The 57,671-nt window shown below is 41.5% G+C and carries 43 protein-coding genes, 1 tRNA gene and 2 rRNA genes (2 of these 46 running past the window's edge); 28 read left to right on the top strand and 18 right to left on the bottom strand.

From position 1 onward, the window contains the following. The 3 genes from HMPREF0659_RS06785 to HMPREF0659_RS06775 form a co-directional block, all read left to right on the top strand. Positions 1–4, top strand: a 23S ribosomal RNA gene (locus HMPREF0659_RS06785); it begins 2,898 nt to the left of the window's first position. 298 nt (positions 5–302) lie between these two features. Continuing rightward, positions 303–415: ribosomal RNA gene (gene rrf / locus HMPREF0659_RS06780) — 5S ribosomal RNA — on the top strand. A gap of 536 nt (positions 416–951) precedes the next feature. Continuing rightward, complete coding sequence (locus HMPREF0659_RS06775) at positions 952–1,617, top strand: DUF4112 domain-containing protein (protein ID WP_013264110.1); 666 nt, start codon at positions 952–954, stop codon at positions 1,615–1,617. Positions 1,618–1,733: 116 nt separating this feature from the next. Here the strand turns inward: HMPREF0659_RS06775 and HMPREF0659_RS06770 are convergent, their stop codons facing one another. After that, positions 1,734–2,219 carry a hypothetical protein gene (locus HMPREF0659_RS06770; RefSeq protein WP_013264319.1) on the bottom strand — a complete coding sequence of 162 codons (486 nt, stop codon included), beginning with the start codon at positions 2,217–2,219 and terminating at the stop codon, positions 1,734–1,736. 146 nt (positions 2,220–2,365) lie between these two features. Between HMPREF0659_RS06770 and HMPREF0659_RS06765 the strand changes: the two genes are divergently transcribed. Together HMPREF0659_RS06765 and glgP are read left to right on the top strand one after the other, a co-directional pair. After that, positions 2,366–4,012, top strand: coding sequence for a glycogen/starch synthase (locus HMPREF0659_RS06765; RefSeq protein ID WP_013264122.1), 1,647 nt, complete (start codon positions 2,366–2,368; stop codon positions 4,010–4,012). Between the two features lie 50 nt (positions 4,013–4,062). After that, positions 4,063–6,618 carry an alpha-glucan family phosphorylase gene (gene glgP / locus HMPREF0659_RS06760; RefSeq protein ID WP_013264986.1) on the top strand — a complete coding sequence of 852 codons (2,556 nt, stop codon included), beginning with the start codon at positions 4,063–4,065 and terminating at the stop codon, positions 6,616–6,618. Between the two features lie 171 nt (positions 6,619–6,789). Here glgP and HMPREF0659_RS06755 read toward each other — a convergent pair whose 3' ends face one another. The 8 genes from HMPREF0659_RS06755 to aroQ form a co-directional block, all read right to left on the bottom strand. Next, positions 6,790–7,386 (bottom strand): HU family DNA-binding protein, encoded by a 597-nt coding sequence (locus tag HMPREF0659_RS06755; protein ID WP_044045933.1) that lies wholly within the window; start codon positions 7,384–7,386, stop codon positions 6,790–6,792. A 385-nt stretch (positions 7,387–7,771) separates the two neighbouring features. Beyond that, the gene (locus HMPREF0659_RS06750; RefSeq protein WP_044045932.1) at positions 7,772–8,317 is read right to left on the bottom strand and encodes a hypothetical protein; all 546 of its coding nucleotides are present in this window, start codon (positions 8,315–8,317) and stop codon (positions 7,772–7,774) included. 160 nt (positions 8,318–8,477) lie between these two features. Next, positions 8,478–9,473, bottom strand: a complete 996-nt coding sequence (gene rhuM / locus HMPREF0659_RS06745) for a virulence protein RhuM/Fic/DOC family protein (protein WP_013263840.1) — start codon at positions 9,471–9,473, stop codon at positions 8,478–8,480. 43 nt (positions 9,474–9,516) lie between these two features. Beyond that, positions 9,517–10,749 (bottom strand): FtsX-like permease family protein, encoded by a 1,233-nt coding sequence (locus HMPREF0659_RS06740; protein ID WP_013263878.1) that lies wholly within the window; start codon positions 10,747–10,749, stop codon positions 9,517–9,519. Between the two features lie 231 nt (positions 10,750–10,980). After that, entirely contained in the window at positions 10,981–11,316 is a 336-nt protein-coding gene (gene rbfA, locus HMPREF0659_RS06735) for a 30S ribosome-binding factor RbfA (RefSeq protein ID WP_004361056.1), read from the bottom strand. A 165-nt stretch (positions 11,317–11,481) separates the two neighbouring features. After that, positions 11,482–11,802: a hypothetical protein gene (locus HMPREF0659_RS12640; RefSeq protein WP_155812156.1), complete on the bottom strand. Its 321-nt coding sequence runs from the start codon at positions 11,800–11,802 to the stop codon at positions 11,482–11,484. 192 nt (positions 11,803–11,994) lie between these two features. Beyond that, the gene (locus tag HMPREF0659_RS06730; RefSeq protein WP_013264160.1) at positions 11,995–12,660 is read right to left on the bottom strand and encodes an O-methyltransferase; all 666 of its coding nucleotides are present in this window, start codon (positions 12,658–12,660) and stop codon (positions 11,995–11,997) included. 32 nt (positions 12,661–12,692) lie between these two features. Continuing rightward, the gene (gene aroQ / locus HMPREF0659_RS06725) at positions 12,693–13,112 is read right to left on the bottom strand and encodes a type II 3-dehydroquinate dehydratase (protein WP_013264955.1); all 420 of its coding nucleotides are present in this window, start codon (positions 13,110–13,112) and stop codon (positions 12,693–12,695) included. Positions 13,113–13,187: 75 nt separating this feature from the next. Here aroQ and xerA point away from each other — a divergent pair, with 75 nt between their 5' ends. Next, positions 13,188–14,132, top strand: coding sequence for a site-specific tyrosine recombinase/integron integrase (gene xerA, locus HMPREF0659_RS06720; protein WP_013263966.1), 945 nt, complete (start codon positions 13,188–13,190; stop codon positions 14,130–14,132). A 113-nt stretch (positions 14,133–14,245) separates the two neighbouring features. Beyond that, positions 14,246–17,062, top strand: coding sequence for a M16 family metallopeptidase (locus tag HMPREF0659_RS06715; RefSeq protein WP_044045931.1), 2,817 nt, complete (start codon positions 14,246–14,248; stop codon positions 17,060–17,062). Between the two features lie 343 nt (positions 17,063–17,405). On the opposite strand, the gene HMPREF0659_RS06710 is transcribed toward HMPREF0659_RS06715, so the two are convergent. Then, positions 17,406–18,701: a Fic family protein gene (locus tag HMPREF0659_RS06710; protein WP_013264743.1), complete on the bottom strand. Its 1,296-nt coding sequence runs from the start codon at positions 18,699–18,701 to the stop codon at positions 17,406–17,408. Between the two features lie 1,162 nt (positions 18,702–19,863). Here HMPREF0659_RS06710 and metK point away from each other — a divergent pair. The 7 genes from metK to HMPREF0659_RS06675 all read left to right on the top strand — a co-directional run bounded on the left by metK (position 19,864) and on the right by HMPREF0659_RS06675 (position 26,444). After that, complete coding sequence (gene metK, locus HMPREF0659_RS06705) at positions 19,864–21,156, top strand: methionine adenosyltransferase (protein WP_013264164.1); 1,293 nt, start codon at positions 19,864–19,866, stop codon at positions 21,154–21,156. Between the two features lie 6 nt (positions 21,157–21,162). Next, a complete protein-coding gene (locus tag HMPREF0659_RS06700; protein ID WP_013263916.1) occupies positions 21,163–22,095 on the top strand; it encodes a DUF4271 domain-containing protein in 933 nt (310 codons plus the stop codon). Between the two features lie 6 nt (positions 22,096–22,101). Further along, a complete protein-coding gene (locus HMPREF0659_RS06695) occupies positions 22,102–22,854 on the top strand; it encodes a uroporphyrinogen-III synthase (protein ID WP_013264327.1) in 753 nt (250 codons plus the stop codon). A gap of 84 nt (positions 22,855–22,938) precedes the next feature. Beyond that, entirely contained in the window at positions 22,939–23,364 is a 426-nt protein-coding gene (locus tag HMPREF0659_RS06690) for a ribonuclease P protein component (RefSeq protein ID WP_013264221.1), read from the top strand. Positions 23,365–23,390: 26 nt separating this feature from the next. Next, the gene (yidD, locus tag HMPREF0659_RS06685; RefSeq protein WP_394330196.1) at positions 23,391–23,663 is read left to right on the top strand and encodes a membrane protein insertion efficiency factor YidD; all 273 of its coding nucleotides are present in this window, start codon (positions 23,391–23,393) and stop codon (positions 23,661–23,663) included. Between the two features lie 105 nt (positions 23,664–23,768). Next, positions 23,769–25,067 (top strand): tyrosine--tRNA ligase, encoded by a 1,299-nt coding sequence (gene tyrS / locus HMPREF0659_RS06680; RefSeq protein ID WP_013265033.1) that lies wholly within the window; start codon positions 23,769–23,771, stop codon positions 25,065–25,067. A gap of 126 nt (positions 25,068–25,193) precedes the next feature. Continuing rightward, complete coding sequence (locus tag HMPREF0659_RS06675; protein ID WP_013264495.1) at positions 25,194–26,444, top strand: clostripain-related cysteine peptidase; 1,251 nt, start codon at positions 25,194–25,196, stop codon at positions 26,442–26,444. 53 nt (positions 26,445–26,497) lie between these two features. On the opposite strand, the gene HMPREF0659_RS06670 is transcribed toward HMPREF0659_RS06675, so the two are convergent. From HMPREF0659_RS06670 to HMPREF0659_RS06655, 4 genes are all read right to left on the bottom strand, one after another. Beyond that, on the bottom strand, positions 26,498–27,448 hold the full coding sequence (locus tag HMPREF0659_RS06670) for an FMN-dependent dehydrogenase (protein ID WP_013264599.1): 951 nt from the start codon (positions 27,446–27,448) through the stop codon (positions 26,498–26,500). A 147-nt stretch (positions 27,449–27,595) separates the two neighbouring features. Further along, positions 27,596–28,531 carry an AEC family transporter gene (locus HMPREF0659_RS06665; RefSeq protein ID WP_013264477.1) on the bottom strand — a complete coding sequence of 312 codons (936 nt, stop codon included), beginning with the start codon at positions 28,529–28,531 and terminating at the stop codon, positions 27,596–27,598. 465 nt (positions 28,532–28,996) lie between these two features. After that, positions 28,997–30,226: a glycoside hydrolase family 27 protein gene (locus tag HMPREF0659_RS06660; RefSeq protein WP_013264597.1), complete on the bottom strand. Its 1,230-nt coding sequence runs from the start codon at positions 30,224–30,226 to the stop codon at positions 28,997–28,999. Between the two features lie 73 nt (positions 30,227–30,299). Continuing rightward, positions 30,300–30,370 (bottom strand) — tRNA-Gln (locus tag HMPREF0659_RS06655). A gap of 212 nt (positions 30,371–30,582) precedes the next feature. Here HMPREF0659_RS06655 and HMPREF0659_RS06650 point away from each other — a divergent pair. Both HMPREF0659_RS06650 and HMPREF0659_RS06645 read left to right on the top strand, forming a co-directional pair. Further along, complete coding sequence (locus HMPREF0659_RS06650; protein ID WP_013263998.1) at positions 30,583–31,347, top strand: winged helix-turn-helix domain-containing protein; 765 nt, start codon at positions 30,583–30,585, stop codon at positions 31,345–31,347. A gap of 200 nt (positions 31,348–31,547) precedes the next feature. Then, on the top strand, positions 31,548–33,611 hold the full coding sequence (locus HMPREF0659_RS06645; RefSeq protein ID WP_013264286.1) for a TonB-dependent receptor: 2,064 nt from the start codon (positions 31,548–31,550) through the stop codon (positions 33,609–33,611). A gap of 1,051 nt (positions 33,612–34,662) precedes the next feature. Here HMPREF0659_RS06645 and HMPREF0659_RS06640 read toward each other — a convergent pair. Continuing rightward, complete coding sequence (locus HMPREF0659_RS06640) at positions 34,663–34,938, bottom strand: HU family DNA-binding protein (protein ID WP_013264885.1); 276 nt, start codon at positions 34,936–34,938, stop codon at positions 34,663–34,665. 218 nt (positions 34,939–35,156) lie between these two features. Between HMPREF0659_RS06640 and HMPREF0659_RS06635 the strand changes: the two genes are divergently transcribed. From HMPREF0659_RS06635 to HMPREF0659_RS06600, 8 genes are all read left to right on the top strand, one after another. Next, a complete protein-coding gene (locus tag HMPREF0659_RS06635) occupies positions 35,157–36,113 on the top strand; it encodes a rhomboid family intramembrane serine protease (protein ID WP_013264353.1) in 957 nt (318 codons plus the stop codon). A gap of 203 nt (positions 36,114–36,316) precedes the next feature. Further along, positions 36,317–37,417 carry an endonuclease/exonuclease/phosphatase family protein gene (locus tag HMPREF0659_RS06630; RefSeq protein ID WP_044045930.1) on the top strand — a complete coding sequence of 367 codons (1,101 nt, stop codon included), beginning with the start codon at positions 36,317–36,319 and terminating at the stop codon, positions 37,415–37,417. Positions 37,418–37,522: 105 nt separating this feature from the next. Then, positions 37,523–40,543, top strand: coding sequence for a protein translocase subunit SecDF (gene secDF / locus HMPREF0659_RS06625; RefSeq protein ID WP_013264750.1), 3,021 nt, complete (start codon positions 37,523–37,525; stop codon positions 40,541–40,543). A 340-nt stretch (positions 40,544–40,883) separates the two neighbouring features. After that, entirely contained in the window at positions 40,884–41,702 is an 819-nt protein-coding gene (locus tag HMPREF0659_RS06620; RefSeq protein ID WP_013264330.1) for a pyridoxamine kinase, read from the top strand. Between the two features lie 9 nt (positions 41,703–41,711). Next, positions 41,712–43,373 (top strand): putative transporter, encoded by a 1,662-nt coding sequence (locus HMPREF0659_RS06615; protein ID WP_013263802.1) that lies wholly within the window; start codon positions 41,712–41,714, stop codon positions 43,371–43,373. Positions 43,374–43,391: 18 nt separating this feature from the next. After that, positions 43,392–44,102: an ABC transporter ATP-binding protein gene (locus HMPREF0659_RS06610; RefSeq protein WP_013264425.1), complete on the top strand. Its 711-nt coding sequence runs from the start codon at positions 43,392–43,394 to the stop codon at positions 44,100–44,102. A gap of 81 nt (positions 44,103–44,183) precedes the next feature. Then, a complete protein-coding gene (locus tag HMPREF0659_RS06605) occupies positions 44,184–44,729 on the top strand; it encodes a hypothetical protein (RefSeq protein WP_013264140.1) in 546 nt (181 codons plus the stop codon). A gap of 768 nt (positions 44,730–45,497) precedes the next feature. Continuing rightward, positions 45,498–47,492 carry a helix-hairpin-helix domain-containing protein gene (locus HMPREF0659_RS06600; protein ID WP_013264613.1) on the top strand — a complete coding sequence of 665 codons (1,995 nt, stop codon included), beginning with the start codon at positions 45,498–45,500 and terminating at the stop codon, positions 47,490–47,492. A 50-nt stretch (positions 47,493–47,542) separates the two neighbouring features. Here the strand turns inward: HMPREF0659_RS06600 and HMPREF0659_RS06595 are convergent, their stop codons facing one another. Beyond that, a complete protein-coding gene (locus tag HMPREF0659_RS06595; RefSeq protein ID WP_013264724.1) occupies positions 47,543–48,292 on the bottom strand; it encodes a hypothetical protein in 750 nt (249 codons plus the stop codon). A 341-nt stretch (positions 48,293–48,633) separates the two neighbouring features. On the opposite strand from HMPREF0659_RS06595, the gene HMPREF0659_RS06585 reads away from it, so the two are divergent. Both HMPREF0659_RS06585 and HMPREF0659_RS06580 read left to right on the top strand, forming a co-directional pair. Then, on the top strand, positions 48,634–49,428 hold the full coding sequence (locus tag HMPREF0659_RS06585) for a hypothetical protein (protein ID WP_013264159.1): 795 nt from the start codon (positions 48,634–48,636) through the stop codon (positions 49,426–49,428). A 26-nt stretch (positions 49,429–49,454) separates the two neighbouring features. Then, positions 49,455–50,228, top strand: a complete 774-nt coding sequence (locus HMPREF0659_RS06580) for a hypothetical protein (RefSeq protein ID WP_013264258.1) — start codon at positions 49,455–49,457, stop codon at positions 50,226–50,228. 149 nt (positions 50,229–50,377) lie between these two features. On the opposite strand, the gene metG is transcribed toward HMPREF0659_RS06580, so the two are convergent. Next, entirely contained in the window at positions 50,378–52,441 is a 2,064-nt protein-coding gene (metG, locus tag HMPREF0659_RS06575; RefSeq protein ID WP_013264091.1) for a methionine--tRNA ligase, read from the bottom strand. Between the two features lie 142 nt (positions 52,442–52,583). On the opposite strand from metG, the gene HMPREF0659_RS06570 reads away from it, so the two are divergent. After that, positions 52,584–54,578: a KUP/HAK/KT family potassium transporter gene (locus tag HMPREF0659_RS06570; RefSeq protein WP_013263900.1), complete on the top strand. Its 1,995-nt coding sequence runs from the start codon at positions 52,584–52,586 to the stop codon at positions 54,576–54,578. 644 nt (positions 54,579–55,222) lie between these two features. Here the strand turns inward: HMPREF0659_RS06570 and HMPREF0659_RS06565 are convergent. Further along, positions 55,223–56,938 carry an RluA family pseudouridine synthase gene (locus HMPREF0659_RS06565; RefSeq protein WP_013264362.1) on the bottom strand — a complete coding sequence of 572 codons (1,716 nt, stop codon included), beginning with the start codon at positions 56,936–56,938 and terminating at the stop codon, positions 55,223–55,225. 201 nt (positions 56,939–57,139) lie between these two features. Here HMPREF0659_RS06565 and HMPREF0659_RS06560 point away from each other — a divergent pair, with 201 nt between their 5' ends. After that, positions 57,140–57,671: the 5' portion of a patatin-like phospholipase family protein gene (locus HMPREF0659_RS06560; RefSeq protein WP_044045928.1), read on the top strand. 458 nt of this gene lie beyond the right edge of the window; 532 of the gene's 990 nt are visible here — the first part of the coding sequence; the start codon lies at positions 57,140–57,142; its stop codon lies off the right edge, out of view.

The raw sequence follows: 57,671 nt of genomic DNA, 5'->3' as shown, positions 1-57,671 counted from the left end.
TTCGGGTCTCCCGCCTCCAAAGTTTGGAGTGCGGGGACCAGTGACTCAGACTTTGAGCTGTGTATTCTTCTAAGGGAAGAAGAAAAGTTCTATATGTTTTGCTTGTGGAAATACGTCACCTTATACGGCTGACAAGTCAGTAGACGAGTTGACAAGATAACGAGTTAACGAGTAAACAAGTTATTAGTTCTATGGACAATGTTTAACAACGGATCTACTGATAAGAAGACAGAAAGAAGACAAGGATAAAGACAAATAACTAGTCAACTTGTCAACTGTGAACTAGTCAACCGAGAGAAATATCAGGTGGTTATTGCGGCGGGGTCCCACCTCTTCCCATTCCGAACAGAGAAGTTAAGCCCGTTTGCGCCGATGGTACTGCAATGCAATGCGGGAGAGTAGGTGGCCGCCTCCTTTTACGAGAGCCTTGAAGAGAAATCTTCAAGGCTCTTTTTTTGTTGGGTGATGGGTGTTGGATGTTAGGTGTTGATGAAGTGTTGGAAGGACAGAAGCTGCAATATTATATTGGGCTAATTGGGCTAATAAGGCTTATAGGGCTGATAAGGCTAATAGGTCTTATTATCCTAATAGGTAAATAGGGCTAATTGGTTACATAAGACATATATGACTTAAAAGTGGTATTTAGTCGCTTGAATTTAGTGGGGTAATTATTTTATTTAATTTGTTATTTGCTGTCACTACTGTCATCCATATTTGCTTCTTAATTTGTTTGGTAATAGATAGTTTTACGAAGTGTTAAAAATGAAAGCAAGTAAAAGTAAAACTAAAATTAGTTGTGAACTGGGTCTTTTATTACATTGCAAAATTATTTTTATTTTTGAGTACTAAAGAGGTGTTTTTATTGATTAAAGCTCTTATGATAATATTTTATGTGTTTAAGCGTTATAGTGTTTAGGTTATTATAATTTGTTTTTTATTTTTTGATTTAGGATGGAAGGAAAGAATATATTAGAGAATGAGTTGAATTATGATGCTCATAAGACTTTAGGTGAACAAGACGGAGAGATTGTTTTGAATGATTCTTACTCTCTTATTGATGATAGAGATTCTCTTGATAAGGGTAGTGATGCTACTCGTAAAGAAGAAGTTCGCCGACAAAGAAGGGAGAAAGAAATCCGAAATTTAAAAGCATCAAAGGCTTATAAGTTTATTAGTACGGTAACAACTTTAGCAGATAAATATTTCTTAGATGCACTCTTAGGTTTAGTACCATCAGTAGGAGATCTTGTTTCATCTATTTTTGGTTTGCCGTTTATATACGTTACTTTGTTTAAAGTCAAGTCTATTCCACTCACATTGGCTGTTATCTATAACTATTTAGTAGATATATTGTTGGGAAGTATTCCTTTTTTTATTGGTGATGCTATAGATTTCTTTAGTAAAGCACACGTAAAGAACTTAGATTTAATTACACGCTATGTAGAAGGAGATAAGAAAACAATACGTCAGGTGAGGTCGAAAGCATTGCTAACAACTTTTCTTATTATCATTCTTAGTGTAATTATTTATTTTGTCTTTAGGTTATTGATAGGCGTTACGGAATGGACGTGGACTTTACTAATAGACATGTTTAAGTGGTTGATAGGACTATTCTAACTAATTAAAATAGTTTATAAGGATAACATTTGGAAATCAAATATAAAAGAAGACCCTACTAATGAGCACCAATTTATCATTAGTAGGGTCTACTTATATAGTCCTGAGAACTGTGATTATTTACAATAGAAGATTAAATCCTTAGGAATCTTCACCCATTTATTATTAACCACAATCTTCATCGTGCTACCATCAAGTCTTGTTAGCGTGTAGGTACCATTTGAATTATGCTTTAGTTCGGCTTTGAGATCTTCACTACCATAGTCATTGATGATGGTTAAGATAGCCTTTCTCCCTTTTATGGTAGCATCAGAGATAATCCACTTACGAGTATCACGTACTGCACCAAAGTAGCCTGGAACCTCTCCGAATATCTCTTGTCGTGGTACGGTAATATTGTTATGATAGAAATCAATATCCATCCACACTTGAAATTCATCATTCACAAGATGCGCTTTAAAGATAGAGTCATTATTCTGTGCTATCTTTCCTGTTTTTGAAGGAGATGTTTCTGTCTTTGTAGTGGATAAGTTGCTTTGAGCGGCTATGTTGGTTGAAAAAGCCAACATAGCCATTATTGTCAGTACAATCTTTTGTTTCATATCTATGAATGTTGGTTAATTGCAAAGTTAATGATTTTAATTAATTAATACTATACATTCCTCAAAAATGTACAGATTAAATTGTTGATTTACTTATTTTTGTATTACCTTTGTGGCGATATATATCAAATGTTTTAAAGGAGAAGATGTTATTTCCAGATTATATTTTTGAGACCAGCTGGGAAGTTTGTAACAAGGTCGGAGGAATTTATACTGTACTTTCAACTCGTGCAAAGACATTACAAGATAAGGTAAAGGATCGTATCATTTTCCTTGGTCCTGACTGCTGGCAAGAGACACCATCCCCTTATTTTAAAGAGGATAAGAAGTTATTTGCTGATTGGCAGCAGAAAGCAGTTTCTGAGGGGCTATCAGTAAAGGTTGGACGTTGGGATATCCCTGGGGAGCCAATTGCTATGCTTATTGATTTTCAGTCATACTTTGCTCATAAAGATGAGATTTATGGTAAGCTTTGGGAGTATTATAGAGTTGATAGTCTCCATGCCTACGGTGATTATGACGAATCTGCTATGTTTGCTTATGCTACGGCACTTGTCGTAGAGAGTTTCTATAGATTCTATCTTAGTGAGAAAGATAAGGTTGTCTTCCATGCAAACGAATGGCAAACAGGATTTGCTGCACTTGTATTACAGCATCGTTTGCCACAGATAGCATCTATCTTTACTACTCATGCGACGGGTATTGGTCGCAGTATAGCGGGCAATAACAAGCCATTGTATGAATATCTCTGGGCATATAATGGTGACCAGATGGCTTCGGAGTTGAATATGGAGAGCAAGCATTCTATTGAGAAGCAGACAGCACATTATGTTGATTGTTTCACGACAGTGAGCGATATTACTGCAACAGAGTGCAAAGAGTTGCTTGATAAACCAGTAGATTTAGTTCTTCCAAATGGTTTTGAAAACGACTTTGTACCAAAGGGTGCAACCTTCACAAAGAAGCGCAAGGCAGCGCGTAAGCGTTTGTTTGATGTTGCTAATGCACTGACAGGTGACGATATACAAGATGATGCGTTAATCGTATCAACCAGTGGGCGATATGAGTTCCGTAATAAAGGTATTGATGTGTTCATAGAATCAATGAACCGCTTGCGTTTTGATGAGAACCTAAAGAAGCAGGTAGTAGCCTTCATTGAGGTTCCAGGCTGGGTAGCAGGTCCTCGTCAGGACCTTGTTGAGCGTCTCAACAGTGGCAAGCAGTTTGATACACCATTGGAGAAGCCTGTGCTTACGCATTGGCTCCACAATATGGACCATGACAATGTACTGAATATGCTCAGCTCTCTCGGTATAAACAATGCAAAGGGAGATAAGGTGAAGGTCATCCTCTTGCCTTGCTATCTGACAGGTGATGATGGCATTATGAATATGAGCTATTATGATCTCGTATTGGGCAATGACCTCTGTGTTTATCCATCTTACTATGAGCCATGGGGGTATACACCTCTGGAGGCTGTTGCCTTTAAGGTTCCTTGTATTACAACCGACCTTGCTGGTTTCGGCTTGTGGGCAAATACAGAGAAGGGCAAATACAGCGAGATAGAAGACGGTGTTAAGGTATTACATCGTACTGATTATAATTATTCTGAGGTAGCTGATGGTATTAAGGATACCATAGCCCGTTATTCTTGCTTTACGAAGACAGAGGTGAACAAGTGTCGTTCAAATGCCGAGAAGCTCTCTCGTAAAGCTCTTTGGAGTGAGTTTATCATCTATTATGAGCAGGCTTACGACATAGCATTAGAGAAAGCAGCTGCACGAAACAACTGATAACTGCTTTAATAACGATATAAAAAATAACAGTCAAACTATATTAAGTTATGAAAATTAAATCAGATTATTCCAACGAACCTCAGTGGAAAGAGGTAACTGTAAAGTCAACTCTGCCAAAGGAACTGGCATGTCTTGATGAGCTTGCTCACAATATGTGGTGGGCATGGAATTACGAAGCACGCAATATGTTCAAAGCTCTTGATGAGGAACTCTATGAAGAGGTTGGACATAATCCTGTTCAGCTCCTTGAGCGTCTTAGCTACGACCGTAAGGAAGCCATCGTAAAGGACAAGAAGTTGATGAAGCAGGTAAGTGATGTTTACAAGAAGTTCCGTGCTTATATGGACGTTAAGCCTAACGCTAAGCGTGCTTCTGTTGCTTACTTCTGTATGGAGTTTGGTCTGAATCAGGCATTGAAGATTTATTCTGGTGGTCTTGGTATTCTTGCTGGTGACTACCTCAAGGAAGCTTCTGACTCAAATGTAAATTTCTGTGCTGTAGGTTTCCTCTATCGTTTTGGTTACTTCACACAGAGCCTTTCAATGGACGGTCAGCAGATTGCGAAGTATGATTCACAGAACTTTAACTCTCTTCCTATCGAGCGTGAGCTTGATGAGAACGGCAATCAGGTAGTTGTTGACGTACCTTACCGCAACTATATGGTACACGCACTTGTATGGCGTGTAAACGTTGGACGTATTAAGCTTTACTTGCTCGATACAGACAACGATATGAACTCAGAGTACGATCGCCCTATCACTCACTCACTTTATGGTGGTGACTGGGAGAACCGTTTGAAGCAGGAGATTCTGCTCGGTATCGGTGGTATGCTCACATTGAAGAAATTGGGTATCAAGAAGGATATCTATCACTGTAATGAAGGTCATGCAGCACTCTGCAACCTCCAGCGTCTTTGCGACTACATCGATGGTGGCTTGACATTCAATCAGGCTATGGAGCTTGTACGTGCTTCTTCACTTTATACCGTTCACACACCAGTACCAGCAGGTCACGACTACTTCGACGAGGAACTCTTCGGCAAGTATATGGGTGATTATCCTGCTAAACTTGGTATCTCGTGGGATGAGTTCATCGGTATGGGGCGTACCAATCCTGATGATCACAGCGAGCGTTTCTGTATGAGTACCTTCGCTTGTAACACCTGTCAGGAAATCAATGGTGTGTCAAAACTTCACGGTTGGGTAAGCCAGAAAATGTTTGCTCCATTGTGGAAGGGATACTTCCCAGAGGAGAATGCTGTAGGTTATGTTACTAATGGTGTACACCTCCCAACATGGACAGCAACAGAGTGGCGCAAAGTTTACGATAAGTACTTCGATGAAAGCTTCATGAGCGACCAGAGTAACGAGTCTATCTGGCATGCAATCTATAATGTTCCTGATGCAGAAATCTGGGAGACACGTATGGCATTGAAGCAGAAACTTATCAAGTATATCCGTGATAAGTTCACCAAGCAGTGGCTCCGCAACCAGGGTGACCCAGCTAAGGTCGTTTCTATCCTTGAGCGTATTAATCCTAACGCATTGATGATTGGTTTCTGTCGTCGCTTTGCAACTTATAAGCGTGCACACTTGCTTTTCACTGACCTTGAGCGTTTGGAGAAGATTGTAAACAACCCAGAGCGTCCAGTTCTGTTCTTCTTCTCAGGTAAGGCACACCCTGCTGATGGCGCTGGTCAGGGACTTATCAAGCGTATCTTTGAGATTTCACGTATGCCACAGTTCCTCGGTAAGATTATCTTCCTTGAGGATTACGATATGCAGTTGGCTCGTCGTCTCGTTTCTGGAGTTGATATCTGGATGAACACACCAACTCGTCCACTCGAGGCAAGTGGTACATCTGGTGAGAAGGCAGAAATGAACGGTGTTGTAAACCTCTCAGTACTTGATGGCTGGTGGGTTGAAGGCTACCGCGAGGGAGCTGGATGGGCATTGCCAGAGAAGCGTACCTATCAGAATCAGGGCTATCAGGACCAGCTTGATGCAGCTACTATCTATGGTCTTTTCGAGAATGAGATAGCTCCTCTCTACTTCAATAAGAATCAAGATGGCTACTCAGAGGATTGGGTTAAGGTTGTAAAGAACTCTATTGCAACTATCGCTCCTCACTATACAATGAAGCGTCAGCTTGACGACTACTATGACAAGTTCTATGAGAGTCAGGCTAAGCGTTCTCATAAGCTCGAGGCTAATGACAATAAACTTGCTAAGGAGATTGCTCTTTGGAAGGAGTCTGTAGCAGAGCGTTGGGACAGCATTTATGTTGTTTCTAAGGACGAGGATGCACTGCAGGACATTTCTACAGGTCATAAGATTAAGGTTACTTACGTTATCGACGAGCAGGGCTTGAACAATGCTGTAGGTCTTGAGCTTGTATTCTTGAAGAATGCACCAGTTGATGACGTTAACATCCACAAGGTAATCCCATTCAAGATGGTGAAGACTGAGGGTAATCACTATACTTTCGAGGCTACTTTCGATGCAACAGAAGCAGGTGCTTATAAGTGCGCTGTCCGTATGTATCCTAAGAACGATCTCCTGCCACACCGTCAGGACTTCGCTTATGTGAAGTGGATTGGATAAGAACAGTCTAAGGACTAATTAATAATTAAAAGCCATTCCTATGCTCTGAAAAGGGTTGGGAATGGCTTTTTCGTATTTATATGCCATTGAATTATCGCTGGGCTTAATCTAATTTACAATGGTAATGTGCCTTTCCCTCGATATGTTTACCATTTGTTTACCGCCTTCTGCTTACGCTTTTTTATATATTTTGCGATAACGTGAACCTATGTTGATGATTTTCTTTTCACGTTCTAACTGTGCTGTAAGTTGATAGGCGTAGGTGGTAGAAAGGTTCAGACGGCGACGGAGGTCGTTAACGGTGATTATCGGATTCTCTTCAAACAATTCTTTTAGTGCAGCGTTAACGGCTGATTTTATAGGAAGTGTGGATGTACCGTCTTTGTAGGTTTTGTTTTCAAAATCCATCTTTCCTAACGCTTCGTGAAAATCCTTATCGGGGCGGAATCTAATTTTGCGCACAGCAACATTACGGAGTTGGTGACGATGCGTCTTAGGGTCTTCGTACATGTCCCCTTTAAGGGCAAGCGAGAAGAATCCAATGCCCGGTAGATGGACTGTATTCCCACTTTTTAGCTCCTCTGCTAATTCTGTTTTTAATGCTGAGATAGTACCAAGAATGTCGGCTGTTGTGAGCGTTGTTGCTTGTTGGATATGCTGACAGATTCTCTCTATTCCCGTGACATCTTTCTTGATAGGTACGATTCTTAGTGCTTTACGTTGTGCGAGTTTACCGCTTGTTCTTAATAGTTTGTAATTTACAGTCATAGCTTTACGTTTGTAATAAGGGTTAATAATCATCTTTTCCATGAGCCGTTAGTGTGTGAAACGAGTCTCTATAATCACATACTTTTAGCATAGGCAGAATTCTTTTCACGAAAGAAAGAAATTATTTACGTGAAAATAAATATTTCTTTTCATGAAGGAAAATATTTCTTTTCATGAAAATAATTCGTGATTCATGCTGCAAAGATACTGTTTCAATGGTCGCTTGCCAAGTATAAGCTATGTAGTAATGTCTGTATTTGTGCTATTTTGCGTGGGTTTTGATTTGAGATGGGTAGGTAAAAGGGTAAAAGAAAAACTCTCAGACCTATGTGGTGTGAGAGCTTTATATGCTTATTCGCTTATCTTAGATGATATTCTATGGTAGTTATAAATCTTCCCCATGGGAAGCATTTCTGTCGTTTTCGTAGTATATAGCTATATAATATTCATCATACTCTTTGGCTATTGTGAACCACACTATTCTATTCTGTGCTCCTTCGTATGGCAGCTGATAAAAAACAGCAGCATATTGTTTATTATTCACAGAGATCTCATATGATATGTTTTCGCTTTCAGATAACATGTGGGATGTTTCAGATATTGTGTATTTTGAATTGTTTTCGAATTGTTGAAAGAGCTTATTATATCTTATTTTAATTTGTCCTTCATCTCGCCCTGTTTTATTCCATACAACAATTCTCCATACTTTGTTTTTGTTAGTTTGTATATGAATATACACTTTCTCACCATTAAATACTCCTTCAAGAAAATCAGTTGTTGTATTGTATGTGAATCCTTTTGCTTTGAGCTTTTGAATCATGGCAGTTTTGGAGCCATCAACAGGAATACCTAAGAACTTAGTAACATTTTGTTGTGCATATATTGATATAGACAACAAGAGTAACATTAGTACTGATAAAATCTTTTTCATACGTTATTATGTTTTGGTTTGTAATTACGCTTTTGGGGTAAATAGATATACTTCTTATTGTTATCTTTGTTCTTTATGTTTACGACAAAGTTAAGAATTATTTTTTGATACATTCCTCTCCGTATGCAAAAAGTCTCATAAGTTGTTATTGGAATGTGGGTTAATTGGCTTGGTTGATAAGGTTCACCACTACCTTTACCATTATATCCTTTTCCTCTGTTTTGCTCTCGGCAATCATGAGGGTGAGGGCAACGAGGGTGTTGTCAGCAATTCGCTTGGTACCATCAGGGCGATAGAGGATGGCATTGTTGTTCATAAACCATAGGAAGAGGGTGGCTGCAATGCGCTTATTTCCATCACTGAACGAGTGATTCTTAGTGACAAGATAGAGTAGCATAGCCGCTTTCTCCTCCACACTCGGATAAAGTTCCGTGCCATCAAAGGTCTGGTAGATTTGTCCGATAGAACTTTTGAAGGACTCATCCTTTTCATTACCAAAGAGTACAGAACCACCAAACTTCTGTCGAAGCATATCTATCTCGTGCATAGCATTCTCGTATGTGGCATGGAAAGGTTCTTCTTTGGTAGTCTTGGCGATATGTAATCGCTGGTAATCATAGTTGTCGAGTGTGTCGAGTGCGTAGGTGTAGTCTACCACAACATCAAAGAGTGCATTGCTTTCGTCCGTTGTCTTTGCAGGTTGTTGCTGGATAGCTCTGCCTAATACTTGTATGAGTTGGCGCAGTTCCGCAATCTGATGTTTGCGAATGTTCTCGTTGATAGCATAGCCTTTGACAAGATATTGCTTAAGAACAGAGTTTGCCCATTGGCGGAAACGGATACCACGTTTTGTATTTACACGATATCCCACGGATATTATCATATCAAGATTGTAATAAGCAACTATACGAGAAACTTGCCGTTTGCCTTCTTGTTGAACTGTTCGGAATTTCCGAACAGTTGAGTTCGCATCGAGTTCATCATCTTCTATGATGTGCTTAATATGTTCGCTTATTGTAGCTTTGCTGGATTGAAATAGTTCTACCATCTGAGCCTGCGTAAGCCATACCGTTTCTCCTTCCAACTTCACATCAAGTTGGGTCTTACCATCTTCACTTTGATAGATGATAATTTTGTCGTTTAGGTTTTCAGTCATATTGTTTAGGTTTATAGTTGTTAGTCGATAGGCGAGGGATAGCTTAATCCCTCGTCAGTTTACGACTCATATAACGTACGGGATACCACACGGAAAGCCATCCAACAAGGATAACTGTGAGGAAGATTGTGATGATATCTTCTGGATGAACGCTAATAGGATAGGCGTTAACAACGAAGTTTCCAGCCTGATCACCGAGCTGTACAAGACCGTATGTCTGCTGTAACCAGCAAAGTAATAAGCCAAGTGCAATACCGATGACAGCACCAGCAGCAGAAATCATTCTACCTTCAAAGAGGAAGATACGGCGTATCTGACTATCTGTTGCACCAAGGTTACGCAGGGTGATGACGTCATTCTTCTTGTCGATGATGAGCATAGAGAGCGAACCAATGATGTTAAAGCACGCCACCATAAGGATAAACGTGAGGAAGATATAGGCAAAGAGCTTCTCTATACGCATGATGTTAAACGTGTCAGCTTGCTGCTCATAGCGATCTAATACCTTATATTTATCACCGAGAAGGGTTTGTATTTCGTCCTTTGCCTTGTCAATGTCGACACCCGGTTTCATGCGTAACTCAAGAGAAGTCATTTCTCCTTGTCGGTTGAAGATACGGCGTGCGAAATCAAGGGAGGTGATAATATATCCCTTGTCATACTTCATCTGCTTTACTTGGAAGAGTACTCCCGGAGATATCAATGAGTCTTTTACAAAGGCATTTGTTGGATCAGAAGCATCATACTGTCCTTCACGCTGGGGTGCATAGATGTGTAAGTAGTCTGGCCATGCAACTCCAGTACCGAGGTCTTGTGCCAATCTAATACCGAGAACACCATATTGCAGATTGGCTGTATGAAGTCTAAAGTCACCCTCTCCGTAGAGGATATTACTGATATGTGTCAGCGAATCGAAGTTATCCTCCACACCCTTCACATTGACCATAGCTTGTTTGTCGTGATAGATAGCTAATGCTTGGTCCTCTACACATTCTGTAGCCACCTCTACTGAAGGTAGTTTTTTAACCTTTAAAAGTAAAGGGTCGTTAGCCGACATAGCCTTACCCTTTGCTGCTTCAATCTTAATTTGTGGATCGAAGTTGGTGAAGAAGGATGCTACAAGGTCTGAGAATCCATTAAATCCGCTCAATACAACGACCAATGCCATTGTTGCCACAGACACTCCGAGTACGGAGATGAGGCTGATAACGTTAATAGCATGTGTACTCTTCTTTGAGAAGAGGTAACGGCGGGCAATGTAAAAAGGGAAGTTCATGTTGGGTGTTAGGTGTTGAATGTTGGGTGTTGACGGGTAGGGTGTTAGGTGTTGAATGATGGGTGTTGAATGATGGGTGTTGAATGATGGGTGTTGAATGATGGGTGTTGAATGATGGGTGTTGAATGATGGGTGTTGATGTTTGGTGGAGTATTAATACACTTTGTAGTAATCATTAACACCCAACATTCATCACCCAACACCCAACATTCAACACCCATCCCCCACTTCCTACTTCTTTAGTAACTCATCAATGCGCTCCAAGTAGTCGAGGGAGTCGTCAATGAAGAAGCGTAGTTCAGGGATGATACGCAGCTGATTATGCACACGCTGACCTAAGTCATAGCGGATAGTCTTCTCATTAGCATTGATGTTTTTCAGTATTTCGTCTCCCTTTTCAGATGGGAAAATACTGAGGTAGGCGGTACAGATACTGAGGTCTGGACTCACCTTTACACGTGTTACACTAACCAAAACACCATGCATCATACGTGTCTGTGTCTGGAAAATACTTGCTAACTCCTTCTGAAGGAGACGTGATATGCGGTTTTGTCTTGTCTCTTGCATTGTCTTATCTATTTATTGTTTTATCCTGCAAAGGTACTGAAAGTTTGAAAAACCCACAAACTTTTATGCTGGGTGTTGGATAATGGGTGATAGTTGTTGGGTGTTGGTTGGTGATGAAATGTTATGGTGGGTGATAGTTGTTGTATGTTGGTTGGTGATGAAATGTTATGCTGGGTGATAGTTGTTGGGTGTTGGTTGGTGATGAAATGTTATGTTGGGTGATAGTTGTTGGGTGTTGGTTGGTGATGAAATGTTATGCTGGGTGATAGTTGATGGGTGTTGGTTGGTGATGAAATGTGATGGTGGATGATAGGTGATGGGTGTTAGGTGGTGATGAAATGTTATGCTGGGTGATAGTTGTTGGGTGTTGGTTGGTGATGAAATGTTATGCTGGGTGATAGTTGTTGGGTGTTGAGTGGTGATGAAATGCGGATGTTTGAGGATGGAAGTTAGGCTTTGTATGTTTGGTGTTGAGGGTCCGCACATGTTGTGCGAACGCCCCGCACGTGTGGTGCGGATGGTACGCACCAGTGGTGTTGAGGGCCAAATGCTTTGCTATATGTTATGAGAGTGAAAGCAACTAATGGATTATAAAATCGTTATAGTTATCCCTTTGCGGTAATTACTCCCCTCCCTATGGGGGAGGGGCAGGGGGGAGGGGCCAGCTATGTGTAGCTTTTATTTCTTTCTAATCAGCGTTAACCCATCGCGTAGTGGGAGAATAACCTTTTCGATTCGGTCGTCTTTGGCAATAAAGTCATTGAAACGGCGGATACCAATCGTTTGTTGGTCGTGGTCGTAGGCAGGGTCAATGACGTGCCAATCCCACAGTGTGTTGTCAGCGAGGATATAGCCACCAGGTCGGATGATGGGCAACAACTTCTCATATACTTCTGTATAATTGCGCTTGTCACCATCGACGAAAGCCATATCAAATAGAATCCTCAACTTTGGAGCCTCTTCTGCAGCATCACCGATACGGAAGTCAATCTTGTCGGCAACTGGCGACCCTTCAATCCAAGGACGGGTGAAATCCTCCATCTCGTCATTGATTTCAAAGGTATAGAGCTTGCCCCCTTCCTCTAATCCTTCAGCCATACAGATAGCCGAATAGCCACTGAAAGTACCCACTTCGAGGATATTCTTAGGACGTATCATTTGTACAAGCATCTTCAGAAGACGCCCCTGCAGATGACCACTTGCCATACGTCCGTGAATGGTATGGATATTTGTGGCACGATAAAGGCGGTAAAGATAATCGCCTTCTGGGTCAATATGTGAGGCAAGATAGGCATCGCAGCCCGCCTCATCGGTGAGGGAAGTATAGGTGTTGGTTGTTGGCATGGGTGATGATAGTGATGATGAGTGTTGAAAGGTTATAGGAGTGACAAAGCCTCTATAGCCAATCTGTAGCTGTTAAGACCAAAGCCTTGGATCGTACCCATGCAGGCAGGGGCAATCATTGAGTGTCGACGGAAGTCCTCACGGTCGTTAACATTACTGATATGTACCTCAATCACTGGCGTTTGTAGAGAGCGGATGCAATCTAAAAGCGCAATACTTGTATGTGTGTAAGCCCCAGCATTGAGGATAATGCCATCATATGAGAAGCCTGTCTCCTGTAGCTTGTTGATGAGTTCGCCCTCAACATTACTTTGGTAATAGTCAATGGTACAGTTAGGATAGCTTTCACGCAGTTGTGAAAGGAAGGTATCCATAGACATACTACCGTATATTTCAGGTTCACGCACCCCTAACAGGTTCAAGTTGGGACCATTAATAATGATTACTTTCATATCTCTTTCTTCTCAAATATCGTTTTTTGATGTATCTTTGCATATAAATTGCAGTATGCAAAAATAAGAAATTAAATGGAAACAGACAAGAATTCAAAGGATATTGTCAGCCGTTACCGTCGTTATCTGAAGTTAGAGAAAGGCTATTCGGTGAATACGTTGGATGCTTATATGCGTGATGTAGATAAGCTCTTTCGCTATCTTGCTGTGGAACAGGTTGATGTGTTGGATGTGAAGTTAGAAGATTTAGAACACTTTGCAGCCTTTATCTCCGACCTTGGCATTGGTCCTCGCTCGTTGGCACGCATTCTCAGTGGGGTGCGTCAGTTCTATCGTTTCCTTGTTATTGATGGTTATTTGGAAGTAGACCCGACTGAGTTGTTAGAGTCGCCAAAGCAACCTGACCACTTACCAGAGGTTCTTTCCACAGCTGAAGTAGACCTCTTAGAGCAGGCAATAGACCTTTCAAAGTGGGAAGGGCACCGCAATCGTGCCATTATCGAAGTCTTGTTTTCTTGTGGACTGCGTGTATCAGAGCTCACCAACCTAAAACTTTCCAACCTATATATTGAAGAACAGTATATTCGAGTGATGGGTAAAGGCTCGAAGGAACGCTTGGTTCCAATCTCACCACGTGCCTTAGACGAGCTAAGCTACTGGTTTGCCGACCGTAATGTGATGAAAATCAAACCCGGAGAGGAGGATTATGTCTTTCTAAATCGTCGTGGACAGCACCTTACGCGTACGATGATTCTTATCATGATTAAGCGATATGCGGTTGAAGCTGGTATCAAGAAAACAATTTCTCCACACACCCTTCGCCACTCCTTTGCCACTTCCTTGCTCGAAGGTGGTGCCGACTTGCGTGCAATTCAGGCAATGTTAGGACACGAAAGTATTGGTACAACAGAGATTTATACGCATATCGACACCTCTACACTACGGCAGGAAATTCTCGAACATCACCCCCGTAATATCCAGTATAACGAACGCCAGCAGATGGACTTATTGACAGAATAATCTTTATTGATACTTTGTTAAGATATAAAAAATAAAAAAATCGGATTGCGTAACAGATTTTTATGTATCTTTGCGCCATAAAACTAATATTAAAATTACAAACAACGTTTAAGATGAAAATCAAACATTTATTCTTAATCGTCTTACTCTTTGTCACTGGAATGGTCTCTGCACAGCAGATGGGACCTATCCCTGTGAATAAGAATGTAAGACAAGGTAAGCTCAGCAATGGCTTAACTTACTACATCCTTCACAATGAATGGCCAGAGCATGTAGCCAATTTTTACATTGCACAGCGTGTTGGTTCTATTCAAGAGAACGACAACCAGCGTGGTTTGGCTCACTTCCTTGAGCACATGGCATTCAATGGTTCAGAGCATTTTCCTGATTCTACGCTCCTCGAATTCACCCGTTCACTTGGTGTTGAGTTCGGTAGTAACTTGAATGCTTACACCAGTATCGACCAGACGGTCTATCGTATCTGCGACGTGCCAACAACTCGTCAGACAGCACTCGACTCTTGTCTGTTGATTCTTAAGGACTGGTCAAACGGCTTGACACTTGCTGACAAGGAGATAGATAAGGAACGTGGCGTTATTCATCAGGAGTGGCAGCTGCGCCGTACACCAGTGATGCGAATCTATGATGACGTTTTGCCAAAGTTCTATCCTAACTCAAAGTATGGTCATCGCATGCCAATCGGTTTGATGAGCATTGTTGACAAGTTCCCTTATCAGGACCTCCGCGATTATTATAAGAAGTGGTATCGTCCAGATAATCAGTGTATCATCGTTGTTGGTGATATTGATGTAGACCACACAGAGAATGAGATTAAGAAGCTTTGGGCTAACGCTACTGTTCCTGCAAATGCAGCACAGGTTGTAGAAGAGGCTGTGCCAGACACCAAGGACGCTATCTACGTGTTTGGTAAGGATAAGGAGATGCCTTACAGTCAGGTTGGTTTCAGTATGAAGCATGACGCCTTCCCTGACGCACAGAAGGGCGATATGTACTACTATGTAGACTCTTACGCAAAGAATATCATCACTATGATGCTCAATCAGCGACTCGCTGAATTAGCACAGAAAGCCGACTGTCCTTTCACAGGTGCTTATTCAGAGGATGGCGATTACATGCTTTCAAAACCAAAGGCTGCCTTCAGTATGGCTGCAGATGCTAAGGAAGGTAAGGACCTTCAAGCACTTGCTGCTATCTATCGTGAGGCACAGCGCGTTCGTCTTTATGGCTTTACAGCAGGCGAATACGACCGTATGAAGGCTGAATACCTCTCTCAGTTGGAGTCAGCTTACGTCAATCGTAACAAGGTGAAGAACGCTCAGTATGGTGATGAACTTCGTGATCACTATCTTGCTAACGAACCAATCCCAAGCAAGGAGGATGATTATCAGATTATGAAGCAGTTGGTTGAGATGCCTGCATTGAATGTTGACGTAATCAATAAGTATGCACAGGAACTCATCACGGATAAGGATAGTAACTTCGTAGCTTATATCTTTGCACAGGAGAAGGCTGGTGCTACTTACCCAACAGAGGCTCAGATGGCACAGACAATCAATTCTGTACGTGCTGAGAAGATTGAACCATATGTTGACAATGTAAAGCAGGAGCCTCTACTCGATGAGAAGAAACTCCCTAAGGCTGGTAAGATTGTTGGCGAGAAGGAGAATAAGGTGCTTGGTTATAAGGAGTTGACACTGAGCAATGGCGCACGTGTTATTCTGAAGAAGACCGACTTCAAGGACAATGAAATTCAGTTCCAAGCTTCTGCGAAGGGCGGTAAGGGCCTCTATGGTAAGGCTGACTTCAGCAACTTACAACTCTTTGATGCTGTCCTCGGTTACAGCGGTTTGGGTAATTTCTCACGTCAGGAATTACAGAAGGCACTCTCTGGTAAGCAGGCTTCTGTGGGCTGCAGCATGTCAAGCTACTATCAGTCATTAGCTGGTTCATGTGTTCCAAAGGATATTGAGACAATGATGCAGTTGCTTTACCTCAACTTTACCAATATTGCAAAGGATGAGGCTTCATACAAAGCAATGATGGCACAAATGGAGTTAGCGCTCAAGAACAAGGATCTCTCACCTGAGAGTGTCTTTGGTGATTCGCTCAGCAACACTATCTACGGTCATGAAGCACGTTTCGCTCCAATGACATTGAATACATTGAAGAATGTAAGTTACGATCGTATCTTGCAGATTTGGAAGGAGCGTTTTGCTAATCCTGGTCAGTTTGTTTACTACTTCGTAGGTAACTTTGATGAGGCTACACTCCGCCCATTGATTGAAAAGTACATTGCATGTCTTCCTAAGGGCAAGGCTGAGAATTGGAAGGAAGTTCCAAGTTATGTAGCAGGTCAGGCGGTAAATAAGTTCACTCGTAAGTCTGAGACACCAAAGGCGATTGCCTTTGAGTTCTGGCATGCGCCAATGGCTTATACCCTTGAGAATGATATTCTTACCAGTGCAGCGGGTCAGGTGCTCTCTATGGTTTACTTGAAGAGTATTCGTGAGGATGCGAGTGCAGCTTACTCTGTAAGCGCAGGTGGTAAGTTACGCCGTCTTGGCAACAAGCCAGTAGCACTTATTCAGGCTTATTGTCCAATGGACCCAGCGAAGTCTGATGTTGCATTGAAGCTTCTTGCTGAGGGTATGAAGGAAAATACAATGAAGATGGATGCCGATAAGGTGCAGAAGGTGAAGGACTTCATGCTTAAGGATGCAGAACTTTCTGCTAAGACTAACGGCTATTGGATGGGTATTCTCGACGACTATATTTGGTCAGGTGTAGACTTCCATACCAACTATAAGAAGACTGTTGAGGCAATCACTCCAGCTAAGCTTGCTGCTCACTTGAAGCAGATCTTGGCAGCAGGTAACCATGCAGAGGTGGTAATGACACCAGCAAAATAATACGTATTCTATGTTTGAAAAAGGACTCTCATGGGTCCTTTTTCATTTAACAAACTACCAACAGCGAATTATTTTCATGAAAATAAATATTTATTGTCGTGAAAATAAATCTTTCTCTTCATGTAATTAAATATTTTTCTTCATGAAAAGAATTTGTAGGAGATAGCTTTTTATCATTTAAAAGAAAGAGAGTCCATTTGTCATTTCTGGCAAATGGGCTCTCTTTCTTTGGTCGATAAAATGCTTGTAGAACCTGTCGATTTTACGATGTCTACTTTTTATGCACACGGAACTATCATATTCCTTTGTATTCATATACTTCATTAGCATAGATAGAGAGTCATCACTCTTTATTGTCGGCAACCATATACGAACAGTATTTATTGAGTAAATCATTCAATAACAAATCACCTTTCTGATAACGGTCAGCGTCAAGCTTTGTAACTCTTTCGCGTATAGGCTTCTTAGTCTTAAATAAAGCATGAAGATATGGTACGCCATTTTCCTCTGTTATGTTCACATCCGTGAAGAATTGGGTTAAATCTTCTTTGTCATAAACGATGGAATAGCTTGGTCGTTTTGCGCCAGGTATACTTTCTACAAGGATATTCTTGTCAACCAGATCTTGGATGTCACGAATGGCAGTGTCCTTCGAACATTTTGCTAACGTTGCCCATGTCTTTGATGTTATCTTTGCCTCATAGCCGTCAAGAAATAGATTTAGCATTTGTGTTTGTCGTTCTGTCATAGGAACAACCGATGCTTTCTGCCAGAAGAAACTCTTGTTTAAGATTGTTGTGACGGTGGCACCAGCTTCGTCAAGTGCATCCACCAATTTCTGCATATACCACACTAACCACTCCGTAACGTCGCCATCTCCACGCTGCATACGTTCGAGAATGTCATAGTAGTGCTTCTTATCCTTGTTTATCTGTGATGAAATATTGTAGAAACGGAACCTACTTTTCTCGCCACGTGCCAAGAGCATATCTGAAAGAATACGTGCTAATCGTCCGTTTCCATCCTCAAATGGATGAATGCTTACAAACCAGAAATGAGCAATGGCGGAACGTATGACACTACTTACAGGTTCTTCTTTATTAAACCATCTGAGGAACTTTTGCATTTCTTCTTCAATACGGTCTGGAGAAGGAGCAATATAGTGAATTTTCTCGCGTCCAAATATTCCACTGACTATATGCTCTTCGTTCGTTCGATACTGTCCAATCTCTATCTGGCTACCTTCACTGTAGCCAGAAGGGAAGAATGCAGCTTGCCAAGCATATAATCTTTCTTTTGTGAGAATCATGTCATAATGCTGTACAGCTTCGAGCATTACGTTGACAACAGAGTCAACATAGTGAGATGGTGCAGTATGTTTTACGTTCTCAATCCCAAGTTTTCTTGCTATGGAAGAACGGACCTGATCCACGTTAAGGCGGATGCCTTCAACTTCTGAAGAATACACTATATCATAAGTAAGGTTCTCTGCCATAGCATGTATTTTGCTGTCAAAGCCCAGTGAAGCCAATCTCCCGTAAAGCAAACCCTGTTTACGGAATACCTCTTCTTGGAGTAGTTCCACCTTTGAAGTGTCCCAACGGAAGTTAGTCCAATTGTCTCTTTCGTGTATATACATCATCCTTTTATATCATTTATGCGGCAATTTGTGTCTTATATCGTCGCAAATTATGCGACAAAAATACTTAAATAAAGCCGAAACTCCAAATAATTTCTCAAATAACGCATATTTTGCGACGTTCTTGGAGAAGATATGTAGGATAGCTATATCGCCATCCTCCATCATTTAACACCTAATATCAACTGTTCATTACCACCCAATATTTGGCTCTTCCGTTAAATGTGTAGAATGTTAATAGAATGAGATTAATCCACATACATGGTAAACTTACCTCCAATTAGATGGTTTTATAAAGGGGGATAAACTACATGATAAATGTAATTAGATGCGATGTCTATTTGTCATCTACAACCTGCTTATTTCCTTATTATTTGATATGTGTGTAAACTATTTTCAAGCACTTCAAAACCAATACATGCTCTTTTGGCTTCTAAAAGACGCCCTTTTGGGTTGCAAAAGATGCCCTTTAAGGCTCTTATTAACGCCCTTTTGAAGTCCAATTAAGCACCTTTTATTTTGTTATTTGGTAACTAATTGATACTCTGTTGATTGCAAACCTGCTTCTTATGTGTTTTTTGCCGTTAGTTATAGATGTTTTTTTTTGAAATTATGTAATGATTTTTCAAACTCTATCTACATATTTTCGAAGTCTTAAAACGAAAAGATTTTCAATGTCAGAGGATAATAATAGGATAGATAGTTGACTGTCGTAGCCATGTTTTTGTTTAATGAGTAACTTCGATTCTTCCGTTAACACAATACGAAAAGTGTCCACACATTTAACGGAAGAATCATTTTATGCGACGATTTAAGGTTTATATCGTTGCAAATTATGCGACAATAACACTAAAATTGCTCCGATGTAATTATTGACTTCTCAGATAAAGTAGATTTTGAAATGGTAATCTTTGATTGTATTTTCTTCATCATTCATCTTTTAACACCGAATACTACTAATCATCACCACCCAACATTCACCACCCACCACCCACTATTTACTAATCATCACCACCCAACATTTACCCCCCAACACCCATCAATCCCCCCAATAATGTATAAATCTTACTTATTTATTTTGTTATCCCGCTAAGTTGCAGTAACTTTGCATTCTTAAACAGAGAGTTAGTAATAAATACAAACATAAAAAGTAGATAAATATATGGCATATTTGTTTTCATCGGAATCAGTATCTGAGGGACACCCAGATAAGGTTGCCGATCAGATAAGCGACGCATTGCTCGACCAGTTCTTGGCATATGATGAGGATGCACGTTGCGCTATAGAAACCTTTAATACTACAGGTCAGGTAGTGATTATGGGTGAGGTAAGGTCTAAGGAATATGTTGACCTTCAGACAATTGCTCGTAGGACAATTAACAAAATCGGTTATACAAAGGCTGAGTATCAGTTTGATGGCAATAGCTGCGGTGTTCTTTCTGCTATTCATGAGCAGAGTGATGATATCAACCGTGGCGTTGACAATGGTGATGCCGAGAATCAGGGAGCTGGTGATCAGGGTATGATGTTTGGTTATGCATGTAACGAGACAGACAATTATATGCCTGTGACACTCGACTTGGCACACCTCCTTATGACCACGTTGGCTGACATCCGCAAGGAAGGTAAGCAGATGACTTATCTCCGTCCAGACTCAAAGGGTCAGGTGACAGTGGAGTATAGCGATGACAATATCCCACAGCGAATTGACACTATCGTTGTTTCAACACAGCACGACGACTTTATCAAGCCTGCTGACGACTCACGTGAGGCACAGTTGAAGGCTGATAAAGAGATGGTAGAGCAGATACATAAGGATGTACTTGAAATCCTTATGCCACGTGTAAAGGCACAGATAACATCGGAGAAAGTACTTGCCTTGTTCAACGACAATATCAAGTATCTTGTCAATCCAACGGGTAAGTTTGTGATTGGTGGTCCTCATGGTGATACTGGTTTGACTGGTCGTAAGATTATTGTTGATACTTACGGTGGTAAAGGCGGTCATGGTGGTGGTGCCTTCTCTGGTAAGGATTCAAGTAAGGTAGACCGTTCTGCAGCCTATGCTACACGCTATATTGCAAAGAATATGGTGGCAGCTGGTGTGAGTGATGAGATTCTCGTACAGTTGGCTTATGCTATTGGTGTTGCTGAGCCTGTTAGTGTTTATGTGAATACCTACGGTCGTTCACATGTGAAGGCTACTGATGGTGAGATAGCAGAGATGGTGAAGAAACTGTTTGACCTTCGTCCAAAGGCTATTGAGAAGACGTTGAAGCTTCGTCAGCCAATGTATTTGGAGACTGCTGCTTATGGTCACATGGGACGCCAGAATGAGGTTGTTCAGAAGACCTTTGAGAGCCGTTATCATGATACTAAGACGGTTGATATTGAACTTTTCACTTGGGAAAAGCTCGATCGTGTAGAGGATATTAAAAAGACATTCGGACTCTAATAGACAATGCCGACAACTGATTCCATTGTTCGCCCTTCTCTATTGCTAAAGTCAACATTGGCAGCGGGGAAGAAGGCGAATGTCGATTCTGAGGGTAAGGCGGGTCAGAAAACTGACTCGTCTATCTTGTTACGCCCTAAAAAACAGAAGAAGTTTCAGCTGACGGACTTCAAATTTGCAGAAGAAGGCTACTTTAAAGGGAATAAGTTTTTCAAGTTAGAACGAGGAAACAATCATGCTGATGGAGTTTCGGGCGTACTTGCTCCTTATGCTGTAAGCAATGATAATGTTATTGCAGCAATGCTCTTAGGTTGTTTTGTGATGGCGATGGTGGCGTTTTCTCTATCGAGAAATTTCATAGAACGACAGATAAAGAGTTTCTTTCGTGTAAGTCGTAGTAAGGAGTTGGCTATTGAAACGAATGAAGAGATGCGCTTTCAGACTATCTTGATAGCACAAACCTCTTTGTTAGGAAGTATTCTCTATTATTTATTTGCGCGAGATTTAGGGGGCGGTAGGCTTTCGAATGATACACAACTTGGAGCGATAGGATGCTTTTTTGGTGTGTTTGTCGCTTATTTCCTATTCAAGTATCTGGTCTATGGATTCGTAAACTGGGTATTCTTTGATAGGAAAAATAATGGACAATGGAGGCGAACACAGGTATTCCTTTCCTCTTTGGAAGGAGTCTTATTATTCCCGATAGTACTCTTGCTGGTTTACTTCTCTTTGTCACTCCATGCAGCATTGATTTATACACTAATTGTTATGTTATGCGTCAAAATGCTTGCTTTTTATAAGAGTTACAGTATCTTTTTTAAGAGAATGGGTGCCAGTCTGCAAATAATTTTGTACTTTTGTGCGCTCGAATTGATGCCGTTGATAGTATTGTGGGGCGTTTTGTTCATTACAGATAACTATTTGATAATAAACTTTTAGGACACGATGATAAAAAAGATCTTGGTTTCACAGCCAAAGCCGTCAAGCGAAAAGTCGCCATATTACGACATAGCGGAAGACTTGGGAGTGGAACTGGTTTTCAGACCATTTTTTAAAGTGGAAGGACTCTCAGCGAAAGAGTTCCGTCAGCAGAAGATAAACCTGTTGGATTATACCGCTGTGGTATTTACTTCTCGTCATGCTGTAGACAATTATTTTAAGCTCGCTAAGGAAATGCGTGTCACTATCCCAGAGGATATGAAGTATTTCTGTGTGATTGAAACGATTGCTCTTTATATCCAGAAGTATGTTCAGTACCGCAAACGTAAGGTGTTCTTTGGTAATACTGGAAAGATAGATAGTCTTATCCCTACAATGACTAAGCATAAGACTGAGAAGTACCTTGTTCCGCAGAGTTCTGTACATACGGAGGCTCTGAGCGAGTTGTTAGATGCAAATAAGCTCAAGCACAAGGAATGTGTGATGTATCGTACGGTGAGCAATGGCTTAACAGAGGAAGAAGTTAAGAACTTTGATTATGATATGCTTGTCTTCTTTAGCCCAACAGGAGTTAAGGCTCTGAAAGAGAATATCCCTAACTTTGAGCAGGGAGACATCAAGATAGCTGCCTTTGGTCCTGCTACAGCGAAGGAAGTAGAGGCACAGGGTCTGAGACTTGACCTTCAAGCACCTTCTAAGGAGTATCCTTCTATGACTGGTGCGTTGCGTGCTTTCTTAGAGAAAGAGAAGAATAAATAATATAACGGCTTCTGCCTCATCTGAAAGGATGGGGAAGGAGCCGATATCAGTACTGGACATACGGTAAATAAAGGCTGATAAGGAATGGAAAAGCATGAAGAAAGACTAAGAAAAGGAGAACGTCTATGTAGCAAGAAGCTCATAGATACGCTCTTTGGAACTGGTGGAAGTCATGCGATGACAGCATTCCCTTTGAAGGCTGTTTACAGACTAATTGACTGTAAGTCGGAGACTTCAGCACCAGAAGAAACGGTCATGGAGTCGAATGTACAGGTGTTGGTCAGTGTTCCGAAGAAGCATTTCAAACGTGCCGTAAAGCGCAATAGGGTTAAACGGCAGGTGCGTGAGGCTTATCGTAAGCACAAGAGTTTTGTCACGCTCCGTGTGAACGAACAAACAGATAAGCAGTTGTTGATAGCTTTTATATGGCTTTCAAACGAATTGATGGATTCTGTTACAATTGAACAGCGGGTCTGTAACCTGCTTCAAAGAATAGGAGAACGGATATGATGGATGAGAAGGAGAGAAACGAGAGTATGCCATGTGAGCAGCAGTCTCATAATGTTTTTGCTAAGCTATGGCGTCTTTTCACACGTGTTTTATCATGGCTGTTGATACTTCCGATACTCTTTTATCGCCAGTTCATATCTCCTTTTACGCCACCTTCTTGTCGCTTCACTCCTACTTGTTCGGAGTATGGTAGACAAGCTATCCTAAAGCATGGACCTTTTAAGGGTTTGGCTCTAACTATTTGGCGTATATTAAGATGCAATCCGTGGGGCGGTAGTGGTTATGACCCAGTGCCCTAACGATGCTCACAATAGAATATTAATACAGAGTTGAGGCTTATGAAGATAGGGCAGAACGCTTTTAAAGTCTTCTATCCCTTGACTCCTTAAAGTATAAAGATATAGATGAAGAACTTTGTAGAAGAACTCCGTTGGCGTGGTATGCTGGCTCAAATGATGCCAGGTACTGAGGAAATGCTTCAGAAAGAGATGGTTTCAGCTTACTTGGGTACTGACCCAACAGCTGACTCATTGCACATCGGACACCTTTGTGGTATCATGATGTTGCGTCATTTGCAGCGTTGTGGACACAAGCCTTACCTCCTCGTTGGTGGTGCTACAGGTATGATTGGCGACCCTTCTGGTAAGAGTCAGGAGCGCAACCTCCTTGATACAGAAACACTTTACCATAACCAAGAGGCTATCAAGAAGCAAGTAAGTAAGTTCCTTGACTTCGATGGTAACGAGCCAAACAAGGCTGAGATGGTTAATAACTATGACTGGATGAAGGACTTCACCTTCCTTGACTTCGCTCGATTGGTTGGTAAGCACATCACTGTTAACTATATGATGGCTAAGGATAGTGTGAAGAAGCGCTTGAGTGGCGAGAGTCGCGATGGACTTAGCTTTACTGAGTTCACCTATCAGCTTCTGCAGGGTTACGACTTCCTCTATCTTTTTGAGAAGTTTGGTGTTAAGTTGCAGTTGGGTGGTAATGACCAATGGGGTAATATGACTACTGGTACAGAGCTTATCCGTCGTACTTTAGGTAACGAAACTGAGACATATTGTCTTACTTGTCCATTGATAACAAAGGCGGATGGTAAGAAGTTTGGTAAGACCGAAAGCGGTAATATATGGCTCGATCGCAACCGTACAACACCATATGCTTTCTATCAGTTCTGGTTGAATGTTAGTGATGATGATGCCGAGAAGTATATAAAGATCTTTACTTCTTTGGAGAAGGATGTTATCGATAATCTTATTGAAGAGCATCGTCAAGACCCAGGGCGTCGTACACTTCAGTACCGTCTTGCAGAGGAAGTTACCCGTATGGTTCACTCTCAGGAAGACCTTGATATGGCGATAGCAGCCTCTAACATCCTCTTTGGTAAGAGTACAAAGGAGAACTTGTTGCAGTTAGACGAGCAGACCTTTACTGATGTCTTCAAGGATGTTCCACATTACGAGGTATCAAAGGACGTACTTGGTCAGCCTGCAGTTGATGTCTTCAATCAGGAAGGTATGCAGATATTCCCAAGTAAGAGTGAGATGCGTAAGCTCGTTAAGGGCGGTGGCGTTGCGCTCAACAAGGAAAAACTCGCAGCTTTTGACCAGCCTATAACAGCCGAGGACCTCATCGATGGTAAGTATCTCCTCGTACAGAAGGGTAAGAAGAACTACTCTTTGATTATTGTAAAGTAAGTATCAACGAACTATAATACATAACTATGAAAAGCCTTACTACGCTCATTGTGGCGTTGCAAGGCTTTTTAATTAACCACTCCCATAGCTCCTTTTAGGATATTCATGGGCCTAAAAAGATTAATTATGAAGAAACTTTTCCTTCTCTTACAACTGGTAATGCTTGTTGTCTTTGTCTCTTGTAGTAGTGAAGACCCAGACCCAATACCTCAACCGGGTGCCGAGGTAGAGAATACTATCTTTGTTTATATGCCTTGGTCAGGTGTTAGTGATACCGATTCTGGGCTTTATAGCTACTTCCTCACCAATATAAAAGACATTAAGAGTGCGATTGTTAACCAAGGTGGACTTGGCAACAAGAGACTTATGATATTTATCTCTACGAAGGTGAATAAGGGTGCTTTGATTAATGTTCAGTATAAGAATGGAAGCTGTGTAGATGATACCGTTGCTATCTACAACAATAAATTAGCAGGCTTAAAGCTGAATTCAGCAGAGTGGATAACAACCCTGTTGAAGCGAGTTAAACAAGAAGCACCAGCTAAGCATTACTCAATGATAGTCGGTTGTCATGGTATGGGATGGATACCTGCCAAGCCAAGTACACGCATTAATCGTTCTGTAGCCTCACCTTTCGGACTTAATAAAAATGCTGGTAAGGCTGGACCTCCAACGCGTTGGCTGGGTGGTGATGCTTATCAGACGAACATTTCTGAATTTGACAAGGGTATAGAAGACTCTGGTATTGGTAAGTTCCAGTACATCCTCTTTGACGACTGTAATATGACAGGTATCGAAGTAGCCTACGAACTTCGTAATGCAACGCACCATATCATTGGTAGTCCAACGGAGATTATGGCTTACGGTATGCCATATAAACTGCTGTGGAATGAACTCTCAAAGGTGAATCCAGATTATCACAGTATCTGTACTAACTTCATCAACTTCTATAGTAACTACAAGTATGAGAATACTCCTTATCCTTATGGTACTATTAGTGTTATCGACTGTTCGCAGGTTGAGGGCATGCTCAACATCATGAAGGAGATAAACGCATCAAGTTCTCTCTCAACCGTCGTGGAGAGTGACATTCAGAGTATGGATGGTTACGTCCCTTCAATATTCTATGATATGGGCGATTACGTGCGTAAACTTGCACAGAACGAACCACAACTGTTGACGAGATTTAATCAACAACTCAACCTCCTTGTTCCTGAGAAAGGCAATACAACATCATATTATACCGCTATTCGTAGTCGTAGTGGAGATGTAATACCTATCCAGACTTATTCTGGTATAACAATTTCTGACCCATCAACCAACTCGAAAGTGACAAGTTCTCTTAGTCGTAACCGTTATTATCAGGCTACGCATTAAGATTAAAATAGTATCTATAGGAATACTAAGCAGTTCCTATAGATGCTATTTTCTTAGATATAAAGCACAGACGCATCGAATGAACGAATGTCTTTCACGCAGGTGTACATCATCAGTTCTGAAAGTTGTTCGTTCATTTTTTGTACCTTCTCCTCAACTCCTTCTGCTCCTTGTTGCAGCAATGGCTTGAGGATTCCTCTGCCCACAGCTACCGCATCAGCCCCTAATGCAAGTGCTTTATAAGCATCGTAGCCTGTATCAATACCACAGTCAACGAAGATTGCGATGCCACTTCCCTCCAATGCTGCCTTAATCTTAGGCAGAACCATCACGGGAGCAACACCGAAAGGAATACGTCCGTGGTGATGAGAGACTAAAATAGCAGCACAGCCTGCCTCCTTACACTTCAAAGCATCCTGCACAGAGAGTACGCCCTTAGCAACGAATGGTATGTTACCAGCAGCCTTCACGTATTCTTTGAGGTCGGAAAGCGTGACAGGACCGAGAGGAATACCGTCTACAACATCATATTTTCCGTCTGTTCCTGGGACATGATCAATGTCTACGCCGACAGCTATTGCACCGTGTTTGATAGCAAACTGAATCTCATCTAAAATAATATTATGGTCAGCGAACGGCTTAATGATTCTCACTGTTCTTGCTCCTTCGGCTGCGATTTCAACATATTCCTCGTTAGGTTCCATACCTACCCAGTTCACTGTATTCAGCTTCTTGGCAGCACGTGCATACTCTAACATTGGTTTCTTGCCGCCTTTCAACACCTTATTCAGATGCGAAAAGGCTGGCATCATAATCGGTGAATCGAACTCTTCACCGAAGATAACCGTCTTCAATGTTGGCTCAACGGCATCAATAACACGCATCTCCACATGGATAGAATCCAAGTAGTTGCGGTTAAATACATTTGCATCATCTGCTTTGCCACTTGTTACGGGTATCATTCCCGCTGGTCCTGGCCACGGACTTTTTACGTTATCGTTCATGTTCTTTTAATTTAGGAGTTAAGGAGTGAAAGGGAGTTGAAAGGAGTTAAGACAAATGTTATGATGTCTCAAATCTGATGTTTGGATTTATATTATACTATTGTCTTAACTCCCTTTCACTCCTTAACTCCCTTTCACTCCTTAAATTTATATCAATAATAATGTTATCAATGTATATACTACCATTGCCACCACGATGAAGATAGAGATGAAAGCCGACATAAAGCTTTCGTCGTCCTCATCCTTGCAAAGGCTTTCTATCTGTAGCGGTACGGGGAATCCCGTTGGACAAGCAAAGTAAAGTAGTACGCCAACAAGGAATATCTTCACTGCCATCAATTCTGGGAACAGCAAGAAGAAGGCTCCTACGATAGCCCCACACAGCACAAGGCGCACCACTGTCAATGCCAAAAGCGGCTTGAGCTGTGCTGCCCGTAGGTGGAAACCATAGCCGAGGGTGAAGAGGATAATGCTCGCAATAGGTGTCATTGCCATGTTCATCGTACCGTCATAGATTCTGTGAAGTTCGTTCTCCATCAGCCATTGGTACAAGCCCGACATATTAACGAGAATACCCACGATAACGGCAACGATGAATGGTGCTGTAATAATTCGTTTCGCCATAGGCAAGAAAGCTACATCCTTTGATGTCTGTCGCGTGATGAGTGCTGGCACAAGTCCAAAGTTGATGAGGATACCAGCAACGTCAAAAGTGATGATATTCACTGCGTGTTCTGCTCCTACCAATGCGATATAAAGGGGTAGGGCAACGCTGCCTCCCTCACATGTCATCAGTAGGAAAGGTGCTAATCGGGCATAACGTCCACTAATGGGTTTTGCTATGCTCTTACCTATCAGGTAGACAAGAATCCAAGCGGCATCCAAAAAGAGAATCTCATAAATGAAATTCGTCGATAACTCTGCTTTTACAAGTACGTGAAAGACGAGCAGAGGGAAAAGAATATTAAATACCAATGACTTCGCTCCTTCGTTCTGTCCTGCTGTTACCCAACCTCTTCTGTGACTCAACCAACCGAGGAACATCATAAAGAAGACAGGAAAAAGAATCTCTATAGCTTTCATTTATTTGCTGAATTTATCTAATTTGTATTTGTTACAATGTACAAATATAGACAAAAAGCATGATATTAGCAAATGGATAGGGGAATTTAAATAAGGAAGCCTCACCCCCAACCCTTACCAAACGAAAGGGAAGCCTCACCCCCGACCCCTCTCCGAAAGGAGAGGGGAGTGATTACCGAAAAGGGTAATCGTAATTCGAGGTTGGTATGAGTTGTTTCTATTCTATTGACATATGGTAGGGTATTTTGTTCTCCGCACTATTGGTGCTTGGTATCCGCACCATTGGTGTTTGCCGTTCGCACCATTGGTGCGGACCAACAGCACGATGTGAAATAATAGCTTAGAATGATACAATGAAGGTGTTATTGGAATACAAAACTGGCACAGCAGGAAGATGCTGTGCCAGTGGTTGAGGATGAAAAGATGTTATCTTTTAATGCTTTTCTTTATAAAATAATGTGCTGTTTAGCGTGTTGTAACCGTAAAAACCTTTGTTTCATGAGGTTGTAAGGTAGCTTGCCACGCCTTACGTTGGCGGCTTGTCTTATGCTCCCATACGTCTCTGAAATTGTATTCCTTCGCATTACCGAGGATAGAAAGTGGCAACTGAACACGCTGAGGGGTGTCAGAAGGATTCATGATGGCAATTGCCTGACGGTTTCCGTTTAGGTTTCTGAGGTACACACGACATGCACCAGGAAAGTCAACTCTATGGGCTGCCTCGCCAAGCGCATCTTGATTGATAGCAATAATCTCCTTATTGAGGAGGATGTGACGTGTTTCAGCGTTCTCGTTTAAGATGTCGTGGCTTACTGCCAATGGTGAAGCGAACATGCACCACATAGACATCTGTGTCTGATATTCTGTATAAGTACAGCCTACACCACCTAAATCGCTTGATGGTCCACCCTTTCCGTCGAGTCCAACGACGAGCATATCCATGTCGAGCCAGTGACTCGGTCCTGCGTATTTGTAAAGTGGTTCGGTAATGTTGATGATATCAATGATACCCATACCTCCCTGCTTCACGATGTCTTTCCACATATCACGTACGTCAAAGCTCACACGCCAGAGTGAACCACCAGCCTGACGAGCCCACATCTCAGGATTCAACTGTCCCCATTCGCAGACACCCAAGGCAATCTTACGACCTGAATTTTGTAGCGCATCAGCCATCTTCTTATAGCGTTTGTGGGCAATAGCACTGTCAGAAGGTGCGTGGCAGTAGTCGTATTTCAGATAGTCAATTCCCCATTCAGCAAAGGTCTTGGCATCTTGTTCCTCAAAATCGTAACTGGCAGTGTAACCAGCACAAGTGAGCTGAGCAGCATCAGAGTAGATACCGAGCAGCAAACCCTTTGAGTGAACATAGTCTGCGAGTGCCTTTATTCCGCTTGGGAACTTCTTAGGGTCTGGTATGATATTATTGCGTTTGTCGCGTCCTCCCTGCCATGCATCATCAATGAAGATGTATTTATATCCAGCTTCAGCATAGCCATCAGCCGCCATCTTGTCAGCAATTTGTCGGATAAGCTGTTCGTTGATGTCCTCCTTATATTTGTTCCAAGTCATAAAACCCATTGGAGGTGTCAGTGCTAAAGAGTCACGATTAGTAGCAGTCATGTGCAATGAAGCCAGCAGAAAGGCTGCAATAAACAAAAGTGATTTACGAAGTTTAGATAGTTGCTCAATCATTATAGTTATAATTTAGGAATTAGCTGATACTAAAAAATCCGCAGAATCATAAAGAATCCGCGGATTTTCTGTGTTGTCCCAGGCGGATTCGAACCACCACTGACAGAACCAAAAACTGTAGTGCTACCATTACACCATAGGACAATCGTGGGTGCAAAGGTAATGTTTTTTAGTTTAATGCCCAAATTTTACTGTATAATTTTGCGCATCTATAGGTCTTGTGCAGTAAATATTTGCTGATTATACCTGTTTTACTGTATATTTCTTGCACTCCGTTTGGCATTGATAAGATAAAATATTATCTTTGCAACATACAATAATTCGAAACATTCTATCACTTTTTATGATACAAGCCTATGAAACCTATATCGTCAGTTATCATATTTTTGTTACTCGTTTGCTCGGCAGTATGGGCTGGCTTTGACAGCTATCACTGTGCTGAAACGGCTATTGTGCAGGATATGAATCAGGCTTTGTCGAAGACACTCGCTGGGAAACGTGAGGCGTGGATTACGCCCGATACCATACAAAGTTATCGGCAATATTTACAGATAGGTGACCTCAAGAGTCGTTCGTTTGTGTCATACGCGTTGGGTGATGATAGTCATTCGTTGCGCAGTAGACAGATGAGGTGGCAGTCAGGTGGTCATTCGCTTTTATTCCAAAGTTATGCTGATTGTTCCTTCGCTACGGTATGGGGCTTGTCAGATCAGCGTTTACCCTTTGCTTTCCTATTGTTAGCCTTGGTTTGGATGGTTACATCTATCGTGTATTTTCGTCGTCATCGTGCAGGCAGATTGGTGCTGGGTAGGATGGTATATGCCGCTTCTGACCATAGTTTTCGTGACTGGCATGGGGAGAAAATAGCCTTTACACCGATGCAACAGCAACTCATGGAGCTGTTTATCAATGCAACTGATAGAAAGTTGTCGAAGGCAGTTATCTGTGAAACGCTTTGGCCTAAGAAACCCGATGCAAGCGAAACTCTCTACACACTTATCCGCCGTTTGAAGCCTATTGTCAGTGAGCGTTGCGGATTAAAGATTGTGGCTGATAGGGGTGATGGATACCGATTGGCTTCTGATTCATCTTCAAAGAAAATGTCGGATAGTCTTTCTTAATGGAATAGGTGTCATCTTTAAAATATATATCTTAGGCATTCTTTATTGGAATATTATGCTTAATAGGGGACTATTGAGTAGTTTTTGTTGTACTTTTTCTTGTTTACCAGACCTCAATTAGCTATTGTCAGGTAATTGTCAGTGATTATTTTTGCCCTAATAGTAGGTGGATTCTATCTTTGTAGCAAAAAACAAAGACTATGGAAAAAGGTTTATGGATGCTGTTGTTATGCTTTCTTGCACTTCCTGTTGGTGCCCAGAATGAGAAAGGAAACAGTGAGACGGCAAAGAGTGTAGAGATGAAAGAGGTGACAGTTGAGGCTGCACGAGTGACGAAAAAGCTTGATGGCATGTTGATTGTACCGTCTGATGCACAACGAGAAGCGGCAACGGACGGTTATAGTCTGCTTGGAAAGCTGTCTCTTCCACGCATCAGAGTAGACGAGGTGATGCGTACCATTGTGCCTTTGACGAATAATGGAAGTGTTCAACTTAGGTTGAATGGAACTTTGGCAAGTAAAGAAGACCTGCTTTCACTGGACCCAAAACTTGTCAAAAACATTGATTTCATCGATAATCCGGGAGTTAGATATGGTGACGGAATAGGCTATGTCATTGATATTCGGACAAAGCGTAACACCACTGGTTACGTGCTTGGGGCTGACTTATCGAATGCTGTCACAACGTTGAATGGGGATAATACGGTCTATGCAAAGCTCAATCATAAGAATTCAGAACTGGCTTTAACCTTCAATTCTTCTTATAATGACCATCGTGGTTTTCGGTCTTCAGAAACGGCTGACTATACCTTGAACAATGGTAGTCATTATCTGGTTTCACGCAATCAGACCGATGGCAGAAGTCGTCGTTTTGGTAATCAGTTTGAGATAAAGTACAGTCTTGCAGACTCGGCTACGTATGTTTTCCAAGCAAATCTGTCAGTGGGAGGAGGTAATACGCCCGGTAATTATGCTGATTTTGTGTATCGGGATGGAACAGTAGAGAAGACTTATCGGACGATTAATGTGTCAAGTGACTTCTCTCCAACTCTTGATCTTTACTTCTTTCATCAGCTTGGTAACCATCAGAGTATTACAGCTAATGTTGTTGGCTCAAGTATTTATACGGACAAGCGGGGATATAATGGAGAAGAAGGAGATTATGCCTATGAGGTAAATGGGCGTACTTGGTCGCTGGAGAGTGAAGCTATTTATGAGAATAAACTCAAGCCTTTCACCCTTTCTGCAGGTTTGGAACACTCGGTGTCGTTTACGAATAATGAATATACTGGCGATGTCTCTGCTCTTAACAAGATGCGGAGAGGAGAACTTTATCTATTCTCTGAGGTGAAAGGACGGTGGAAACGAATAGGCTATTCGGCAGGTGTAGGGCTTGCTAATAAGACCTATTCGCAAGAAAACTATAGCTTTAACTATTGGACTTTCCGTCCAAAACTCACGTTGAATTACGAGATTTTGACAGGATTAAATGCACGTTACACCTTTGAAACCTATCGCCGTGTGTCTTCATACGCTATGGTGAGCGATGCAAGAATCAGAGAACATAGCCGTGAATGGAAGGTTGGAAATCCAAATTTGCAACCTTCTCGGGTTATTAAGAATATTATTGATGTAAGTTATAATGGTAAACGTGTGAGCTGTGGGATGAATATGGAGTACCGACGTGACCTTGGGAGCAATATGAGTGTGTATGAACGTACGGCAACAGATGAGTTTCTTTATTCACAACAGAACATTGGTAATATCATGATGTTTGTTGTTCAGAATTATGTGAGGTATGATGTTGTACCAGAGCGTCTGTCTGTAACACTTTTCGGAGGTATCAATCGTTTCTTTAACATCAGTAGTCTGTATCGTCATCATCTTACAAGTTACAACTATGGTGGTAATATTCAGGCTTATCTTGGACGCTGGACATTGACGGGATATGCTGATAATGGCTGGCGGTTTGTTGAAGGAGAGCATGAAGGACGTAATGGTCCGGCAGTCTATTTAGGTGCCAGTTATAGATGGAAGAAGTGTAATGTATCGCTCTTTATGCAGCATCCTTTCCAGCAACATCCCGCTATACAGCGTGGTAAAGTACTGAATGAAAACCTCCATAAAGAGTATATTTATCGCAGCAGAGACTTGGGAAATATGATAACTCTTAGGTTTAGTTGGAAGTTGTCAAAGGGTAAAAGCTATAAAGAAATAGACAAGAAAGTACAGCATGAGGGGAATAAACAGACGAGTATTTTATAGTGGATAGCTGCAGGGGTGCACCCTTAAGTTATTGAAAATACAATCTAACTCGTTATTGGAAAAGGTCTTTCTATTCAATTATCATGTTTCTGACTTGGAGGACCTTTTTCCTTTTTAACTCTTCGAAGAGGTAGATATGGCTTTGAAAAATCATTACATAAATTCGGATAAAACATCTATAAATAAGAACAAAAATACGTGTAAAAAGCAGGTTTGTAATCATCAAGAAATCAGTTGGTTATAAAGTGGTGTGAGAAAAGGTGCTTAATTGGACTTCAAAAGGGCGTTAGTAAGGGTCTTAAAGGGCGTCTTTTGCAAGTCAATTAGGCGTCTTTTAGAAGCCAAAAGAGCATGTATTGGTTTTGATCTGAGTGAAAATAGTTTACAAAATTCAAAGGTATAGGGATGGGATGTTTATGGAAGACGAATAGACATAGTATCAGTTTGCATTTTATCCTATAGTTTATGTCCGCTTGTAAGGCTATCTAAATTGGGATAATTATACCATACGAGTAGATAAGTCTTTATCTATTTCCAATCTATGCTATTAACGGAAGGACTTTTTAAGGGTCTTCAGGATTTTGGAGTGATAACGTTTGCCTCTTAAGGTTAGGTTTCTGACGAAATGTCACACGGAGGCACGGAGAGGACGGAGGATTATTAAAAAAGCAATGGAAGTCACGGAGGCACCGTCGGTACATAGAGCGACGGAGCTCGTTAGCACACTTTTTAGTAACTTTATGCCTAAAGCGTTTATACCAAAATAGTTATCAAGAATCTGTACGCTACAGCTCCGTAGCTCTTTGTGCCGTCGGCACCTCCGTAACATTGCATAACCTCCGTCCCCTCCGTGACTCCGTGTGCCTATTATATAAAACTTTGAGTTTATCACTCCATATTTCGGAAGAACCCTTTTTAAGCCTATGGTAAGATGCTCTTTAGACTTTCATAAAACAAGAAGGCAAGCCTATAAAACAAAGAATGTAAGCCTATAAAACAAAAAAGGCAAGCCCATGGCTTGCCTTAATATATTATGTAATATCTTTACATATTATTTGTTTACTGCGTCTGCCAACTCAGCACCAGCCTTGAACTTAGCAACCTTCTTAGCAGCAATCTTAATCTTCTCCTTTGATCTTGGATTAATACCCTCGTGAGCTGGGCGCTCTGTTGTTGCGAAAGTACCAAAACCTACGAGCTGTACCTTATCACCAGCAGCAAGTGCTTCCTTAATAGCTTCTGTAGTAGCATCCAAAGCTTTCTTAGCAGCAGCCTTACTTACCTCAGCGTTAGCTGCAATCTTCTCGATCAATTCTGTTTTGTTCATAATTTTGATTTATTTATTGATTAATTTTATGAGTGATATACAAGATTATGTTGCAAATATAGCTGTTTCCTTTTATAAAACAAATAAAATCATGGGAAAAGTGTAGAATTTTATAAAAAAAAGTCGTTATCTCGCTTATTTTCTGCTTAATACCAAGAGATTTTCGTATTTTTGCATTGTTTAAATGATATATTGTAAAGAATAAGACATTACGTAAAATGCGAAATATACCTATTGTAACAAAGAATCTTCTTATTATCAATATTCTGGTTTTTATAGCTACGTATGTTGTAAGAGGATTGAATATTGATTTGAATGATATTCTTGGTTTACATTTCTTTTTAGCCTCTGACTTCCGTATCTGGCAGTTCTTCACTTATATGTTCATGCATAGTGGGTTTACACATATCCTACTGAACATGTTTATGCTGTGGATGTTTGGTATGGTTGTTGAGAATGTATGGGGTCCAAGAAAGTTCCTTTTTTATTACATTGTCTGTGGTGTTGGGGCTGGACTTTGTCAAGAGTTGGCACAATATGGTACGTATCTCGTATATGGATTGGGTCATTTTGATTCCTTGAGAATCGGTACTACAGTTCTTCCTATGGATGTTTATCTGAATATGATGAACACTGTTGGTGCCTCAGGAGCCATCTATGGCGTGCTACTTGCTTTCGGAATGCTATTCCCAGAAGAGCGTATGTTCATCATTCCTATCCCTATTCCTATTAAGGCTAAGTGGATTGTTATGGGTTCAATCGTGGTAGAATTGTTCTCTGCGATAGGCACAAGCAATGATGGAGTAGCGCATTTGGCACACTTAGGTGGTATGCTTTTTGGTTTTATTCTTATCCGTTATTGGAAGAAGCATCCGTATTCTGGCTATGGAGACTTCGGTATGAATCGGGGACATCAGTTCTTTGATCGTATGAAGAATACGTGGGAACAACGTGGAGGGCGTGATACTCGTAATGCAACGAATGGCAACAGTGAGTCTTGGTCGAACACTTCTCAGAGCAATAATGCTAATAATAGAAGTGATTGGGATTATAATGCCCAGAAGAAGCAACAGCAAGAAGAAGTTGACCGCATCCTTGATAAGATTCGTAAGAGTGGTTACGATAGTCTGACAAAAGACGAGAAACAAAAGCTCTTTGATAGTAGTAAAAGTTAAGTCGCTGGTCGATTGACAAATAAATGAGTTGTTGATTATAACAAAAATGTTATTAATCAGCAACTTGTTAGAATATGAGTGGATAGGAACTTGTTATAACTTCAAGTCTATCTGCTTGTTATATAACCACTTGGTAACTATTTATTTTATTCGTAAAGCTTAAAAATACAGGGGTAGGGACCGCCTGAATGTTTTGAATTAAGATGTTTAGTAAATTTAAGAAGCTTACATATAGAATGTTGTTGGCAGGCAATATCATCGTGATTCTGATGATGTTGTTTGTCGGAAATATAGGTAGGTTTAATCCTGTTGATTACCCCTTGTTGGCTAATTTAGGACTGGGCTTTCCGATACTCCTTGTGTTTAATCTTGTATTCCTTGTTGTCTGGTGTTTTCTCCGATTACGTACTATCTGGCTGCCATTGTTAGGTTTCCTACTCTGTTATGGTCCTATCCGTACGTATTCACCATTCAATATACCTGAAGATAAGCCACATGGCGCTATAAAAGTACTGTCGTATAACGTCTTTATGTTCTCTTCATGGAGCGAGCCAGATGCTAAGAAGAATCCGATTGTTGATTATATCGTTAAGAGTAAGGCTGATATTGTCTGTTTGCAAGAGGCACAAGCGACATTAGATGACAAAGATCATATCTACTCAACACTGAAGAAACACTACCCATATTTCAAGTTGATGATTAAAAAAGCACCTGGTGCTGATTACATGGTATTGCTGAGTAAGTATCCAGTCCTTTGGCAAGATACTATTCCATATGGCTCAAGTAGTAATCAGAGTGTGGCTTATATGCTTGATATTAAAGGGACTAATACACTCGTTGTGAATAATCATTTCGAGAGTAATGGATTGAGTTCTGGCGACAAAGAAGGGTTTAAGACACTCGTAAAAGGTGAACTGAAGACTGGCGAAGCGAAAAGACAATCAGTCCACTTAATCACTAAGTTAGGTGACGTTTCGGCACGTAGAGCACCGCAAGCGGAGACAGTTGCACGTTATGTTAAGAAATATCTTGATAAGAAAGTGCCTGTTATTCTCTGTGGAGACTTCAATGATAGTCCGTTAAGTTACACACATCGAACCATCGCAAAAGAACTGAATGACTGCTTTGTTGAGAGTGGAAACGGACCCGGAATAAGCTATCATAAAAGTGGGATGTACTTCCGTATTGACCATATCTTTTGTTCCGACGATTTTGACTCGTATGGGGCAAAGGTCGACAATAGTGTGACTACTTCCGACCATTATCCTATCTATTGTTGGCTTAAATACCGCCCAAAACCTTAAAAAACACACATTTATAAGGTATAAATTTCCCAAAGTGTGAAAATTTGCTTATCTTTGCACGTCTATCAAGTGTAGCGAAACAATAATTAAAAACAATCAAATAAAATGCAAAACAAAGGATTAGTAATTTGCGTAGCCATTCTCTTGACGCTCGCAAGTATCTTCTACCTGTCATTTTCAGTAGCGACAAGCTACTATGATGGTCAGGCAGCAAAGATTAAAGACCCTATTGCGCAACAGGATTATAAGGATTCTGTAAAGTATTTGGGGCTCTACTCTTACCAGAAATGCCTTGAAACACAGATCGGTCTTGGTCTTGACTTGAAGGGCGGTATGAACGTTGTACTCGAGATTTCGGTACCTGATGTTGTTGATTTCTTGGCAGATCACAAGCAGGATGCTGCTTATCAGAAGGCTTTGGAAACAGCAAAGCAGGAAGAGATGCACAGTCCAAAGGACTTTATCTCTCTCTTTGTAGATGCTTTCCACAAGGTTGCTCCGGGTCATAAACTTGCTGAGATCTTCGCTACACAGCAGCTCAAAGGCAAGGTTAGCACACAGAGTACAGACGAAGAGGTTGAGAAAGCACTCCGTGAAGAGGTTGCTTCAGCCATCGATAACTCATACAATGTCGTTACAAACCGTATCGACCAGTATGGTGTTGTACAGCCAAATATCCAGAAGTTGGAAGGTCAGGAAGGTCGACTCATGGTCGAAATGCCTGGTATTCGTGAGCCAGAGCGTATGCGTAAGCTCCTTCAGGGTTCTGCTAACCTTGAGTTCTGGGAGACTTATAACAACCAAGAAATAACTCCTTACCTCGTTCAGCTCGACCAGCGTTTGGCTAATGGTGAGACAAAGGTTGACACTGCTGCAACTGATTCTACTAAGAAGGTACAGGCAAAGGCAGCTGCAACTCCAAAGTTTGCACTCAATAAAGGCAATGCTGCAAAGGGCGAAGATGCTCAGATGGCAGCATTGAAGAAGATGCACCCATTGCTCTCTATGCTGCAGACTATCCCTGGTGACGCACTTAGCCTCGTAGGTTATGCAAGCGTACGTGATACAGCTGCTATCAATAAGATGATTTATGGTCAGCTTGCTAAGCAGATTTTGCCAAGTGACTTGAAGCTTCTTTGGAGCGCTAAGCCAGAAGACGGACTTAATAAGAAGAACGTATATGGTCTTTATGCTTTGAAGATTACTACTTCAGACGGTCGTGCTCCATTGGAGGGTGACGTTGTTACAGATGCTAAAGACGATTTTAATCAACATGGTCGTCCTCAGGTTAGCATGACAATGAACTCTGAAGGTGCTCGTGAGTGGGCTGCTTTGACAAAGGCAAATGTAGGTAAGGCAATCGCAATCGTACTCGATGGCGTTGTTTACTCAGCTCCACGTGTTGACGGTGAGATATCTGGTGGCCAGTCATCTATCTCTGGTAACTTCACAATTGAGGATACTAAGGACTTGGCTAACACATTGAAGTCAGGTCGTATGCCTGCTCCTGCAAAGATTGTACAGGAGGAAGTCGTAGGTCCTACACTTGGTGCACAGTCTATTGAGCAGGGACTTATCTCTTTTGCTATTGCTTTCGTACTCTTGATGCTTTACATGATTGTCATGTACAACTTCATTCCAGGTATGATGGCTAACCTTGCTTTGATAGCCAACCTCTTCTTCACGTTGGGTGTCTTAGCGTCCTTCCAGTCGGCATTGACTATGCCAGGTATTGCCGGTATCGTGTTGACCTTGGGTACAGCTGTGGATGCTAACGTGCTTATCTACGAGCGTATTAAGGAGGAGTTGAAACTTGGTAAGGGTATGAAGCAGGCTTTGAGTGAGGGTTATGGAAATGCTTTCTCAGCTATCTTCGACTCTAACTTGACATCACTCATCACTGGTGTTATCCTTCTTGTGACTGGTACTGGTCCTATCCGTGGTTTCGCTACAACTTGGATCATTGGTATCGTTATCTCATTCTTCACTGCAGTATTCCTCACACGTCTTGTATTTGAGAACCGTGTAAGCAAGGATAAGTGGTTGAATCAGACTTTCACAACAGGATTCTCTAAGAACTTCATGCAGGGTAAGAACTATCACTTCCTTAGCATGTATAAGACAACCTTCACTGTTTGGGGTGTTGCTGTCTTGGTATGTATTGTCAGCTTCGCTGTTCGTGGCTTGAGTCGCAGTATTGACTTCACTGGTGGTCGCAACTATGTTGTCACATTAAACAAGCCTACCCATGTAGAGGACGTTCGTAAGGTGATGCAAGGTGCCTTCGTAAATACTGTTGGTGAGAATGCAGGTAAGCCTGCTACAACAACTGTTATTGCGTTGGGTACAGATGGTAAGACTGTTCGTGTTTCAACCAACTACAATATCGATTCTAACAATCCTGCTGAGGATGACAAGGCTGAGACAATCCTTTACAACGCATTGAAGAAGGGTGGCTTTGTTAGTCAGGCAAGTGTACAGAACTTCAAGAACCCAGATATTCGTGAGGGTGGCTCTATTATTCAGAGTGCAAAGGTTGGTCCTTCAATCGCTAAGAGCATTACTTATAATGCTATCATGAGCGTATTGTTGGCTATCTTCTTCATCTTCTTGTATATCCTCTTGCGTTTCCGTAACATTGGTTTCTCTGTTGGTTCAATCGTTGGTTTGGTTCTCGATACCACAATCGTTATCGGTTGCTTCTCGTTGTGCTATGGTTGGATTGGTTTCTCACTTGAGATAGACCAGACCTTCATCGGTGCTATCTTGACCGTAATCGGTTATGATATCAACGATACCGTGGTTGTTTACGACCGTATCCGTGAGAACTTGGGTAAGCATAAGCATAATCTTGCAAAGGCTGATATCCAAAAGATCTTCAATGATTCTATCAACCAGACCCTCTCACGTACTATCAATACATCTGTATCAACATTAATCGTACTCGTGTCTATCTTCATCCTCGGTGGTGAGAGTATCCGTAGCTTCTCATTCGCAATGATTATCGGTATTATTATCGGTACTTTGAGTTCAATCTTCATTGCATCTCCTGTTGCTTACCTCGTGTTGGGTAAGAAGATTGAGAAGCGTTCACACGAACTTGCAGAGGCACCTGTTGAGGCTTAATCAATAGATAGTCAGAACTAAGGTTTTACACCTTATTATATATAACAGCCCGTTACCAGCAATGGTAGCGGGCTGTTTTCGTATAACTAAAAGAACTGAATTGCGGCTCTGTAGGGCATAAATGATAGCTGATATAAGCCTCCTTCTCATTGCTGTTTACCCTCCGCACAGTGCGTGTTAACCCTCCGCACGATGTGTGTGGGGCGTCCGCACCACTCGTGCGCAGCATCAACACGACGATAGAAAAGGGAAAGCAAGACTTATTATGCTGATTTATTGGTTTTTATTTTGCCGTTCATGTGGTTTGCACTACCTTTGTAGTCCAATTAAGAAAGATATAATGAGTAAGAAACATATACTCCTCGTTAATGACATAGCAGGATACGGAAAGGTTGCAACGGCAGCCATGCTTCCTATATTATCCTACTTGGGACATCCCGTTTATAACCTTCCTACAGCGTTGGTATCCAATACGCTCGACTATGGTAAGTTCAATATCCTTGAGACAACCGACTATATCAAAGGCGTATTCCCAGTATGGAAGGAACTTGGCTTTAGCTTTGATGCGATTGCGACAGGCTTTATCGCTTCAGAGCGCCAAGCAAAACTGGTAGCAGACTATTGTCGTGAGCAGGCTGAACGTGGTACGACTATCTTTGTAGACCCGATTATGGGTGATGAAGGAAAGCTCTATAATGGAGTGACAGCTGCAACAATCAACTCTATGCGAGAGATGATTAGCGTAGCCGACCTTACTTTCCCTAATTACACAGAAGCGTGTTATCTTACATCAAGTAAGTATGATGAGAAGGGAGTTAGTTTCGAAGAAGCTAAAAGATTGTTAGATGGTTTGCGACTGATAGGTACAAAGTCGGCAATGATTACTTCTATTCTCGTTGATGGTACACCGTCTGTTGTAGGTTATAACCATGCAACAGATAAGTATTTTACACTACCTTATACCGAGATACCAGTACATTTCCCAGGTACAGGTGATATCTTCTCGGCAATCCTCATTGGTCATCTGTTAGACGGTGAAGAGTTGGTTCCAAGTACACAGAAGGCTATTGATGGCGTTTATAAACTGATAGATCTCAATAAAGACAACAAAGACAAAAACAGGGGAATCCCTTTGGAGAAGTATCTTGGTGTCTTGTAACAATAAATTATGGACTGGATTAACGGACTATTTGCCATTCCTTCTGCCCTACAGGCAGTCGTGGTCCTCTCGCTGGTTTGTACAGTAGGATTGGGCTTAGGTAAGATTAGAGTAGCAGGCATATCACTTGGTATTGCCTTTGTATTCTTTTTTGGTATCGCTGCGGGTAGTTTTGGCTTGCAGGTAGATGAGCAGATGCTTAACTACTGTGAGACTTTCGGATTGGTTATCTTCGTCTATACACTCGGACTGAGTGTAGGACCAACCTTCTTTGGCTCCTTCCGACATGAAGGAACCTTGTTTAATCTGTGGAGTTTAGGCGTTATCTTCTTGGGAACCATTATGTCTGTCGTGCTCTCATATGCAATGAATGTACCGATGTCAAGCATGGTTGGTATCCTTTGTGGTGCTACAACGAATACGCCAGCACTTGGTGCTGCACAGCAAGCATTGCAACATGCGGGGCATAGTGGTGGTCCGGCAGCATTGGCAACAGCCGTTACTTATCCATTAGGTGTTGTCGGTGTTATCTTTGCCATGATATTTCTTCGTAAGTTCTTTGTGAAGCCTTCCGACTTAGTAGTACATTCGGGAGCAGAAGACGACCATACTTATATCGGACAGTTTGTTGTTCTTAATCCAGCCGTTAATGGTAAAACAATCGTTGAGATAGCACAAGGAACACATCGAAAGTTTATTATCTCACGTATTTGGCGTGGTGATGAAGTCATCGTTCCGATGAGTACAACGGTCCTACAAGCTAAAGATAATCTGCTTGTAGTGTCCAAACGCGAAGAAGTTCCAGCCATGGAGATACTCTTCGGAAAGCAGGTTAATTGCGACTTGAATAAAGAACAGATGGATTGGAACCATCTTGACACAAAGGTGGAGAGCCGTGTTATCATCTTGTCAAACGGTGTGTTAAATGGTAAAAAGCTTGGTCAGCTTCATTTGCGAGATGCTTATAATGTCAATGTGAGCCGTGTTATCCGTGCTGATATCAAGCTGTTGGCAACGCAAGACCTTGTCCTTCGTTATGGCGACCGCCTTACCTTGGTGGGTCAACCAGAGGCTATTGATCATGCAGAGACCTTCTTGGGCAACTCTGTTAAGACGCTTAACGAACCTAATCTTGCTATCATCTTCCTCGGAATGCTTCTTGGTTTGGCTTTAGGAACAATCCCTCTCGACATCCCTGGTATGGAGTCTCCAATCCGATTGGGTATTGCTGGTGGTCCAATCATCATGGGTATATTGGCTGGAGCCTTTGGTCCTCGTTTGCATTTCATAGCTTATACGACGCGAAGTGCCTCACTCATGCTTCGTAAGTTGGGCTTATCACTCTATCTGGCGTGCTTAGGCTTGGATGCTGGTAAAGACTTCCTTGACACCGTTGTGCGCCCAGAAGGTTTGCTATGGATAGGTTTAGGCTTTGCACTTACGGTTGTTCCTGTTATCATTGTTGGGTTAATAGCCCTACGATTGAAGAAGTTTGACTTCGGAACTATCTGTGGTATCCTTTGCGGTTCGATGGCTAATCCAATGGCATTGGGCTACGCCAACGATACTGTTAAGGGTGAAACGAGCAACATTAGTTATGCTTCGGTTTATCCTTTGGGCATGTTTGCCAGGGTTATCATTGCACAGATATTAGTCATGTTCTTCGTCTGATAGGTCCTTAGTGTCGCAATGGTTATCAGCTTATCTCAGTTATCAGTAGGCTATACGCTGTCCCATCCTGTTATCTCTGACATCAACTTAGAGTTACGGAGTGGGCAGTTAGCATGCTTGATAGGAGAGAATGGAATTGGTAAATCAACCCTTTTAAAGACCCTAACAGGCTTTCTTCCGAAGTTGAAAGGTAGCCTTTTGTTGGGTAATCGTGATATCGAGTCTTTCTCTCAGCGAGAACTTGCACGGCAGGTGAGCATTGTTTTGACACAAAAACCAGATGTGCAGAACCTCACGATTGAGGAGATAATAGGCTTGGGAAGGTCGCCTTATACTGGTTTCTTTGGTCGATTGCGTGCAGAAGACCGTAAGGTTGTTGATGATGCAATCGCTACGATGGGGATTGAAAAGCTCAGAGGGAGAATGATTCAGACCCTTTCTGATGGCGAAAGGCAGAAGGTGATGATTGCGAAAGCACTGGCTCAAGAGACCTCTATCATCTTACTTGATGAGCCAACAGCCTTCCTCGACTTCCCTTCTAAGGCTGAAACCTTTCAGTCTTTACAGCGAATGGCACATGAAAGGGATAAACTTATCCTCTTATCAACGCATGACTTAGAACTCGCAGTACGCTTTGCCGATAGCTTGTTGGAGGTAAAAAGGGGTCGCTTACAAGCAGTGTCTGCATCGGAAGTGAAGGCTTCTATCCGTGCAATCATTGATAGATAGCCTTTGTTTTAGTCAATCTTTTAATAGTGCTTGCAACCCAATACGTAATAAATAAAACATTAAAATAAAAAGAAAGAACTTATGAAAAAGAATGTATGGATCGCTCCTATCGTCCTTGTACTTGCTTTGATCTTGAATAGTTGTGGTGCACAACAGAAGGCAACAGCACCAGTAACGACACCTATTGCTCAAGAACCTGTTGTCGCAGTTGAGCCTTTGAAAGAGGTAATCAGTATTGCTGACGCTTTGGATATGTATCAGAATCCAGACAAGGTAGATGCTATTACGAAGAAGTATGGTTATAAACTGAAGACTAATTATGAGGTTTATCGACTCGATAAGTTCTCTAAGATGTACTATAAGAATTGTGCGCTTGCAAAGCTTCTTACCGCTGATAAGTATGAGGATTATCCAAAGCCAATGCGCAAAGGTGTGTCAAGTTACGTAGCATTTAAGGATGGAGCAATCATTATTGCAGTGTTCAATCAGCCTGCGTATGATAACCTTGTGGCTCAGGTAAAGGCTGCAGGTTTCACCTTGGATATGCCGGGTAGCGAGGATATCTATACCAACGGCAGCCGCACTATCGCTTGTTATAAGGACGGAAAGAGTGTGAGAATCCAGTAAGACAGCCGTTGCTTTTATCGCTCTTTGCGCTTATTAGCATAAGTCATAACCCTCTCATCGCTTCTCTTTTACCATAAATCGTGGTCTAAGAGAAGGATGAGAGGGCTTTTCTTTGGTTCTTTTATTAAATATGTGGATGCTTTTTCGTATTGCTTTAACCCAAAGTCTGATATTGAAAAACATTTATTTTGAGTCTTCGAAAATCTGCTGATAAGGCTTTGAAAAATCATTACATATTTTCAAATAAAACATCTATAAATAAGGATAAAAACATGAATAAAAGATAAGTTTGCAACTAACAGTAAATCAATTAGTTATAAAGTAGTAAAGTAAAAGGTGCTTAGTTGGACTTCAAAAGGGCGTTAGTAAGGGTCTTAAAGGGTACCTTTTGCAAGCCAAAAGGGCGTCTTTAAGAAGCCAAAAGAGCATGTTTTCAAAATTATGATGTGAAAAATTATGACAGAATAATAAGTTATTAGCCTAATTAGCCCAATTGGACCAAATAGCCTAATTAGGCTAATAGGAATAAGTTGTTTGTAGAAGGCAGATAGACTTCACACCTAATTACATTTATCATGTAGTTTTTTCCCTATTCTAAAACCATCTTATTGGGGGCAACCATACCATGTATGTGGATGAATCTCATTCTATTAACAAGCTACGTATTTAACGGAAGACCTTTTCTTTATACTTTTCTCGTCATTTTGTTTGCTTTTCTCAGTAATAAAGACTATATTTGTTGTCGTAATACTTTGAAAGTCTAACTAAATGAAAAATCTACTACTGACCTGCCTTTTAGGGCTTTTTAGCCTCACTTCTACAGCACAACAAACCTATGATTGGGAAGAATTGTTTGAAGAACTCTATGCAAGTAACGAAGAAAACGTGGATGCAAAGGAGGAAACCTTTGAACTATTAGCCGACCTTTCAGAACATCCACTCAACCTCAATACGGCAAGTAGGGACGAACTTGCACGTATCCCATTTCTTACAGCAGAACAAATTGAAGATATACAAGCCTATGTTTATCAATATCATGGTATGCAGTCATTGGGTGAGTTGGCTATGATTGAATCCTTAGATGCCCTCCGTCGCCAGCTTCTTCCTTATTTTGTCTATGTCTCTCCAGTAGAAGAACAACACCAGTTTCCCACTCTTAAATCAATTATAAAAGGTGGAAAGCATACCATCTTATTGACTGGTCATATTCCTTTTTATCAGCGAGAAGGCGACCAGAAAGGCTATCTTGGCTATCCTTATGCCCATTCTTTTCGTTATTCTTTCCGTTATGGCGATTATGTTCAGGCTGGATTGGTAGGCGCACAAGATTCTGGTGAACCCTTCTTTGCACATGGTAATCGTCTTGGTTATGACCATTATAGTTTTTACTTGCTGTTAAGAAAGATGGGACGGGTGAAGACTTTGGCTGTAGGACGGTATAAAGTGAACTTCGGACAAGGACTCATTATCAACAATTCTTTTGGCTTTGGGAAACTTGCCATGCTCTCAACGTTAGGCAGACAATCAACAGGTATTCGCGCACATTCCTCTCGTTCGGCTGCTAACTATCTGCAGGGAGCAGCTGCAACGGTGGAAATAGCAAAGCATCTTGACCTAACCACCTTTCTTTCTTACCGCAGTATAGATGCTACACTTACGGATAGTGGTACCATTAAGACAATATTCAAGACTGGTTATCACCGTACTGTGCGTGAGATAAACAGTAAAGATGCTGCCACACAGTTTACTGCAGGAACCCATCTCGGCTGGTCATCGGGTGCTTTTCGTATGGGGTTATCGGGTATTTATTCTTGTTTCAACAAGGAGTTAACGCCCAATACTTCTTTATATTATCGTCATTATGCTCCCTCAGGGACTAACTTTTGGAACGTAAGTGCAGACTATAGCTATCAACATCCTCATTGGTCGTTGGCTGGTGAGACGGCAATGGATAGCAAGGGGAGCCTTGCAATGGTGAATAGCCTTTCCTATTTGCCTACTTCTAAGCTCTCTTTACTTGCCGTTCAGCGTTATTATGGCTACCAATACACAGCACTCTTCGCACGTAGTTTTGGTGATAATGGGACGGTTCAGAATGAAAGTGGATTACTCATTGGGGCTAATTGGAATGTAAAGCGGGGTTTGTCGCTCATGGCTTATAGTGATTTCGCTTATTTCTCACACCCTCGTTTTGGCGCACATACAGCCAGTAAGGCATGGGATAACCTACTAATGCTCAACTATAGCCGTCAACATTGGTCGCTCTTGGCTCGCTATCGCTTTAGAATGCGTGAGAAAGACAATCGAGATAAGACCACTCTTGTCAACGAAGTAACGCAACGTGGTCGCCTTTCTTTGGCTTATTCGGCAGCGTCTTGGAGCTGTAAAAGTCAGTTGGATGTCGTTGCAAGCAATTATCTCAAGCGTAGTTTCGGTTATATGGTGAGTGAGTCTGGGGCTTGGAAACCGCTTTCATGGCTTACGCTGAATGGTATGATTGGTTATTTCCAAACGACAGATTTCGCCTCACGTATCTATGTTTACGAACGTGGTCCACTCTATTCTTTTAGCTTTCCTGCCTTCTTTGGTAAGGGTATGCACTATAGTCTGTTTGTTCGGGCAGACCTATCGAGCCGTCTTATGATTATTCTTCGCAGTTCAACCACGCATTATTTCGACCGTGATCATATATCCTCAGGACTTCAGCAAGTCAATTCCTCAACGCTAAGTGGACTTGATATTCAGTTGCGTTGGCGGTTTTAGGTGCTGATGCTTTATGTGATTACGATTTATGGGGACGATAGTGTAGGGCGTTACTCACCAAAGGCTTCATAGTTTCCCATCCGTAAGAGCATTGGGAAATGGCGTCGGTAGCGATAAAGAGAGAAGTCGCCTTCGTCGTCAAACGCCGTAAAATCGAATTGATGTGTGGCTTGATACTTTGCGGTAGAATTGTATTCGTCAACGTAGATGTTCGTCAAACAGGGTTGTCCATCAGACATATTGATAAGGAGTAGATAGTCATATTTGTATCCTTGTCCAGCCACATAACTCAGTTCTATACCCACTTTTCCTGTCCTAATCTCCTCAAAACTTAGCATTGTATCCGCCTCCGTGTTACGGATAACATTGCTATAAACCCATCTTTTTCCCTTGTATTCAATGGCAAGAAGACGGTCGGTAAAGATCGAATCTGTGATGCTGTCTATGCTTGTCGTCATCGTTATTGGAGACAAAATAGCGGCATTCATCCCCTTGAAAGATGCTTCACCCGTCTTCACATAGAAGTTAGATATCTTAAAGCCTTTCCATGTATAAAAGCCCTTCCAGCGGTCTGGTGTAGGACAACTAAGCGTTATGGTGTTATTCGTAAAGCTTGTCAGATGCTGAATAGGCTTCCCATAATATTCCATAACCGTATCAGCATCGAGATCATATCCGTCCTCTATCAGTGGATTATCAGCCTTTTTACTTGTCTTTGTGGTATCGGCAGAAAGGTTGAAAGCCATGCAATTAACGGCAAACAGCGTGAATAATAAAAAGTAGAAAACCTTTCTTCTCATATTCCTAACCCTCTTTTGTTTTATAATTAACTATTGATTCTATCATTTCCTACGGTTGCAAAAGTAATTAAAAGTACCGACATAAACAAGTAAGAACTATGTTTGCCGAATTATTTACATGAAAATAAATATTTTTTGTCGTGAAAATAAATATTTATCTTCATGAAAATAAATTCTTCTTGTCATGAAAATAATTCGTAGGAGAAGCTTGTTGCGCTATTGCGCTACCTTCTTTTTGATTAGTAAACACATAAAGTTTGGTGATAATAAAAGCTGTTTTCTGTCGCTTGTTATCCTTTTTTTTATCTATATTTGCAGATGAAAGTAATACTATATACGACATGAAACAAGTCAGTAAGATAATTCTTTGTTTGCTCTGTATGGCAATGGCGTTGACAGGTTGCCGTGATAAGGTACGGTCAAAAGCCGATACTGCTGACCCTCAAGCCGCAGTAAACCAGTCAATGAAGCGTATATCAAAGGTGGAAAAACAAGGAGATATGCATCAGTATGATGTTGCTGATCGTCAGCGAATAACTGATTTCATTCCTAAAGGTTATAAACTATTTGAGAAGATTTCGGGTGACTTAAACAAAGATGGGCTTGATGACTGTGTGTTAATCATCAAGGCAACACGCAAGGATGGCTTTGAAAGAGATTATGAAGGTAAATTGATAGACCGAAATCGTAGGGGTATTATTGTGCTGTTCTCTGAAGAGAAAGGCTATAAAGTTGCTGTAAAGAATTACAACTGCTTCTCGTCAGAGAATGAGGATGGTGGAGTTTATTTTGCTCCTTACCTGAGTATAGATATTAGGAATAGTAAGCTTTTTGTACATTATGCCCATGGTCGGTATGGCTATTGGGAGTATTGCTTCCGTTATCAAGACTCTGACTTTATGTTGATAGGTTATGAATCATTTGGTAGTCAGGGTCCAACAGCGCTTGGAAAAGTGAGTATTAACTTCCTTACAGGGGTTAGGTATGATGATGATAATGTCAATAAGTATGATGATGATGCGGAAGAAAAGTTTGTACGGAAAGTTATAAAGCTGAAGAAAGAACCATTAAAGAAACTCTCGGAGATAGATGATTTTGATGAACTTGAAATAGAGAGACTGAATACAGATGATTAATAGATAATATATAAGTTTTGAATCAAATGAACAAGACGACTGTAGTAGGGCTGTTATTAGCGGTCTTTATGTTAGTTGGCTGTTGCGATAAGACATGGTGTATAGGTTTTGCGGCTGACTTTTTAGTTGTGACTCCACAACCTATGAAGAAGAATCCAGGCTCCATGATAATAGATAAAGGAAGTCACATATCTGTTACTGGTCAGCAACAGATAATGGGTTTTATCCCTAAGGGTTATAAGCTATTTGACAAGGTTTATGGTGACTTGAATAAAGATGGGCTTATGGATTGCGTGTTAATCATCAAGGCTACACGCAAGGATAGCTTTGTGAACGATCGTGATGGTCATAAGGTTGATCGTAATAGGCGTGGGATTATAATATTGTTTACGCATGGTAATGGTTATAAGTTAGCTTTGAAAAATGAAAGTTGTTTCTCTTCAGAGAATGAGGATGGAGGATGTTACGATCCTCCTGAGTTGAACGTTAGCATAAAAGACAGCAAACTTTATCTACACTATAATTATGGTAGATATGGTTTTTGGGAGTATTGCTTTCGCTATCATTCATCTGACTTTATGCTGATAGGTTATGAAAAGTCGCGTAATTATGGTGCAAAGGTCTTTGCGCGATTAAGCATCAACTTTCTGACAGGCATTAAATTTGTGGATAAGAACATCCATGGAGATGACTATGAAAAGGAAACTGAACTTAAACGTACCATCTATAAACTGCCGAGAAAGCCGCTGATGAGACTTTCAAAGATACGCGATTTGGATGAAGTTAGATTTGCTGAATAGTTTAATCTGCAATAAAATAAAGGCAATTAGAAGGTCTGATAAACCTTATAATTGCCTTTATAGTTGTTATGTCGTGATAAACTTGGTAGTCTGATAACTCACTACGCCTATCATATTCTATCTCTTTTAGTCAGAGTTAGAGGTGGGTATTATCCCACTTGACTACCTGGTTTCACCTCACCCATGGTTGTAGTAACGGTGAGGGAGCCATCGAAGTTAACGGCAGAGAGAATCATTCCTTGGCTCTCGATGCCCATCATCTTGCGAGGAGCAAAGTTAGCAATGAAAAGAACGTCCTTACCAGTGAGCTGCTCTGGCTCATAATAGGCTGCAATACCACTAAGGATAGTGCGCTCAACACCCGAACCATCATCGATAGTGAACTGCAAGAGCTTCTTACTCTTCTTCACCTTCTCGCACTTGATGATATGTCCAACACGGATATCAAGCTTCTCGAAGTCTTCGAAAGGAATGTCCTTCTTGATTGGTTCAGCCTTGTTGGAAGCGGCTTCGTTAGCCTTCTTAGTCTCTTCCAACTTACGCAACTGAGCCTCGATAGCCTCATCCTCAATCTTCTCGAAGAGCAACTCAGGCTCTGCCAACTGCTTACCAGCTGGGAGAAGGTCGGTAGAACCAAGTTCACTCCAGTCATACTCCGTCATGTTTATCATCTCACGGAGTTTCTTACTGCTGAATGGCAAGAATGGTTCGAAGGCAATACTGAGGTTGGCAACGAGCTGAAGCGAGATGTAGAGAATTGTCTCCACACGCTTAGGGTCGGTCTTCCAAAGCTTCCAAGGCTCTGTCTCGGCAATGTATTTGTTACCGATGCGAGCGAGGTTCATAGCCTCTTTCTGTGCCTCACGGAACTTAAAGATATCGAGATAAGCCTCTACCTTTGCCTTAACATCCTTGAACTCTTGGATAGTCTGGCGGTCAATCTCCTCCAATTCACCACAAGCAGGAACCACACCGTTCCAGTACTTCTTGGTCAATTGCAGTGCACGGTTAACGAAGTTACCATATACAGCAACGAGTTCAGAGTTGTTACGCTCCTGAAAGTCTTTCCAAGTGAAGTTGTTATCTTTGGTTTCTGGTGCATTAGCTGTCAGCACATAGCGTAGCACATCCTGCTTTCCTTCAAAGTCGCGGAGGTACTCATGGAGCCATACCGCCCAGTTCTTACTTGTAGAAATCTTATCGTCTTCAAGGTTAAGGAACTCGTTTGATGGTACGTTATCAGGCAAAATATAATCGCCATGCGCCTTCAACATAGTTGGGAAGATGAGACAGTGGAACACGATATTGTCCTTTCCAATGAAGTGTACAATACGTGTCTCTGGGTCTTGCCACCACTTCTGCCAGTTGCCGAAGTGCTCTGGATCCTTTTCGCAAAGCTCCTTTGTGTTTGAAATATAGCCGATAGGCGCATCAAACCATACGTAAAGAACCTTGCCCTCGGCTCCCTCTACTGGTACAGGAATACCCCAATCAAGGTCGCGAGTCATAGCACGTGGCTGGAGATCCATGTCTAACCAGCTCTTACACTGACCATAAACGTTTGGTCGCCACTCCTTATGATCCTCCAAAATCCACTGCTTCAGCCACTCTTGATAGTCATTCAAAGGCAGGTACCAGTTCTTAGTACGCTTGATGACAGGCTGTGAACCAGAGATAGTAGAGTGTGGATTCTTCAACTCCATAGGGCTAAGGTCACTACCACACTTCTCACATTGGTCGCCATAAGCATTTGGATTGCCACAGTGAGGACACTCACCCATGATATAACGGTCGGCAAGGAACTGGTGAGCTTCCTCATCATAGTACTGCTCACTCTCCTTCTCGACGAGCTTACCATCATCATATAGCTTACGGAAGAAGTCTGAAGCAAACTTGTGGTGAGTCTCACTTGTTGTGCGACTATAGATGTCGAAGGAGATACCAAACTCTTCAAAAGAGTCCTTTATCAACTTATGATAACGGTCACATACGTCCTGTGGGGTGATACCTTCCTTCTTAGCACGGATGGTGATAGGCACACCATGCTCGTCACTACCACCAATGAAAGCAACTTCACGCTTCTTCAATCGGAGATAACGAACGTAGATATCGGCAGGAACATATACACCAGCAAGGTGTCCTATATGTACACCTCCATTCGCATAAGGCAATGCTGCGGTAACAGTGGTGCGCTTAAATTTCTTTTCTTCCATATCTGTTTGATTATTTATTATCTACTGCAAAGTTACAGTAAATAAGAGAAACGACAAAAGAAATATAGATAAAAGCCTTAAGAGGGTTATGCAGTTATCATGATTTTGTTTACCTTTGCATCCGTTTTAAGATATAATAAGAATGACACGGGATAACAATTGTAGTAATTCTGCACGCCATAAACTAAGTTTAATGGGCGTTATTGTAACCTTAGGTATTGTTTTCGGAGATATAGGTACATCTCCTTTGTATGTGATGAAGGCTATTGTTAGGGCTGGAAACCCTGTTAATGCTGAATATATCATCGGTGCAGTGTCGTGTATTATATGGACATTAACCCTTCAAACGACTGTTAAGTATGTCTTAATTGCCCTCCGTGCGGATAATAAAGGAGAGGGTGGAATACTCGCTTTGTATGCTTTAATACGTCGACATAGTCGTAAATGGTTTTATTTCTTAGCGATTATTGGTGCCAGTACGCTGATAGCTGATGGTGTTATAACGCCTTCTATTACGGTTCTCTCTGCTATAGAGGGATTGAAGGTCTATGAACCAGAGACCCCAGTTGTACCTATTGCCCTTTGTATTGTTACTGTTTTGTTCTTCATTCAGCAATTCGGAACAAATATGATTGGCAAGTTGTTTGGTCCATTAATGCTCTTATGGTTTTCAATGTTGGGTGTGTTAGGAGCTATGCATATCGGTGATTATAATCCTATTCTGCAAGCTTTCAATCCCTTACATGCCATCCACTTGCTGACGAGTAACCCTGAGTGGTTTTTAATCTTGGGTGCAGTGTTCCTCTGTACGACAGGTGCTGAGGCCTTATATTCCGACTTAGGGCATTGTGGAATTAATAACATCCGTACGAGTTGGGCCTTTGTCAAGGTCATGTTAATCCTCAACTATCTTGGTCAAGGGGCTTGGATAATTGCACATGTCAATAATCTTACTTCTGGGTTGAACCCTTTTTATGCCATTATGCCCCACGGTATGCTCTTTTTCGGTATCGTCATGGCAACGATAGCAGCCATTATTGCAAGTCAAGCATTGATTAGTGGGTCGTTTACTATCTTCAGTGAAGCAATGAACTTGAAGTTTTGGCCACGTCAGAAGATTAAGTATCCGACCGATGTTAAGGGACAACTTTACATCCCATTTGTCAATATGTCGCTCTTTATCTTATGTGTGATTGTGATACTTTTCTTCAAGAGTTCGGAACGAATGGAGGCTGCTTACGGCTTGTCAATCACGATAACCATGCTCATGACCACCTTCCTCTTGAGTGCTTATCTTACTATTCGTCGAGTAAATCGTTGGCTAACACTCCTGTTCCTTATCGTCTTTGTCGGTTTGGAGAGTATCTTCTTCGTCGCAAACATGGCAAAGTTTATGAATGGAGGTTGGGTAACCATGCTTCTTGCCAGTGTGATGATAGCAATCATGTATGTGTGGTATAATGCCACAACCATCCGTAATTCGCAGATACAGATACGTGATGTTCGTGAATCGTTCAGTATTATTTCCGATATTAAGAACGATGAGTCAATCCCTAAGTATGCGACAAATATTGTCTATCTCACCAAACTTGGAGGTAAATACGACATCGAACAGAAGATTCTCTATTCAATTATTAACAAGCATCCAATGCGTGCTGACCATTATTTCTTGCTGCATATAGACTATCAAGACAGTCCATCAACACTGGAATATGACGTTACCACGCTCGTTCCCGATACTCTTTATCGTATCAATCTACGGTTAGGATTCCGCATCCACCCACTTGTCAATCGTTATTTTAGGCAGATAATCGAGGATATGGTGGCTAAGAATGAGTTCTCTCTTGCGTCATCTTATCCGTCATTGGCTAAGCATAATGTGATGGGAAACTTCGTATTTGTGCTTATTAATAGGATTTATTCAACCTTCGCTTCTTTCTCTTTTAAGGAGCGACTTATCATGGATGCCTATGAATGGATTGACCATTTGAAATTGAGTATGACACGTTCTTTAGGTCTGAATACGAGTAATGTCTTGATAGAGAACGTACCACTCACATTAAAGTCACATGCTAAAAAGGTAGGAAATAGTATTCCAAGGGTTGAAAGAATAGAGGAAAACGAGGGCTTCCATTAACTCCAAATTGTTAATAGTATGAGATTAATCTACATATATGGTATGATTTCCTCCAATAAGATTGTTTTATAAAGGCTCAACACCCAACAACCATCACCCAACACCGGTATAATTACCCCCCAATTAGATGGTTTTAGAACGGCGGATAAACTACATGATGAATGTAATTAGGTGCGATGTTTATCTGCCTTCTACAAACAATTTATTCCCTCATTAGTTGCGGTTTGTAAACTATTTTCATGTGATTCGAAACCAATACATGCTCTTTTGGCTTCTAAAAGATGCCCTTTTGACTTGCAAAAGATGCCCTTTAAGCCCCTTACTAACGCCCTTTTGAAGTCCAACTAAGCACCTTTTACTTTTCCATTTTATAACTAATTGATTTGCTGTTGATTACAGACCTGCTTTTTGTATGTGGTTTTGCCGTTATTTATTGATGTCTTATTCGAAATTATGTAATGATTTTTCAAACCTTTATTTGCAGATTTTCGAAGTTTAAAAAGAAATGATTTTTAATGTCAGAGGATGATAAAAGGACAGATAGTTGACTGTATTAGCTATGTCTTTATTGAATGAGTAACTTCGATTCTTCTGCAAAAGCAATACGGAAGAACTGGAAAGCGAAGAGTAGATAGCTTCGATACCTATAAAGGAGTATCAAAACTCATCCGCTCTTGGGTTATGGGATGGGTGAACTCAAGGTGAGTTGCGTGTAACCAAAGGCGTTCAGCTCGTTGTCCGTAGAGGTTATCACCAATGATAGGAGTACCCAATCCGTCTGGATGAGCACAATGAACGCGCAGCTGGTGGGTACGCCCTGTCAACGGATAGAGCGCTATCTTCACTGCTTCCAATGCTTCTTTGCCGTATGTTGTCTTACCGATAAGGCGATACTCGGTGATAGCTGGCTTCCCATTAGTTCTATCAACACGCTGCCGAGGACGGTCGTCTGGGTCGGGAGAGAGTGGAAGTTCTATCCGTCCCTCTGCTGGTAACTGCTTTTCGAGGATAGAGAGAGGAAGCAAAGCAACATACTTCTTCTTTACTGTTCGCCCAATAAACTGTGCTTGCAAAGCCTTATGAACCTCAGAAGTACGCGCAACAACGAGTAAACCACTTGTTGCCATGTCTAATCGATGTACCATGAACGCATCGCTCTTACCCTTCCATCGCTCGCAAAGAATACTATAAATGGATGCTTGACAGCCTTTTCCAGGAATAGAGAGTAAGCCCGATGGTTTGACAACTACTGCAAGATAATCGTCTTCATAGAGTATTTGTAGTCTTTCAGAAAGAGCTAATTCGGTTTTATAATCTGTCCTCTTGCAATCCTTATAGTCAACGTCTATCCCTTCCAACATCCACTCCAAGATAGGTTTACACTTTCCGTTGCAAGCAGGATAGTAGTTTCCATGCTGTCTTATCTCGGTCTTTGGCGATGGTCCCCACCAAAACATAGCCATGCTAATAGGCTTATAACCATGAAGAAAGGCATATTGTAAGAGCTTTGGTTCACAGCATTCACCTGCACCAGAAGGTGGAAGTAGTGAAGCTGCGAGACTCTCCTTGGCAGCACGTTCAGCAGTATTTACACTTGTTATATGGGCAGCCTTCGTGCGTGCAGGACTGTTCTGCAGATAGTAATCACGGAAGATATCGAGTAAGTCCTTACGTTCTCCGTGTGCATTGAGTAGTGAGAACTGAGAGAAAAGCCAACGTTGAAGACGATCAGACTTCATTTTCCGCTCTCGTTTCCAAACTGTTATCTGTTCTTGATAGGAGTCTACAATAGCCTGTGCAGCGGTAATCTGTTCAGCATAAGCCTTTTTCTTACGTTGCAATTCGGCTTTAAGAAACTGGCTCTGACGTGTCATTTCGTTTCGTTCTGCCTCTGAAATAAAAGCCTCTTTACGGCGTTTGTCACGTAAGAACTTGGCCCCTTGCATCACTCTCCGTGCTTCTTCGATAGCCTTTTCTGCCTCTTGCTGAATCTTTTTGAGGTTTTCCTGTGCCTGTCGATAGGCTGTTGAGGCTTTTAGTTGGGCTATCTTTTGATTCAATTGGGTAATCTCTGCCTCATGAATTTTGAAGTAACCATTAGGTTGAAGATAGTCGAAGACAGCTGGAACAAAGTCTTCTCCCTCATCAGCTATCTGTCCTGAGTAGGCTTGCAGATAACCAATCTCTCCGTTTCGCTCAACAATCAGAATGCCATACATCTTTCCTTCGATTGGTTCAATAGGGAGATCTGCCTGCAACTGCTTGACTGCTGCACGGCAAAGAGCGTCCGGTTCGTAATCGAAGGGATTATTAAACCGAGCGGGTAGGGGCTGTTCTGATAGGATAGGATGGAACTTCATGGTGCAAAGGTAAGGAATAGTTGACAAGTAAACAAGTTTACGAGTAGACGAGTGGATTGTTTTGGAGTTGACAAGTAGACAAGTTAACGGGTGTACAAGTTACTTGCTTTTGAGGAAATATGAAGATTGTTGGAGAAATGAAAAGCAACAATAAAAGGAAAAAACACGCTTTTCTCTTAGAAAAACATTACTTTTGTCGCTATGAAAAAATACTTACTTGTATTTCTGATGCTGATATGCTGTGGTTTATCTGTGAAGGCACAGCAACAGAACGAAGGTGGGAAGACCCGCCCAAAGGTGGGACTTGTGCTTGGTGGTGGTGGTGCGAAAGGTGCTGCAGCCATAGGAATACTAAAAGAGTTGGAGCAAGCTAAGATTCCTATTGACTATATTGCTGGAACAAGTATAGGTGCAATTATTGGCGGATTATACGCGCAGGGCTATCGTGCAGACGACCTTAAAAAATTCTTTTGTTCGCAGAATTGGTTGGCACTTTTGGCAGATAGAGACACAACATTGGTTGGAAAGGTCTATAAAGAGGAAGATGGTGTAATCTATCTCTTTGGCTTTCCTGTGCGTAAAAAGGCTGATGCTGATAAAAATACAGGGTTCTGGATGTTGCATGGTGACCATGTCTATAATTTCCTTGACTCACTCGTCAGTCGTTCTCCCGTACAACGTGGTACCGTTGAGAAGGCTATTCCCTTCTCGTGTGTAGCCTTTGACATCCGTC

It is taken from the genome of Prevotella melaninogenica ATCC 25845, assembly GCF_000144405.1.
In the GTDB taxonomy this organism is placed as follows: domain Bacteria; phylum Bacteroidota; class Bacteroidia; order Bacteroidales; family Bacteroidaceae; genus Prevotella; species Prevotella melaninogenica.
Note: the sequence above shows the minus strand (reverse complement) of the source record. Positions and strands in the feature narration are given on the sequence as shown.

What these genes read in the sequence shown, in the direction of transcription:
- HMPREF0659_RS06775 (WP_013264110.1), top strand. Translation starts at nt 952, where the DNA reads ATGGAAGGAAAGAATATATTAGAGAATGAGTTGAATTATGATGCTCAT.
- HMPREF0659_RS06770 (WP_013264319.1), bottom strand. Translation starts at nt 2,219, where the DNA reads ATGAAACAAAAGATTGTACTGACAATAATGGCTATGTTGGCTTTTTCA.
- HMPREF0659_RS06765 (WP_013264122.1), top strand. Translation starts at nt 2,366, where the DNA reads ATGTTATTTCCAGATTATATTTTTGAGACCAGCTGGGAAGTTTGTAAC.
- glgP (WP_013264986.1), top strand. Translation starts at nt 4,063, where the DNA reads ATGAAAATTAAATCAGATTATTCCAACGAACCTCAGTGGAAAGAGGTA.
- HMPREF0659_RS06755 (WP_044045933.1), bottom strand. Translation starts at nt 7,386, where the DNA reads ATGACTGTAAATTACAAACTATTAAGAACAAGCGGTAAACTCGCACAA.
- HMPREF0659_RS06750 (WP_044045932.1), bottom strand. Translation starts at nt 8,317, where the DNA reads ATGAAAAAGATTTTATCAGTACTAATGTTACTCTTGTTGTCTATATCA.
- rhuM (WP_013263840.1), bottom strand. Translation starts at nt 9,473, where the DNA reads ATGACTGAAAACCTAAACGACAAAATTATCATCTATCAAAGTGAAGAT.
- HMPREF0659_RS06740 (WP_013263878.1), bottom strand. Translation starts at nt 10,749, where the DNA reads ATGAACTTCCCTTTTTACATTGCCCGCCGTTACCTCTTCTCAAAGAAG.
- rbfA (WP_004361056.1), bottom strand. Translation starts at nt 11,316, where the DNA reads ATGCAAGAGACAAGACAAAACCGCATATCACGTCTCCTTCAGAAGGAG.
- HMPREF0659_RS12640 (WP_155812156.1), bottom strand. Translation starts at nt 11,802, where the DNA reads ATGTGCGGACCCTCAACACCAAACATACAAAGCCTAACTTCCATCCTC.
- HMPREF0659_RS06730 (WP_013264160.1), bottom strand. Translation starts at nt 12,660, where the DNA reads ATGCCAACAACCAACACCTATACTTCCCTCACCGATGAGGCGGGCTGC.
- aroQ (WP_013264955.1), bottom strand. Translation starts at nt 13,112, where the DNA reads ATGAAAGTAATCATTATTAATGGTCCCAACTTGAACCTGTTAGGGGTG.
- xerA (WP_013263966.1), top strand. Translation starts at nt 13,188, where the DNA reads ATGGAAACAGACAAGAATTCAAAGGATATTGTCAGCCGTTACCGTCGT.
- HMPREF0659_RS06715 (WP_044045931.1), top strand. Translation starts at nt 14,246, where the DNA reads ATGAAAATCAAACATTTATTCTTAATCGTCTTACTCTTTGTCACTGGA.
- HMPREF0659_RS06710 (WP_013264743.1), bottom strand. Translation starts at nt 18,701, where the DNA reads ATGTATATACACGAAAGAGACAATTGGACTAACTTCCGTTGGGACACT.
- metK (WP_013264164.1), top strand. Translation starts at nt 19,864, where the DNA reads ATGGCATATTTGTTTTCATCGGAATCAGTATCTGAGGGACACCCAGAT.
- HMPREF0659_RS06700 (WP_013263916.1), top strand. Translation starts at nt 21,163, where the DNA reads ATGCCGACAACTGATTCCATTGTTCGCCCTTCTCTATTGCTAAAGTCA.
- HMPREF0659_RS06695 (WP_013264327.1), top strand. Translation starts at nt 22,102, where the DNA reads ATGATAAAAAAGATCTTGGTTTCACAGCCAAAGCCGTCAAGCGAAAAG.
- HMPREF0659_RS06690 (WP_013264221.1), top strand. Translation starts at nt 22,939, where the DNA reads ATGGAAAAGCATGAAGAAAGACTAAGAAAAGGAGAACGTCTATGTAGC.
- yidD (WP_394330196.1), top strand. Translation starts at nt 23,391, where the DNA reads ATGCCATGTGAGCAGCAGTCTCATAATGTTTTTGCTAAGCTATGGCGT.
- tyrS (WP_013265033.1), top strand. Translation starts at nt 23,769, where the DNA reads ATGAAGAACTTTGTAGAAGAACTCCGTTGGCGTGGTATGCTGGCTCAA.
- HMPREF0659_RS06675 (WP_013264495.1), top strand. Translation starts at nt 25,194, where the DNA reads ATGAAGAAACTTTTCCTTCTCTTACAACTGGTAATGCTTGTTGTCTTT.
- HMPREF0659_RS06670 (WP_013264599.1), bottom strand. Translation starts at nt 27,448, where the DNA reads ATGAACGATAACGTAAAAAGTCCGTGGCCAGGACCAGCGGGAATGATA.
- HMPREF0659_RS06665 (WP_013264477.1), bottom strand. Translation starts at nt 28,531, where the DNA reads ATGAAAGCTATAGAGATTCTTTTTCCTGTCTTCTTTATGATGTTCCTC.
- HMPREF0659_RS06660 (WP_013264597.1), bottom strand. Translation starts at nt 30,226, where the DNA reads ATGATTGAGCAACTATCTAAACTTCGTAAATCACTTTTGTTTATTGCA.
- HMPREF0659_RS06650 (WP_013263998.1), top strand. Translation starts at nt 30,583, where the DNA reads ATGAAACCTATATCGTCAGTTATCATATTTTTGTTACTCGTTTGCTCG.
- HMPREF0659_RS06645 (WP_013264286.1), top strand. Translation starts at nt 31,548, where the DNA reads ATGGAAAAAGGTTTATGGATGCTGTTGTTATGCTTTCTTGCACTTCCT.
- HMPREF0659_RS06640 (WP_013264885.1), bottom strand. Translation starts at nt 34,938, where the DNA reads ATGAACAAAACAGAATTGATCGAGAAGATTGCAGCTAACGCTGAGGTA.
- HMPREF0659_RS06635 (WP_013264353.1), top strand. Translation starts at nt 35,157, where the DNA reads ATGCGAAATATACCTATTGTAACAAAGAATCTTCTTATTATCAATATT.
- HMPREF0659_RS06630 (WP_044045930.1), top strand. Translation starts at nt 36,317, where the DNA reads ATGTTTAGTAAATTTAAGAAGCTTACATATAGAATGTTGTTGGCAGGC.
- secDF (WP_013264750.1), top strand. Translation starts at nt 37,523, where the DNA reads ATGCAAAACAAAGGATTAGTAATTTGCGTAGCCATTCTCTTGACGCTC.
- HMPREF0659_RS06620 (WP_013264330.1), top strand. Translation starts at nt 40,884, where the DNA reads ATGAGTAAGAAACATATACTCCTCGTTAATGACATAGCAGGATACGGA.
- HMPREF0659_RS06615 (WP_013263802.1), top strand. Translation starts at nt 41,712, where the DNA reads ATGGACTGGATTAACGGACTATTTGCCATTCCTTCTGCCCTACAGGCA.
- HMPREF0659_RS06610 (WP_013264425.1), top strand. Translation starts at nt 43,392, where the DNA reads ATGGTTATCAGCTTATCTCAGTTATCAGTAGGCTATACGCTGTCCCAT.
- HMPREF0659_RS06605 (WP_013264140.1), top strand. Translation starts at nt 44,184, where the DNA reads ATGAAAAAGAATGTATGGATCGCTCCTATCGTCCTTGTACTTGCTTTG.
- HMPREF0659_RS06600 (WP_013264613.1), top strand. Translation starts at nt 45,498, where the DNA reads ATGAAAAATCTACTACTGACCTGCCTTTTAGGGCTTTTTAGCCTCACT.
- HMPREF0659_RS06595 (WP_013264724.1), bottom strand. Translation starts at nt 48,292, where the DNA reads ATGAGAAGAAAGGTTTTCTACTTTTTATTATTCACGCTGTTTGCCGTT.
- HMPREF0659_RS06585 (WP_013264159.1), top strand. Translation starts at nt 48,634, where the DNA reads ATGAAACAAGTCAGTAAGATAATTCTTTGTTTGCTCTGTATGGCAATG.
- HMPREF0659_RS06580 (WP_013264258.1), top strand. Translation starts at nt 49,455, where the DNA reads ATGAACAAGACGACTGTAGTAGGGCTGTTATTAGCGGTCTTTATGTTA.
- metG (WP_013264091.1), bottom strand. Translation starts at nt 52,441, where the DNA reads ATGGAAGAAAAGAAATTTAAGCGCACCACTGTTACCGCAGCATTGCCT.
- HMPREF0659_RS06570 (WP_013263900.1), top strand. Translation starts at nt 52,584, where the DNA reads ATGACACGGGATAACAATTGTAGTAATTCTGCACGCCATAAACTAAGT.
- HMPREF0659_RS06565 (WP_013264362.1), bottom strand. Translation starts at nt 56,938, where the DNA reads ATGAAGTTCCATCCTATCCTATCAGAACAGCCCCTACCCGCTCGGTTT.